The following is a 57671-nucleotide window of genomic DNA, read 5'->3' as shown; positions in this document are numbered from 1 at the left end:
AGTAAGACCCCATACAAGATTCAAAGAGAAATGCGGGTGATTGGTGGGGGATGAAAAAACACTGATAGAAGTTGCACTTCATCTGTGTCCTTGTTTTCTTGCTTCTGCAAATCCATAGTATGCACAAGCGCCATTTTGAGAAAGATCTTTTACTTCAAATCCGCATTTTTCATAAAAGTTAAAGTTATTTGCTGAAGTATTCGCAAACCAATCACCGTGGGGGAGTTTTTGTACACATAACTCTACAAGCTTTTTACCGATTCCTTGTCCTCTATAGTCACTTTTTACGACTACATCCATAATCATAGCAGCCATAATTTGATCTGATATAACTCGTATCATCGCAATCATTTCCTCATGATCCCATACTGTAAAAGCCCAAGTAGAGTTTTCAAATATTAAAGTGAAACGTTCATCTTGCCATGTAGGGGTATGATTTCCAACCCAACCAGCATCCTGAAACAAACTCTTCACAGCAAAAGCTGGTATTCCTTTCGTTCCTTCGCGAATAATGAGTCCGTTATGATAAATGTACATATATACTGCCTCCTTTTATCATTTATTTCGTTATGAATCAGCAACTTCCTTCATGGTTGATTAATGAAAAAGGACTGCTGATGACAAAAAGATATAATCGAAAATTAAGGTAGAACAATAAAAAGTTAGCTTATGTGAGATTGCTAGGCTTTCGAATCAGTACAAATAACATTTCGCTTATCACACCTACTCCAATGCCTATCGCATAAGCCAATAAGTCGCTCCATAAAAAGCCATATCCTAATACTAATCCACCTAAAGTTGTTTCTCGAATATGATCGATCCAACTAGCATGGTACAGTTGGCTAAATTCAATGATATAGCAAAATAATAAAACCAGTAACGCAACGGTTTTTGTATGAGCTCCTTTAAAAAGAAAACCAAAACCAATAAAAATCATTAAAGCCCACAGTGCATCGCCTAAGTATGTATTCAAAATATGTGGTAGCATATGAGCAATTTTTCTTGAGCATAGCCCTAATACAATTACAACGATGGTCATCATTGCGTACAGTAATCGATTGCGTTTATATGTCATATGTAAATTTCTCCTAAAAGTATTTTTCAAAAATTAATAGATTAATGATTTATATTTTTTGCTTATACATTAACATGGTGTCACGTGTTGCAGATAATGGATACAGTATCATGAAACAATTCAATTGTAGTTTATATCATACCAGTAACGAGAGGTTTTTTTATATATTATAAAGATGAATAACAATATAGGGAAATGTTTAATCGTTGTTTATATAGTGGATTAGCGGTGTGGAACGTATAAAAGGAGCTGCTTCGTTATTTTTTGCAGTTGTATTTTTTTCTGTGGTTCGGATATACCTTCTTTATTGAAAAAAATAGGTTTAGTTTTTATGATATCTCTATAATGGCAACCGTAAGCTCATCCTCTGAATCGGAATGCTCTTTTGCTTCATAATAATAGATACTTCTTGGAATTTGTAGGACGTCACACATTGCTGATATCGAGTATTTGTGAAGATTATTTTTAATCACATTTACTTTCGTCCTGGTATCAGCGCAGCTTGCTTTAAAATATCAAACTCCATCAATAAACGCTGATTTTCTTTATGGAGCTTGATCAATTCTACTTCCTCTGGTGTTCTAATATCCTTCTTTTTAAATGAACCAGATGTTTGATTTTGTTTAACCCATTTGTCCAATGCTGAAGGCGTTAAATCATATTCACTGATAATATCTTTTCTAGGTTTTCAGCTTTCATATAACTTGACCATTTGTGCTTTAAATTCAGGAGTAAAAGTTTTCCGGGCTTTAATCATATTTATATCTCTCCTTAACTGAATAAGTGACGAAAAAATGTTAAACACCTCCCTATCTGCATATAAAAAGATAGAAGGTTACTAAAAGCTGAGAGGGGATAGATAGATGGTAAGTCACCACATTGCCACAATTGATAATCTGCGTATTTTTTACCGGGAAGCAGGAAGCCGCAGAAATCCAGCGATTGTGTTGCTCCATGGCTTTCCGAGTTCTTCCCATATGTTCCGAAATCTAATACCTTTTTTGTCTGACCAGTTTTATGTCATTGCACCTGATTATCCCGGCTTTGGAAACAGCAGCATGCCTGCTCCCGATGAATTTACATACACGTTCCATAACATTTCTCTTGTTATGGAAAAGCTGCTGGATATGCTTGGCATCAGGCAGTCAGTCTTCTATGTTCAGGATTATGGGGGTCCAGTCGGCTTCCGCATTGCTGTTCGCCAGCCGTCAAGGGTGCTTGGATTTGTTATTCAAAATTCCGTTGCTCATGAAGAGGGACTTGGCAAGCCGTTCGATCTATTTAAAGCTTTGTGGAAAGACAGAAACCCAAGCACTGAAGCAGCATTGGGAGCCTTGCTTACCTTTGATTTCACAAAGAAGCAGTATCTTACCGGTGCTTGCTCCCCGAATCTGATCAGCCCGGACAGCTATTTGATGGATCAGCTCTTATTGGACCGCCTGGGAAATGCTCAAATTCAATTGGAACTTGCCTACGATTATCGGAAAAATGTAGAACAATACCCCGTTTGGCAGCAGTATCTGCGCACGAAGCAGCCCCCAGCGACAGTTATCTGGGGGAAAAATGATTTTATTTTCACATTGAATGGCGCTGTTGCCTTTAGCAAGGAACTGTACAATGTGGAAACCCATCTTCTTTGCGGCGGACACTTCCTTCTCGAAGAGCAGGCTTGGCAGGTATCACAGCTAATTAAAAGCTTCTTTTATTCAAGGCTATTTGTTCAATAAATCATGTGTCGAAAATTTACCAGCTCTGTGTTAGGAATACAATAGCCAGTGTGTTTTCAAAATAATAATACAAGGCAATTACATAATAGGAGATGGCTCAATATGTCAAACAACAATAATCAGTTTTTAGTTCCAGGAATACAACAAATATAGAATGTAATTGAAAAAGAATCTGGTGTGCAGCTTTGTGCTGATACTACATCGCGTGCCAACAGTTCCGTTAGTGGAGAAATTACAAAACGTCTTGTGTCCTTTATGACTTATTTCATAAGTTCATCAGAATTATTGAAGATAAATCAAGGCATGTTCCTTTGAATCTATGAAAATAGAAACATTATTGAAGAATGTGTATAAGCTATAGCAATAAGTTAATGAATTAATTGGCTTTTACGAATATTATGTCAGGGGATGAATCAATTGAATACAGTAAAAGTTTATCATTACGATGCATTTAGCAATAAACCAAATAAGGGAAATCCAGCAGGAGGTGTTTTACATGGTGACAAACTAACAGATGATGAGATGCAAAATATTGCTTATAAAGTTGGATTTAATGAGACTGCGTTTTTAATGAAGTCCAATGTGGCAGACTGGAGAATCCGTTACTTTACACCAGGATATGAAATGGATCTTTGTGGTCATGGAACTGTAGCTGCTGTTTACGCATTACAAACTAGAGGTTTAATAGAAAAGGTAGGAAAATTCACAATTGAAACGAAAGTAGGAGTTTTACCAATACAAGTAGAGATGGATTTAAATAGCAGACCATACATAACGATGAAACAAGCAAATCCACAGTTTCAAAAATTTCATGGCTCAAGGGAAGAATTAGCGGCTTCCATAGGCCTGCATGAGAATGATTTAGAAGATAAGTTGCCAATTGTATACGGAAGTACAGGGAATTGGACTTTATTAGTTCCAGTGAAAAAGCTTGCGTCGTTTAAAAAGATGAAACCTAACAACAAGTTATTTCCATCTATCTTAAAAGAAATGCCCCGCGCTTCGATTCATCCTTTCTGTTTAGGAGCATATGATTCAAATGCTCACATGCACGCACGTCATTTTTCATCACCATATGCTGGTACTATTGAAGATCCGGTAACTGGTACAGCTTCTGGAGTGATGGGAGCATACTATATTACATTCATTGATGATGAATTCAAAGATAGAAGAGAATTTTTAGTAGAGCAGGGGCATGAAATAGGGAAAGATGGACAGGTGAGAGTAATAGTGAGTAAAGAACGTAATGATGCTTTAGAGGTTGAGATTTCGGGAAGTGCAGTGTATGTGGATGAGTTTGAAGTTACTTTATAAAAATGAATCTATTATATTTGAGCGTTTTAAATAGATATAGTATTCATTACTATGGGAATCCGTATAAAAGGTAGTATTTAATTCAAAAGAATGGAGGAATTCTAATTTTGAATGCATTATTAGGAATTTCAGAAGTTGATGAAAATAAAGTTAAGATAAATTATAGAGAAGCCGTCAGAGCTATTATTATTCAAGATAATAAGATTCTTCTCGTTCATTCTAACATGGGAGATTATAAATTTCCTGGAGGTGGAGTTGAAAAGAATGAAAGCCATGCAGAAGGGTTAATGCGAGAAGTGGAAGAAGAGACAGGCTATCTTAACTGTGAAATTAGAAATAAAATGGGTGTTGTTATTGAAAGGTATATAGATGAATATGATAAAAATGCTATATTTCAAATGACCTCACATTATTATTTTTGTGAAATGAATGGTGAGAAAACTGCTCAAAAATTAGATGATTATGAGTTTGAACAAGAATATACACCTCAATGGGTGAAGGTTAGCGATGCAATTAATCAAAATCAAAAAATTGTTAATCAAAGCGAGCAGAATAGATGGATACACCGAGAAAACTTTGTTTTAAAGGAACTGAACAAAATTTATAAATGAGTATGGAATTGATTTGTATTCTACAACCAGTAGCTTTAATGAAATAACAAAGGGGACTTCCGATTAAAAGGAGGTGCCCTTATTTTTATTTAATGCCTCAAGTATTTACAGTAATAGTAATTCTTATATTTTTTCAGGTTAATTATCGGTTTCTAAGTCTGATAGCTTATTCCAATAATCATGGTACAGTTAATATAAAAAGTTTAATCCAAATCTTGTTACGAAATGAATTTTTTAGAGGCATCTTTACTTTAATATCGAAATAATAGGTAAAATTAGAATTCGAGGAGAGAGGAAAATGAATGAAGAATATTTTAGTAAACATTTTAGCCTTGAGAAAGTTAGTGAAGGGATATACGTTGCGATAGCAAGAGAAGGTGGTGGAGCTGTAGCAAATGCAGGTTTTATTGATTTGGGAGATAAAACAATAGTTTTTGATACATTTAACACACAACAAGCTGCGGAAGATTTAAAGTATATTGCAGAAAGAATAACGAATCGACCAGTTTCATGGGTTATAAATAGTCATTGGCACGGAGATCATATTCGAGGTAACCGAACGTTTAAAGATAGTAATATTATTTCAAGTCAAATTACATACGAAAAAATGAAGGATATTCATCCATCGAGAATCAATAAGCAGAAAAATGATATACAAGGTCTAAGAAATTATATTCATTCCTTAAAAGACCAAGTAAATCAAACCAATGATATAAAGTTAGAACACCAAATAAACTTTTTAAGTGAATTGGAAGTTTCATTGCTAACTCTTGAATTAGTATTACCGCACCAAACATTTATAGAGGAAATAACTTTTCATGGGAGTCAGCGTAGTGCAAAGCTTTTCACATTAGGCGGAGGACATTCGTTATGTGATGCAGTTCTTTATATTCCAGAAGAGAAAGTGATATTCATGGGTGACTTATTATTTGTTGATTGCCACCCAACATTTTTTGAAGAATCGAATTTAGAGAATTGGATTCATATTTTGAAAAAAGTTGGGGAGATGGATATTGACATAGCGGTTCCAGGACACGGTTCAATTGGAACAAAAACAAATCTTTCAAAAGTAGTAAACTATATAGCCGATTTAACTGTAATTGCACGAGAGAACAATGACATCGAAAATATTAAATTACCTCATGACTACAAAAATTGGGATTCGCCAGAGATTTATCAACAAAATTTTAAAATGTTAAAAGAAATATTGAATTGTTGAATCAAAAAAGAGGGGTTCCGAATAATTTCACTTGGACAACCTCTTTTAAGTATTTAAATATCTAATTTAAGTTACATTCTAGTTTTTTTGCGGCTGTTTGTGATGAAGTATACAAGTTAGAAGAACGACAAGAACCTGTGCTATTAAACGAAAGGTACAGGATACTTCAACAATACCCATAAAGAACAGTTACTCAATAGAAACGGGAATTTGAGGTGAATAGCAATGAGAAGTGAAAAAGAAATGTTTGATTTAATATTAGGAGTAGCTAAAAAAGATGAACGAATTCGAGCAGTCTATATGAATGGTTCAAGAACAAATCCTAATGCTCCGAAAGATATTTTTCAGGATTACGATATTGTTTACGTAGTGACGGAAACAGCATCTTTTATAAAAGATAAGACATGGATTCATACTTTTGGAGATTTACTTATGATACAAGAGCCTGATAAAAATAATGAATCAGTTGGTATAAATATGGATTTTGATAAGTCTTATGGGTATTTAATGCTATTTACAGATGGGAATCGTATAGACCTTCATATTGAAACTAAAGATACAATGATTGAGGGATATGTCAATGATAAACTTACAGTTCCATTATTAGATAAGGACAACATTCTCCCACTCATTTCTCCTCCCGCAGATATTGATTATCATGTAAAAGAGCCAACGGAATCAATGTTTATGAGTTGTTGTAGTGATTTTTGGTGGTGCCTGCAAAACGTTGCAAAAGGAATTTGGCGTGATGAATTGCCATATGCAAAGCAAATGTTTGAACATGTAATAAGAGTTAGATTGGATGAGATGGTTTCTTGGTGGATTGGTCTAAAACACGACTTCCATGTTTCAACGGGAAAAATGGGAAAGTATTTCAAAAAGTATCTTCCTGAACCATATTGGAAGATGTATGAAAAAACTTATTCTGATAATGATTATGACAATTTTTGGAATTCTATATTTGTCACTTGTGAATTGTTTAGAACTTTAGCGGAAGATGTGGCAGATCACTTATTATTTACATATCCAATTGATGACGATACAAATATGACGAAATATCTTAAACGTGTGAGGAATTTACCTTTTGATGCAAAGGAAATACTTTAAGTAATCTATATGTAAGTTATAAATTTTCCCGAAAAACTATTTAACTAATGGAGGCTTTAATGGAATAACGAAAACAGCCGTTCCTCAATGGAATGGCTGTTTTTATACTTCGCGCAGAAAATTCACCGTAATATTGTATAATGCTCGATATGTTCTCTGAAGGATTTCTCAATTAAGTATAATTCATCTGACCTTACTTTAAATGATCGTATATTTGGATATCATTTTTGTGAGTCATGTATCTTGTAAAATAGTTTTTTTCTTCCTATAAATTTACAACAATTATGATCTATCATAGCGGTGGTGGTGTTAAATACATTGATAAACTTGAGAAACTGTGATAAATTAGTATAGAAACACAATTTTATAATTAAAGAGAATAAACTATCCCAATTATTATTTTACAGAAAATATCCTATTTAGTCAACCCTCATTTTCAATTTTTTTTAAGGAGTGCATGATATGAACACAGAACTTCGTCAGGAACAAGAACGATTGAACAGCGTAATGGAGACAATCACGGAACAAATCAGCAAGATAGAAGACGAAACCAGCCAGCGTCGAAAAGAAGTGATCAATATCCGTAAACACTTTTGGGATGATGTCAAGGTTAACGTAGATACTTTTGACGATTATCTCGAGACGATCATTGGCTTAAGACAACAGGCTCAAGCCCTATCCGTAAGCCAAAGCACCCACAGGCACGCCTTCAATCGGCTGTCCGTACTGCATCGAATGCAGGAAGTACCTTATTTTGGCCGAATTGATTTCATCGAAAAAGGAACTTCCGAAGTGGAAAGTATCTATATCGGAGTCTCTACACTTACGGATCCAACAGGAGAGAATTTCCTAATCTACGACTGGCGGGCACCGATATCGAGCGTCTACTACGATTACCCGCCCGGTCCAGCTGAGTACGTTACACCAGAAGGAGTAGTTCACGGATTGTTAGATCAAAAGTGGCAATATATCATCCGCGGCGGCGTTATCAAATCAATGTTCGATACGAGTCTCACCATTGGAGATGAGATTTTACAGCAGGTGCTTGGCGAAGGCACAGACAAACATATGCACAGCATAGTAGCCACCATTCAAAGGGAGCAAAACCGGATCATTCGGCACGATCGCGGGCGGCTGCTCATTGTTCAAGGCGCCGCTGGCAGCGGCAAGACATCAGCCGCCCTGCAGCGGATCGCTTACTTGCTCTACAAGTATCGAGATAGACTGAAAGCCGATCAAATCATTTTATTTTCGCCTAACTCGATGTTTAATAGCTACGTATCCAATGTGTTGCCTGAACTCGGGGAAGAGAATATGCAGCAGGCCACATTCCAGGAATATTTGAACCATCGGCTGAGCAACGCATTTCAAGTTGAGGGTCCTTATGAGCAATTGGAATATGTGTTGACTGCATCGGATGATCCCTCCTACCGGACTAGGACTGCGAGCATCCGATTTAAGGCATCGACCCGTTTTTTCGAGACGATCAAAACATACAGGCAGTCGCTAGAATTATCCGGCATGTTATTCAAAGGAATTAAATTCAGAGGAAAACCGGTCGTCTCTGCCAAACAAATCGCGGAAAGGTTTTATAGCGGTGACACCTCGCTTCGCTTTCACAACAGGATTGAGAAGCTGATAGAATGGCTAAACGAGCGAATAGATGAAATCGAAAAACTCGAGTTGACCAAGTCATGGGTACAGGAAGAAATCGAGTTGCTTAGCAAAGATGAGTATCAAAGGGCTTATATCTACTTACAGAAAAAACGAGGCTTTACGGAAGACTCGCTTGACGATTATGAGAGAGAGATCAAAGTGCTCGGGCGTATGATCGTTCGCAAGAAGTTAAAGCCGTTGCGTAAATGGATTCGAACGCTTCGTTTCGTCGATTTTACGGGAATATACAAGCAGCTTTTCGCCGATCCAGCACGGATCAAACTGTGGATTGCCGGGAAAACACCTGAAGAGTGGGAGGATATTTGCCTGTTGACGATGAAAATGCTAGGTGAAGGAAAACTGTCTTACGAAGATGCTACTCCGTTTTTACTTTTAAAAGAGTTGATTCAAGGGTTTCAGACAAACGTCTCAATCAAACATGTGCTTGTAGACGAAGCACAAGATTATTCTCCGTTTCAATTCGAGTTTTTAAAACGTTTATTTCCCTCGGCAAAGATGACTGTACTTGGAGACTTTAACCAGGCGATATTCGCCCATGCCAGCGAAATGGTTGATTTCTACACACTTACTGGCTTATATGGACCGGATGAAACGGATGCGATCAACTTGACCCGCAGCTACAGATCCACAAGACCGATCACCGAATTTACACGCGGACTCATACCTGGCGGCGAACGGATTGCCGCTTTTGAACGCGACGGCGAGAAGCCTGTGCTGACGCAATTGTCTGATCGTGCCGAACTGCACCGCTGCATCGCTTCCAAAGTCGCAGACTTGAGGAAGCAGCAGTATAATACGATCGCGATTATATGCAAATCCGCCGCGGAAAGCATCGCTGCATACGAGGCCCTAAGCAACGTCGATAAAATTAAACTCGTGAAGAGCGGCTCGATTGAATATGAACAAGGTGTTGTTGTCATACCAGCGTATTTGGCTAAAGGCATCGAATTCGACGCCGTCATCATTTATGATGCATCGGCACAAGTATACGGTGATGAGAGCCAGCGTAGATTGTTCTACACCGCCTGCACTCGGGCTATGCATCACTTACAGATTTACAGTGTAGGCGAACCGAGCCCCTTTTTGCTCAACGTTACGCCGGAAAGTTTACTTCTAAGCTTGACTTAACAAGGGACTGGTCGCGGATTCTTACTTTAATGTACCACTGTAAATAAAAATAGAAATGTGGTTTTGTCATTATTAAATTGAATAATCCCAATTTCTCATTTATCCCGCATTAACGGGCAGTAATACTCCCACCTCAAAATTCAGTGAAAGCAAAGAAGTTAGGTGGGGGATAAACTGCCCGTAAAAGCCCGATTGGTTCAACTAATAAACAGTGGGGGATGAAGAAAACCCCACTGTTTAAAGTTTCACTTTATATCACTGAGAGATTGGGATTTTAATATGGGAATATCCGTCCCGTTATAAGTCTGCGTTTTGCTGGTGATACCCATCGCTATCAAGCTAAGATGTTGAAATACACACAAAACGAAAGTTTTTTCTTTCTACATTTATTTATGAAAATTAAGTTCATTTTTTCGTTTTGGGGAACAACCAATTTTTAGCTTGATGGGCATGGGGTATGTTAATGAATTAACCATTTCTAATCCTCACAACCAACGAAAGCTATTCTAGACCAATTCACAATAAGTTCAATGACGTTGTTTGCGATTTTTTCGAAGGAGAACTTTCAATAATATCTCAGTTTCTTGATATGATAAAGAAAACTAAATATGAATACCGCTATCTTTTTCTTCATCTAAAAAGGAAAAGAAGGGCAAGAGCATACCGAATAAAGCAGGAATGAGAATAAAGCTACCAATCATGATATACAAAAGGCGGATGCCAGAGACTTCAACAATTTGTCCCGCAAATAAAATACCTAAAGGCATAGTAGCCCGAATTAAAAAGAGACGAACAGAAAACACTTGTCCCATAAGGTGAGGAGGAACGGTTTTTTGAAGGAGACTTGTTTGGTGAATATTGAAAAATGGAAAACAAATACCTCCTAGAAATTCGCACAAAAGGGCAAAGGGAAAGGATGTTACAAAGCCAAGTAAGAAAAAGGATAGCCCGCCCATGAATAGACCTGAAAGCATGATATATCTAATCGACCACTTATTTCTCCATTTACCTACTAAGAAAGAGCCGACCATATACCCTAAAGGAAAACTTCCCATAAAAAGGCCGTATGAAAAAGATGTTCCCTTGAATTCTTCTATTATATAAGGAACATTGATTACCATCGTTACCCCGACGCTAAATTGCACTAAAGAAGTAAAGAATCCAAGCCAAATGAGCGGACGTTGTTTGAAAAAGTATTGATATCCAGAAATGATTTGTTTTAACCAGGTAGTCTTTTTACTATGGTTTACAACTGACTGCTCATGGAGATAAGAAAGGCTACCGGCACTTATAAGAAATAAAATTCCTACCACTATGTAAGTAGACACAGTTCCTATGTAAGTTATTATGAGTCCTCCTAATGTAGGAGCTAAGAAACTCATGGTACGCATAGTTCCATCAATCCAGGCGTTGGCTTGTGTTAATCTGTCCTGTTGTACAATCGTAGGAAGCAGGGCCGATGCAGCTGGAACATAAAGAGGCTGCAGAATTCCAAGTACCACTTGAATGACAAACAAACTCCATATCTCAATCTGCCCCAAGAACATAAGAAGAGCGGGTAAGAAGAACACAATTCCTCTTAAAATTTGAGAACACAGCATAATATATTTACGGCTTGTCCGGTCAATGAAAGGGCCGATAAAGAGTTGAAGAATTAAAGACGGGATAAAATATGTTAACCATAGCGTTCCCATAGCCGATTTTGATCCAGTTAGTTCGTACAATAACAGCGAATTACATAGAGCTCCTATCGCTCCTCCAAGTTCAGAAATAGTTTCCCCAAGCCATAAACATAAAAAGGAACGATTGGTAAATACAGATTGAGGTTGCTCCATCTCTTCACCCCTTTCCTAGAAAGCGTTGTAATTTTTCTTGGAGAGAGGTTAAGTGGTCAAGCTGTACATAATACCGAGAACCTTTTCCGTTAATGATCCGAGCTGCCCGAAGTAAAGACAAATGATGATGAAGCGTAGTTTTGGGAGTTTTGAGCTTCTCGGTTAACTCTTGAAGTGAATGATCTCTTTCAGTTAGTAATTTAATAATTTTTAATCGTATTTCATCTCCAAGTGCTTTATAACTATGAACTAATGTAGACGGAGGGGAATAAGGATCCTCTACTAAACTCACATTATCGTCTGAAATGGGATAATAAAATACTTTAATCCCTGGTAAAGTCGTTTCTACGTTCCAAGGCCGGTACACATATTGCGGGATAAGTATGACTTGATGAATAGAAGGTTCAGGTTGATATGTACTACCCGTTATATATTTGACAAGTTCTTCTGGGTGATAAGTTGATTGAAGTGCACGTTTTTGCTGGGCATCACGCTCAAGCATGTTAGTAAACTCTATGCAGTTAGGCTGTATCACTGTTTCATGCCAGCCTTTAGAGATGATTTTTAAGTGTCGTTTAAGTACGGAAGTATCGACAGATGAAATATGTTTGATGTATGCCGGGAAAAATTTGTGATGTTGACAAGTTTTTATGAAGGAAGCTATAGCTGTTTCTTCTTTGCGGGATGCGTTTCGCCGATTGTCTTCATGCTGTAACCCGATATAAGGTAGAGAGTGCCAACGTAATTCCTCTTCAGTTAGTTCGTCAAGAAAATGAAAAAAGCTTTCAAGAGAATCGAAAGAATGGGAGTGAAGTAGCTGCAGTAAAGCGAACCATGTATTGTGTTTATGCGTGTATTGTAGTTCTTCTTGAACTGTAGCGGGTAAATTTTTTTCAATGTCCTTCCAATAATCTATCGGCTTTTCAAAAGTATGATGAAAATCGTAATACGTGCAAGCTGCAATACCTAATCCCATTTCGAATAAAATCGAATATTTAATTTGAACAGAATACGTTTCTCTTGTCGCATTTAAGTTCATTACTTTCATTGTTCATCCTCCTTTTTCATTTATTCTATATTTTTCGAATTTTATTTTCAATATTTTTCGAATAATTTTAATAATACATATAACATGAGAACAAAAGGAAGGTTTTTCAAGAACAGCGAAGAATTTGTATATGATTAAAATACATTAAAAGTATAGGGATGAGAAAAATATGAACATACAACAATTCAAGCAAAATATTGAAGGAATATTTGGCGAACATTTACATAAGTACGGAGATCAGTTTGGTATAACAAACGTGAGTAATGAAGAGTTTAGTAGAATAGGTTATGCAACAAATTTAACGCTTGAAACAATTGAGGAAGCAAAGAAAGAGAATGTAGATATGATGATTACACATCACGCTGCATGGGAGTTCTTATATGGAATGGAAGAAGCTTGTATAAGAAAACTGAAAGAATATAACATCAATCACTTCTGGATACACTCACCGTTAGATTTCGTTGAATTTGGAACGTGTACGTCGTTATTTCATGTAATCGAAATTGATAAAATTGTAAGCTATTCTTCTTGTGATGATGAAGAATTACCTGGCATTGGCGAATATACAGATTCAATTCCATTTTCGCAGCTAGTCGAAAGAGTAGAGAGTAAGCTTGGTGAAAAGGTGAAGGCGTGGAAAAATAATGATAAGGAAGTAAAACGAGTTGGTATTTTAACAGGTGCAGGACATTCAACTGATCATATTCAAGCTGCGTTAGACAGTGACTGCGATACATACATCACGGGAGAAAAGACGTTATATACAGTTCAGTATGCGCAGTTTAAAAATATTAATCTTATCGCAGGTAGTCATACATTTACAGAAATATTTGGTGTGGAAAGTTTAGTGAAAAGGCTGCAGGAGTTGGATAACTCTATGGAGATTGTTCAATTGTATGAAGGGCATATAGAGTAATGGACTAATATATTTTTGTATAAAATCACCAAAAAAGGCTTAAACCTTGAAGAATAAGGTGCAAGCCTCTTTATTTGCTATGGATATATCTTAGATGAACTAGATCTGTATGAAATACATATGTCACTTTCTACATCTATAACATAATAAAATGGGGAAGGAGATAAATAGATTGAAGATCAAAACATATATGTTAAATGCCTTCACGAAAGATGAAAAAGGTGGGAATCCAGCTGGGGTTGTTTTAGATACAAAAGGTCTTACAACAGAAGCTATGCAAGCTATTGCAAACAAACTAAATTTTTCTGAAACCGCCTTTGTTTTTCCCTCTGCAAATTCAGATTATGAGATTAGATACTTTACACCTAATGAAGAAGTTGCTGTATGTGGACATGCTACAATTGCTACTTTCTCCTTATTAGCTCAGATTAGAGCAATAACGAAAAAGATATACACAATAAAGACGAAAGCGGGGATACTAAGTGTACAGGTGCATAACAATAGAATGATATCTTTACAACAAAATCTCCCTAATTTTCTTAAAACACTTCCCTGCGAAGAGATTACTAAATCTTTAAATTTAGATGAGGAAAAACTAATACCTGACATGCCCATTCAAATTGTATCTACAGGCTTACGCGATATTATTATACCTGTAGGAAGACTTTCAGATCTGCTAAAGATTACTCCTAATATGAAAAGAATTGCTGAAATAAGTAAAAAATATAATGTAACTGGCTATCATGTATTTACGCTGGAAACACTACATAATTCTACAGCTCATTGCAGAAACTTTGCACCTCTGTTTGATATTCCAGAAGAAAGCGCTACTGGTACATCAAATGCAGCATTAGCATGTTATTTAATACGGCAAAATAACAATTTTAAACAACATAGTACCTTTACCTTTGAGCAAGGGTATGTAATGGATAAACCTTCAGAGGTTGTTGTAAATGTATCAACTAACTTTGGGAATATTACAGATGTTCAAGTAGGAGGCTTTGCTTCTAATTTTCAAGAAACAAATATTTCTATTTAAATATTTGTGATAAAATATTTGAAAAGTGAGAAAATTGATTTTTTTACATAATTGTAGAGATATAAAGGAGAGTATATTAAAGAAATGGAACAACAGTATATAAAAGGGATACCATTTTGTAGCTCGAAATATAACGAGGTAATAAATCAATTAAAAGATTGGTTATCAGACAAGAGAGAGAAACCTAGATTCATTGTTACTGCGAATCCTGAAATTGTGATGTCTGCTAAAGAGACATCGGCTCAATCTGTACACTTCAAAAATATTTTATTATCTGCTGATTTAATAACAGCTGATGGGATCGGTGTTATAATCGGTTCTAAAATTTTAAACGGACAATTGAAAGAACGGGTCACAGGTGCAGATTTAACTCATGATTTAATTGATTATTGTAATCAAAACAGATATCGAGTGTTTCTTTTTGGGGCTGCACCAGAAAATAATGAGAAAGCAATAGAGAATCTACAAACTCGTTTTCCACATGCTATTTTTCAAGGACGACATGGCTTTGTAGATAAAGAACAAATGGAAGAAGTGAAAGCCCAAATTAAACAGTTCCAACCAAATTTGCTACTTGTAGGTTTAGGCTCTCCGAAACAAGAAATGTTCATTTATGATAATCTTCAAGAGTTAAATGTACCGTTGTCTATCGGTATCGGAGGCATGATTGATATTTTATCCGGTAATGTGAAAAGAGCGCCAAAGGTTATGAGAGATACGGGAACGGAATGGTTATATAGGTTGATAACGCAGCCGAAGAGGATAAAACGACAGCTTATACTTCCGAAGTTTTTGCTATCAGTTCTGGCAGAGAGGGTTAGAAAAATAACGAATTAAGTTACACTAATGGAAATAAGGGGGAGAGAATGGAATAAATATAGTTTACTCTTATTCGATTTGGACGACACACTTTTGGATTCCACTTGGTTTAATGTCGGATTAATTAAGACCCTTGAAATGCATCCTATAACAAGAAGCCTTGACGCATCAGTATTCCTTGAGAAAAAATTACATGTCCCCAAATCCTTATTGGAGCGTTTTAAAAATTGTGAACTAACTCCAGCGGAATTTAGAAGGGCTAGGTGGAAGCATGCTTTTTCTCATTTTAACGTGTTACCTGATGTAGAACTTATTGATGAGCTTGATACACTTTTTTAAAAAACAGGTATGGCTTGTATTGGTATAAATAATTCAATTATAAGTTTATTAAATGAGTTAAAAACACATTATGACCTTGGAATAGTCAGCAATGGATTATATGATCCGCGATTAAAAATTCTCCAAATGGGACTGTCAGAAGTATTTAGCAACGACACAATATTCCATGCTGAGCAACTAGGCCGTAGAAAGCCAGATCCAGAAATTTATTCGATGGCATTGGAGCGCTTTGGTAAAAGGCCAGAGGGAACTCTTTTTATTGGCGATTCTTGGACTCATGACGTAGTTGGACCAATAGAAGCTGGGATGGACGCCATTTGGGTTAATGCAAAGAACCTTGCCAAAACTACTGTGCATACTCCAATTGCAGTTGTATCAGATGTTACTGAAATAAGGGATATATTGCTTAACAATAACTAATGTAACGAAACTTCAAATCAATCAGTATAGTAGTTTTTGGTAGTGAGACTTATGGAAAGTGGTAGGTGTATTTATATGTTTTTTCTCCAAATGTCAGGTTTTCCGGGCTCGGGTAAATCAACTTTGTCTAGAATGATATCACAAATGACAGGTGCGATTGTAATAGACCATGATATTGTGAAATCGGCACTGCTAGAATCTTTTGGGGTAGATCATATCGATACAAGGACTGCTGGTAAAATTTCATATAATATTGAATGGGCGTTAATAGATTTTCATCTGTCACAAGGGCATGATGTGATACTTGATAGTCCTTGTTTGTATGTAGAAATGGTGGAAAAGGGGACAGATTTGTCTAAGAAACATCATGCAAAATACAAATATGTTGAATGTTATTTGAATGATATGCAGGAAATCGATAATCGATTAAAAAATCGTGAACGAATGATCAGTCAGATTCAGCACGTAGAATCTGAAAAATCATTTAAGGAATGGGTTGAAAATAGCAAAAAACCATCTGATTCTCATTATGTAATTGTTGATTCTGGACAACCTTTAGATAGTTACATAAATGAAGTGATTCATTATCTTAAAAATTAAAATAAGATAAAATAAAGGGGACTCTTCATGTTTGGCTTCTCTGCGTACTTTCTCCTCAATCATATAAAATAAATCCGTTATAATAATACTGAATTTTTTAAAATTATATAAATTTTGATATGTGGTAATTGACAGATACAAAAATTGATATAGAGAAAGAAGAAATCAATGCAAATGAATTGGTAAAGACGAAGCATTGGAATATTTGCTTTGTACTTTATGTTGTAATGATAGTGTTTTTAACATATGAAACAAAGGGGAAGAGAGTGGAGACGATATGCTAAAAGGGATATGGAAGTTATTGTGTGTGATTTTTTTATCTTTCATGGTAGTAGGTTGTGCTGCTACTACGCAAAAGGAAGAGCAAGCGACAGCAAATGTAAATTGGCCATTTTATAAAGTTGAAAAAAATGGAAATCATTTGTATATATTAGGCACGGTTCACATAGGAGAAAAAGGGATGTATCCATTCCCAAGTAAAATAAAAGAAGCAATGAAAAGTTCGAAATATCTTGTAACTGAGATTGATATGAATAATGTTATGAGCAGAGAAAATCAAGAGCAATTATTGAATGCGCGTAAGTTAGGTGATAATAAGAAATTGGATAGTTTATTATCACCAGAAGCAAAAACGCATTTAAATGAAGTTGTACAAGATTATGGTATTCCATATGAATCGTTACAAGATTATCGACCTTGGCATGTTTCTGTTAGTTTATCACTGGCAGATTTAGAAGAAAGTGGATTTGATACGACGCTTGGTGTTGATAATCAGCTAGTTCAACTAGGAAAAGAATTAAATTTAGAAAATAAATCACTTGAAAGTATCGCGATGCAGCTTGAATTTTTACAAAAAGCATTTCCGGATGAGGACGCTGATCGGATAATTAAAGAGCTTCCTAAAAAAGAAGCTGCAAAAGAACAATTCATAAAGCTGATGGAAGCTTATAAAAAAGGAGATGTACAGAAGGAATTCAAAAAACAAAGTAATGAAAAGATCGATGAATATTTAGTGAAAGAAAGAAATACGATGTGGGTACCGCAGCTTGAAGCGTTTATAATAAGCGGAGATGTTCATTTTATCGCTGTTGGTGCAGGACATTTAGAAGGGGAAAATGGTGTATTAACTTTGCTGAAAAAGAAAGGTTATACAATTACAAAATAATTTATAGTACATCATATACACGAAAACGTGAGAAAGCTGCAATGATTTTTGGGCTTTCTCACGTTTTCCTTTATGTTATAAACTTCTATGATGAATTTCGTGTTGAATGTTTGCAAGAAATTCATCAAATGGTGCAGCAGAAGATTGTTGTTCTCCAAATTTTCGAATGTTTACCTCGTTACGCTCAGCTTCTTGATCGCCAACAACAAGGACATATGGGATTTTTTGAACTTGTGCTTCTCGCATTTTATAACCGAGTTTTTCATTGCGAAGATCAAGTTCTACTCGTACACCAGCATCTTTTAACTTTTCTTCTATTTCTTTTGCATACTGTTCATGTACTCCAACTGATACAGGAATAATTTTTGCTTGTATGGGAGCTAACCATGTTGGGAATGCTCCGGCAAAATGTTCGATTAAGATTCCGAAGAATCGGTCAAGTGAACCGAATACAGCACGGTGAATGACGACAGGACGTTGTTTTTCATTTTTCTCATTAATGTAGCTTAAATTGAATTTTTCTGGCATTTGGAAGTCGAGTTGTACAGTTGCACATTGATGACTTCTGTTTAAAGCATCTTTAATGTGGAAGTCAATCTTCGGACCGTAAAATGCTCCGTCACCTTCATTGATTTTATAGCGGAAATTTAGTTGTTCTAGTACATTTTGCAGGGAACCTTCCGCCTTGTTCCATAACTCGTCGTCTCCCATTGAATTTTCCGGTCTTGTAGAGAGCTCAACTTCATATTGAAAACCGAATGTACGATATACGTAATCGATTAAATCAATGACTTCTTTTATTTCATTTTCAATTTGTTCAGGTGTTACAAAAATATGGGCATCATCCTGACAGAATGTACGAACTCTGAGAAGTCCATTTAGAGCACCGCTAAATTCATGGCGATGGACTTGGCCGAATTCAGCTATTCGAACTGGTAAATCACGATAAGAGTGCAGTTTATTTCTAAACATCAGCATATGGCCAGGGCAGTTCATCGGCTTTAAGGCAAATTTTCCATGATCAACTTCTGTGAAATACATGTTCTCTTTATAATGGTCCCAATGACCAGAGTTTTCCCATAGTTTTTGATTCATGATAAAAGGAGTACGGACTTCTTGATAATTACGCTTTTGTTGAATCCCTCTTAAAAAAGCTTCCATTTCATTTCGGATGATTTGTCCTTTTGGTAAATAAAAGGGCATTCCTGGAGCTTCTTCAGAGAACATAAACAATTCTAATTCATTGCCTAATTTACGATGGTTACGTTTTGCAGCTTCTTCTAAAAAGATTACATACTCATCTAGTTCCTTTTTAGAAGGGAAGGCAACCCCATATATTCTTTGAAGGACTGGGTTATTACTGTCACCGCGCCAATATGCTCCTGAAACGTTTGTTAATTTAAAAGCTTTCATAAAGCCAGTAGACGGTAAATGTGGTCCGCGGCATAAGTCGAGAAATTCACCTTGTTTGTAAAGAGTTATGTTTTGATCAGCAGGAATATCTTGTAATAACTCTAGTTTTAAATGGTCACCGATCTCTTCAAATATTTGCTTTGCTTCATCGCGGCTCACTTCGATTCGTTGAATTTCCAAATTCTCATTAATAATTTTTTGCATTTCTTGTTCAATTTGAACTAATTCTTCAACCGCAATACTATTAGGAAGATCCATATCATAATAAAATCCATTTTCAATAACAGGACCAACTCCTAAGTTGATGTGACCATGTATTCTTTTGACAGCTTGTGCTAATATATGGGCTGCAGTATGTCGCAGTACGTCTAAGCCTTCTTTTGATTCTAAAGTTAAAATCTCAATTTCTGCATCTTCCTGTATGCCTCTGCGTAAATCAAATAGTTGATGATTCACTTTACCTGCAATAGCTTTCTTTCTAAGCCCAGGGCTAATTGATTCTGCAATTGCTTCTAATGTAATTCCTTTAACGTAATCCTGTTCACGACCATTTGGAAAACGAATTTGAATCATTTTTTCACTCATCATTATCACTCCATTTTATGAATATAAAAAAACGCACTCATCCCTAAAACAGGGACGAGTGCGTTAATACCCGTGGTTCCACCCAGATTCCCATCGCGCTTTATAAAAAGTGCCGATGGCTCCATGCGCTGTAACGTAGCGTCTACGGTATTGGATACTATGTTTCCCCAATACAGCTCCAAGGTGGTAAGTTATTCTCCTGCGTTTAGGAAGATCTCAGCAATTCTTCCTTCTCTGTAAAACCGTAAGAATACCTCATGTCCTTTTCGTTGCCAATTGTTGTATGGAATTAAGAAAATAAAAAACGCACTCATCCCTAAAACAGGGACGAGTGCGTTAATACCCGTGGTTCCACCCAGATTCCCATCGTACTTTATAAAAAGTACTGATGGCTCCATGCGCTGTAACGTAGCGTCTACGGCATTGGATACTATAATTCCCCAATACAGCTCCAAGGTGGTAAGTTATTCTCCTGCGTTAGGAAGATCTCAGCAATTCTTCCTTCTCTGTAAAACCGTAAAGAATATCTCGTGTCCTTTTCATTGCTTTTTTATAACATTTGTATGTTGATTCATAATATACAATATTTAAATTATTTTTGCAAACCTGTTTTTAAATAAATTGTGACTTTTTTAGGTTTTTTTGATTATACGATTGATATAGCTGATTAAGAAGTACAACATGTATTGTTTCTATATCATATGTAAAAAGAAAACTTATTTTACAAAAAATCTCAAAAAATAAACAGTAAATATATGGATTCTGATATACTACAAATAAATATCGAAAAATATCAGAAAAAACAGAAAATAAAAAGACAGAAGGAAAGGATGAAGAGGGTATGTCAATTTTAGAAAGAATTCGAGAAAATGTCTCGCAAGTGATTGTAGGAAAAGAAGAGGTTATTGATTTAGCTATGATTGCATTGGTAGCAAACGGACATGTCTTACTAGAAGATGTCCCAGGAACAGGGAAGACGTCATTAGCGAAAAGTCTTGCAAAAAGTATAGATGGGAAGTTTCAACGTGTACAATTTACATCAGATACATTGCCGGGTGATGTAGTAGGCTTAGAGTATTTTGATATGAAAGAATCGGATTTTAAAACGAGAATGGGACCGATTTTCGCTAATATTGTGCTGGTCGATGAAATTAATCGTGCCGTTCCGCGTACGCAGTCTGCTTTATTAGAAGTAATGGAAGAACGTACAGTTACAATTGCTGGCGAAACGCATGTGCTGCCGCAGCCGTTTATTGTACTTGCTACGCAAAACCCATTAGAATCTGCGGGTACTTTTCCGCTTCCGGATGCTCAGTTAGATCGATTTCTATTAACGATTCGTCAAGGGTATCCAAATCGAATACATGAAAAGGAAATGTTACGTCGTTTCCGCCAGCAAGATCCGCTCCGCAGCTTACAAAGTGTTGTGTCTCTTGCAGACATTCTTTCTTTGCAAGAAAAAGCGAAGCAGGTTGAAATTCATGAAGAAGTGGAAGATTACTTACTTGATATTGTGGAAAAGACACGTCAACATGAACTCGTTGAAATTGGGGTGAGCCCGCGCGGCTCGTTAGCTTTCATGCGAGCAGCACAAGCTCGTGCGTTATTAAAAGGGAGAGAATTTTGTACACCTGATGATTTTTATACATTGGCAGAGCCTGTTTGTTCTCACCGTTTAACACTTAGCATTGAGGGGGATATGAAAACAACGAAAGCACATGTAATGAAAGAAATTTTGGAACAAGTAGCTGTTCCAGTGGAGAATGTATGAAAGAGAAATTAACAATTAAACGTCCGTTTGTGGAAACGTATGTTGCAGTGATAGTTGCCTTTGTTACAGTACTAATGTGGTTATTTGTACAAAATTTCTTTCTGTTTGTACTTGCTTTTTTTTATTTGCTTATGGTTAGTTTTGCCCATTGGTATGTTCGCAAGGCTTCACAAATATTTTGTGAAATAACGCAACAACATGAACGTCTCTTTATTAATGAGACTGGGCATTGCTGTTTACGCATTGTAAATCCAACAAAACTACCGATTTTTGAAGTTGCATTTCGCTTTCGTTCAGATGAACATATGAAATGGGTATGGTCAGAAGGAGAACTAGAACAATCGGTTCATTCTTATCGCATTCCTTTGCAGCTGAAAAAACAGGAAACGTTAGAAATAGATTTACATGTATCAGCACAGAAAAGAGGATTACATAGCTGGAAAGAAGCAGAAATTATTTTGTCTGATCCATTTCGGTTTATTACAATTCACATACCGATAAGTAGACAACATTTGCCGTGCTTCCGTATATATCCTCGTATTGCCAAAGTAAATATTCCAGAAACAAATAGCTGGAAGCATGGATTTAGAACTGCGGCTGTATCTCCTCTTTATGATGAAACGAAAATCATTGGAGTAAAAGCATATGAACAAGAATCATTTCGTTCTATACATTGGGGAGCAACGGCAAAAACGGGTGTATTAAGTGCAAAAAAATACGAATATACACAAGGTGATCGGTACGCAGTGTATTTAAATGTATTGGGTTCGACAGGTTATACACTGCGTCCAGACATAGAATATTTAATTGAAGTAACAGCTGGCGTTTGCCGGCAACTAATAGCACAGGATTGTTCATTTGAGCTATGGGTGAATAGTATGTGCGAAAATGGAATTGTCCATATAACGTCTGGCAAATACCGAAAACAATTACACAAAACATTACAATTATTGTCGTCCTTAACAGATCGAGATGTTCCGCTATCCTCGTCTTATTTCTATCAAACTGGCTTCCGGCTGAAAGAAGTTGGAGCTATTCCGATTATTATTGGGAATCCACCTGAAAAACATGGGGGATGGTTGCAAGTGGTGAATTAAATTAAATAAACGTATTGAAAGCAGGGAGGTTACATGACGTTTGGGAAAGAACTGTATTTTTATTGTTCGTATTATGATTTGTCTTTGCTTACTAGTCATAGCAGCTGCTTTATCCCAAGGAGCTGTGATTACGCAAGAAAAGTTTCAGCGGTTTATTCATCCGAATAAAGAGGAAGGTGTGGGTTCAATCTATTTTAGTGATGAACCAGAAAAAGAGATTGAAGATGACGGAACAGATGGAAAAAAAGTAAAAGTAATAAAAAAGAATCCGTTATTAAAAAAGAACAAGGGATTGGAAGGTTTATTTCAGAAAAGTACAGCTGTATATACTACAATCGGTGGACTTGTTCTAGGAAGTATTACTATCACTTATTTTGTGCGTCGTAAAAAGAAAAAAATTGTAAACCCTTTGATGAAAAAGGATATAAAGGTTGTAGAAAATGAAAGAGAAAATCATGAAAATGCGGGAGAGTTTACGTTTCTTCCAGAAGAGGAAATACGAGTGGCTCTAATTGAGTGGGAGAAGACGTTGCCGCAATATGAGAAGAGGCGTTCGTTTGAAACGATTCAGCGATGGTTATCTCGTATAAAGAGAAGCGATGAAATTATATCTATTTACGAGCAGGTACGTTATGGACGAAAAATAGGTTCTAGCGAAGAAATACACCGATTGAAAAAATGGACAGAAAAAAATTAAAAACAAAAAAACATCCTAAACTTGTTAAGTTTAGGATGTTTTTTTACGTGCAAGATCATGAGAAGTATCTATATTAGAATTATTCTTCACTCGTAATAAACTAATTCCATAGCCTAATAAAGCTCCGATGAGTGCTGGAACAATCCATCCTAATCCAGCATCATATAAAGGTAAGATACGAGAGAATAAAGAATTTATCGCATCAACTTTTAAATTTGCCGCATTCAGTCCATCAAAGATACTCACAATAAAAGTGAATAGTAAACTTACTTGATATACTTCTGATCTCCCTTTAAACAATCGGTGTAAAAACGTTAAGAAAATTAGCATAATCGCCAAAGGATATATCGCTGTTAATACAGGTACAGATATGGTAATCAGCTGTGTTAAGCCAAGATTAGCAATAAGAGCACTGAAAGTAGCTAAAATAACAGCAAATGTTTTATATGATATTTGTGGAAATACTTTATGGAAGTAAGATGAACATGCTGTTGTAAGTCCAACACTCGTTGTTAAACAAGCTACAGAGATCATCAATCCTAATAATAAATTTCCTAAAGAACCGAAGTAGTAATTTGCTACTTTTGATAAAACTTCGCCGCCATTTTCTAAATGTCCCAATTTAGAAACACTGGAAGCACCCATGTATGAAAGTGAAGTGTAAACAGCAATTAATACGACAGCTGCTATAATCGCTGCTTTTATACAAACATTTATAATCTCTTTTTTGTCACTTACACCTTTCGCTTTGATGGCATTAATAATGATAATACCAAATACGAAAGCTGCGAGAGTGTCCATTGTTAAATAGCCTTGCTGAAAGCCTTTAAAGAAAGAATTTGTAACAAATTCTTGTGTTGGTGCTTGAAATTCACCAATTGGCTTTATTACTGCGGTAACAATTAAGATTCCAATAAATGTTAACTTGATTGGAGTTAAAAATTTCCCGACAACATCAACAATCTTTGTAGGGTTTAAAGAGAGTACACAAGTAATCCCAAAAAACAGAATAGTAAAAATAATTAAAGGTAAATGACCACTATTTTCTCCTACAAATGGTTTTACACCTATTTCAAAGGATACGCTTCCTGATCTAGGTAAAGCAAAAAGAGGACCAATTGCTAAATAAAGAATAAATGTGTATACACTTGCAAACAAAGGGTGTACACGGCTTGCCATTGCTTGTAAGTCATCACTACCTGAAACACCAAATGCTAATACACCGAGTAGTGGTACGCCAACCCCTGTAATTAAAAATCCTGCGGTTGCAACCCATACGTTACTTCCGGCTGTTTGGCCTAACATAGCAGGGAAAATTAAATTACCTGCTCCGAAGAAGAGAGCAAAAAGCATAAGCCCAATCACAAAAATATGTGAAGTTTGCACCTTTTTTGTCACGAAAAAACCTCCAAATTAAAATATTTTGAATTTTTACACAAAAGAATTCGATGTAAGGTCGCTTTTTGTCGAATCATTAACGATAATAACAAAAATAAATTATTATGCAAGACAAAAATGAATTTTTCGTAAATTTATTTTGTCTATCATTTTCATTATATAGAAAATTTAATTAATTACAATTGTTAAGCGTTTTCTTTTAGTGGTTTATCATATGATATTTTATGGTGATTATTATTTTTATATAACAAACAAAATAATAAATTAAATATTCAATAAAATCAAGATGTTATTTTCAGAAAATATAGAATAAAAAGTGAAATTTGTGATATTATGGATAGGAATGAGAGTTTGGAGAGGGATTTTGTTACTCAAACGTTAAGTTATTGAACTGTGGAAGTTTAACTTCACGTATTGTTCATAATATTTTGGATTAATTTGTATTCATTGTAATGAGAAAGGAAGAAATAGTATGCAGCATTATGTTTGTACAACGTGTGGTGTCCAGTATCCACTTTATAAAGAACCGCCTGTAAACTGTGTAATTTGTAATGAAGAACGCCAATATGTAAATCCAATGGGACAATCATGGACAACTTTAGAAAACTTACAGCAAAGTAAGACATATAACAATGAGGTTTTAACGGAAGAAGAACATTTACATAGTATTACAACGAAACCTGAATTTGGAATTGGCCAAACTGCTTACTTAGTTCAAACAGATAAGTTTAATTTGTTATGGGATTGTATCGCCTATATTGATGAGGCGACAGTAGAAAAAGTGAATGAGTTAGGAGGAATTCACGCGATTGCTTTATCGCATCCGCATTATTATTCTACACAAGTAGAATGGGCGGAACGATTTGATGTTCCTATATACATTCATGAAGATGATAAAGAATGGGTGATGCGCCCAAGTAATCGTATTATATTCTGGTCTGGAGAATCTTTAAAACTCTCCGAGGATATTACAGTGCATCGTTTAGGCGGACATTTTACTGGTGGCGCAGTTTTACATTGGGAAACTGGAGATGAAGGAAGAGGAATATTATTAACTGGGGATATTATTCAGGTTGTTGCTGATCAAAGCTGGGTAAGCTTCATGTATAGTTATCCAAATCTAATTCCATTGCCAGCAAGTAAGGTGAAAGAGATGGCTGAAGGAGTAAAAGAATTAAAATTTAATCGTTTGTATAATGCATTCCATCGAATTGTGAAGGGAAAAGCAAATGAAGCTGTTCAAAAATCAGCGAAAAGGTATATTGAGGCACTTGAAGGGAAATTAATACATAAATAAAAAGACTCTTTTTAGAGAGAGTGTGGATATAAAAATTTCGCAGAAGTCATCATTAGAAAAGATAAAAGAAATCAGGTGTTGAAAAAACAAAAGTAAAAGCGCAAAGTCTTATAGATTTTACGCTTTTACTATGTGGAAGAGAAATCTTTATTTCTTTCTTTTTGGTCTCCTTACTAATTCGCCACCGCAATTTGGACAGACATGATGTGTGTTCTCTGTACAAGGTGGACAAAAAGTACATTCATACACACATATGTATGCTTCTGAATCTCCTTGCAGAGAAGTATCACAAGTTTGACAGTTTGTTTTCATTTCTAGCGCCATGAGACGTCCTCCTTATATCGTAAAATAACTTTCATAATCATATCTCTAAATTAGAAGTTATTTTTCTTTTATTAATTGTAACGATAAGAACACTTAATACAATGAGTGCAGCTCCAATGAAGAATGTAGTTTTTAGCTTTTCGTTTAGTAGTAACCATCCGAGAAACGATCCAACAAGAGGCTGAAAAAAGAAAAAGAGTGAGCCAATTCCTGCATCCATTAATTCCATACCTTTGTTCCAAAGAAAAAATGCACCAGCAGTTGAAATGATACCAAGGTATAAAATCCCTAAGATTATAAATGTGTTAAGACTTTGTATGCTGTTAGATTGCAATTCCCATACCATGCAAGGTGTAATAAACAAAATCGCAAAAAATATCGCATACGTTGTAATGATTAAGGAAGAAAAACGTTGCGAGGCGATTTTGACGTAAATAGATAATAATGCCCACGTAATAGCAGCCCCGACTAAGATGAGTGTTCCGGTGAAATACGTTCCAATTTCTATATCCCATCCGATGACAATGACAACACCTATAGTTGCTAGGAGTACGGAAATGAACTTGCGAATGGTAATCCGTTCTTTTACTATTATTCTTGCAAAAATGATTATAAAGGCTGGTGTTGCTGATGTTACTAAAGAACCTGTATGTGCATCAGACAATTTTGTTCCAATAAACTGAAATGTAATGGAGACGAAATAACCGATAAAACCAATCCAAGCAAATAATAACCAATCTTTTTTCTCAATCGGAATTTTTGTTTTCTGTTTTCGCTGCGTTATTTGTAAAATCATAAACAAAATTGTAAAGGCAATAACGAAACGTAACCAAACAAGTGTAAGCGGGGGAACAAAGTCTAGTACGTATTTACTGACAACATACATACCTCCCCAAATGCTTGCAGCAAGCGATAAACAAAATGCACCAAGTAATGAATGTTTCATATCATATGACCTCCGTCTATTTTTAGGATTAGAGATAGATATCCTTAAGACGAAGCATTTTATGCCCGTCTTAGAGACGGATTACTGGCTGATCATTTTCGAATAAGTTGTTGTAATACATCGCTATTCTCCTTTCTTTATACGATAAGCATGTCTATGCTCATTGTACGTCATTCGGCGTTTTATCCCGCATTAATGGGCAGTAAGATCCCTCATCTCAAGATTCAGAAAGAAGCGAAGAAGATAGGTGGGAGATAACTGCCAATTCGTGCCGGGTAAAGCTTGATAATAAGATTATAACTTAATTTTCGAAATATTGAATTGAATAAAATGAATACAGAGCTTTTGTAAATTGATATTCAAGATTATAATTTTCTAGGTAGTAAAAAATAAGTTATTTTACGGTATGTAGATTAGTAGCTTATTTTTGTTCGGAATAAAACAAATCTTAATATTTTTATAAGTTGTTCTTTTTAACTATAACGTTTGACTGTACAGTTTATGTATTGTATGATGTTTTTAACATATGTAGGGGGGGAAGGTCGTTGGGAAGGTGTACCGAATCGGACAGTTGGCTCACATGGCTCATGTTTCGAAACGAACGATTGATTATTATACGAATCTAGGTATTTTGAAAGCGGAGCGATCTCAATCTAATTATCGCTACTATGACGAAGCAGCAATTGAAACTTTACGTTTTATTGAGAGATGTAAAGAAATGCATATACCGCTTTCTGAAATTAAGGATAGGATCGAGGAGAAGAAGAAGCTGCTCGGTGTTAATGAAAACGTTTCGGAACAAGTAAATAACGTAACAGAGCGTATCCACCGTTTGGAGACGGAATTAGTAGAATTAAAACCGTTATTAGATGGGTTAACAGATTCACAGCGCGAAAAACTAACGAAACATTTATCAACTCAAACGACAGCTTTAATACAATCTCTTATCTTACTTTTATAGTAGGTAGAGCTATCCACCCTTTTAATTTCTGTATAGCGTTTTATTTTCTAGATTTAGAGAGTAAAAAAAGCAATTATTCATACAGGAGGTGGACACCTTAGTTTTCGAACTAAGGGGGATTCTTTGGAAATATTTAATTTAGTTATGATTGCGATTTTAATCGCATTTACTGGATTTTTCGTGGCAACAGAGTTTGCTATGGTTAAGGTGCGTTCAAGCCGTATTGATCAACTTGTTGCAGAAGGAAAACGAGGCGCGTTAGCAGCCAAAAAGGTAACAACAAATTTAGATGAGTATTTATCGGCGTGTCAGTTAGGAATTACCATTACAGCTCTTGCGCTCGGATCGCTTGGAGAGCCTACGGTTCATCGTTTATTACAGCCGTTATTTCAAGATCTACATTTCTCAGAAACGGTTGCGAATTCAGTATCGTACATTCTTGCATTTGCAACAGTTACCTTTTTACATGTTGTTGTTGGTGAGCTAGCACCGAAAACAGTAGCAATTCAAAAAGCAGAGACAATTACAATGTTGTTTGCAGCACCGCTTATTACATTTTACAAAATCATGTTCCCGTTTATCTGGATGTTAAATACATCAGCGCGTCTTGTAACTGGTTTATTCGGATTAAAACCAGCTTCTGAACATGAAGTAGCACACTCGGAAGAAGAATTACGTTTAATTCTTTCAGAGAGCTATGAAAACGGTGAAATTAACCAGGCGGAGTATAAATATGTAAACAATATTTTTGAATTTGATAACCGTCTTGCGAAAGAAATTATGGTGCCGCGTACAGAAATCGTTGGTTTTTATCTTGAAGATTCAGTAGAAGATCATATGAAAATTATCCGAAGTGAAAAGTATACACGTTACCCAATCTTTGGAGAAGATAAAGATGATATTATCGGTATGGTGAATGTAAAAGATTTCTTTATTCGTTATATGAAAAATGATAAAGAAGATCTATCATCTATCCGCACGTTTATGCGTCCTATCATTGAAGTAATGGAAACTATACCAATTCATGATTTACTTCTTCAAATGCAGAAAAAGCGAATTCCAATGGCTGTTTTGTATGATGAATACGGCGGTACAGCGGGAATTGTAACGCTTGAAGATATATTGGAAGAAATTGTTGGAGAAATTCGTGATGAATATGATGAAGATGAGCATCCTCCGATTCATCATGTTGATGAGTATCATAAAATTGTCGACGGAAAAGTATTAATTAGTGAGATTCAAGATTTGTTTGGATTACACATTGATGAAGTAGAAGTTGATACAATTGGCGGCTGGGTAATGACACAAAATCACGAAATTCAAGAAGGACAATTTGTTGAAGCAGAAGGATATGAATTTAAAGTTTTAGAAAAAGACGCTCATCAAATTAAGCGTATTGAAATTCGTAAAATAGATTTACAACAAGAAGAAGCAGCAACTGTATAGTTGCTGCTTCTTCTTGTATGTCAAAGTGCGAGAGAACAACTGGTTTTCATTCGAATAATTTAATATTCTTAATTATTAAAATGTGTGATAAAATGGAAATTATGTCTTTTAAAGTAAAGGGAGGAAGGGGTATGAATAAACAACAAATCATTGATGCGTACGACATACTTGCCGGCCATTATGAACATAGCGTCGATTATGACAGTCCGTATAATACAGATTACGAACGTCCAGCTATGATGAATCAGTTTCCTGATAATCTGAGAGGAATGAAGGTACTTGATGCTGGCTGTGCGGCAGGGTGGTATACAGAACAGTTTCTTAATCGGGGAGCAGATGTAACCGCGATTGATGTAAGTTCAGAGATGGTTGCTGCTACGAAGCGAAGAGTCGGAGAAAAAGCTGAGGTTTATCAATTAGACTTTGAAAATACGTTACCCTTTGCAGATTGTACATATGATAGCATTGTTAGCTCTTTAGCTCTTCACTATCTTGCAGATTGGGAACGAACATTTGCTGAATTTGTGAGAATATTAAAGCCAAATGGAACATTTTTGTTCTCCGTTCATCATCCAGCAATGGATATACATTTATCAGAGAAAAAAGAATACTTTAAGCGCGAATTGCTTCATGATAAATGGAAGAAAAGCGGTAAATATGTTGATATGTATTTTTATCGCCGGCCACTACAAGACATTATAAATGAAACGATTCGTCATTTTGAAATTGAAAAAATTGTAGAGCCTATTCCGACGGAAGAATTGAAAAGAAATTATTCATCATCTTATGAAAAGTTAATGAAACAACCGAATTTTTTAATTATAAAGGCAAAGAAAAAGGAATTCTAAGAATGTAAGAATCCGGAAAAACCATTATCTTGTAAGCTTTCTTCAAGTTAAATCTTAGGTCATGTAGCCATAGAATAATAGTCTTACAACGAAGCATGGTATAGCGAATATTAAATGTTATATAAAGTCACAGTAATCTATTGTTTGTAAGTATTTTCAGGGGGGAATTATGTATACATATATTTACATGGTTAGACATGGCGAATCACTTAAAATAGAAGGGGACGAAAGAACGCGTGGATTAACTGAGAAGGGGAGGCTTGATGCGTATAGAGTAACTGAATTATTGAAAGATGAAGGAGTAGAAACGTTTATTTCAAGTCCATATAGCCGAGCTGTGTTGACGATAGAGAATTTAGCTCATTTTTATGGTAAAGAAATATTAGTATACGAAAACCTTAGAGAATGTATGTTTTCAAGTGAAGATAAGATAATATCAGATAAGGAATTGTATCCGCTTGTAAAGAAGATGTTTTCCAATCCAGATTTTTCATTACTTGGAGGAGAATCAAATACAGATTGTCAGAGCCGATCTGTGGCAGTATTGAAAGATATATTAAAGAATTTTAAAGGTCATAAAATTGTAATTGGTACTCATGGACTTGTCATGACTTTAATGATGGGATATTTTGATAGTCAATATGGATTTGAATTTTTAATGCAGACATCAAAGCCGGATGTATACAGGATGAAATTTAATGGTAAACAATTAATTGATATAAAGAGATTATGGATAGAATGATTTTGAATCGTACTCAAGGAAGACTGAAATTTTTTATAACATCAATATCATGTTGTTGTAAAATCTGCTAGTTCACAACCTAAATACAATGTTTTTAAGTTCTATAAATATATAAATTTAAACAAACTCGTAGTGACAGTCTTAACAATACATACGTACTTAGAAAAAAGAAAGAAAATAAAGAAAATAAATAAAATTCATCGCTTTCTTACGACCCTGTATGTTATTATGACAACAGACTTTTAGGAAGAGGTGGATACATATGTTACAAGCGTTACTTATTTTCTTACTGCAAATTATTTACGTGCCAATTTTAACAATCCGTACAATTCTGCTTGTAAAGAATCAAACGAAGTCCGCTGCTGGTGTTGGGTTGTTAGAAGGAGTCATCTATATTGTTAGTTTAGGAATTGTATTTCAAGACTTATCAAACATGATGAATATTGTAGCTTATGTCCTTGGGTTTAGTGCTGGGTTGCTGCTCGGCGGTTATATTGAAAATAAATTAGCTATTGGATATATTACCTATAATGTTAGTTTACTAGAGCGTTGCGAAGAACTTGTGATCGCACTAAGACATGCAGGATTTGGTGTGACAGTCTTCATCGGAGAAGGAATTAATTCTGAGCGCTATCGTTTAGATATTGTAGCAAAACGTTCGCGTGAAAAAGAGTTGTTAGAGATTATTAATGAAATCGCACCGAAAGCATTTATGGCTTCTTACGAAATTCGCTCTTTCAAGGGCGGATATTTAACAAAAGCAATGAAAAAACGAGCGTTAATGAAGAATAAAGATGATCAGGCATCATAAGAGAAAAGGCGAAGCTGAATGGCTTCGCCTTTTCTCTTTCTTTGTCTGTCTCACTTTACTAACGCACACGTTAGTAAAGTGAGACAGACAAAGTCTATATTTTATGTAACCTAAATCGGAATATAGTGATTAAAGTATTTATCGATTTTCTCAACTTCAGCACACATGGGCATCCCAAATTCAATCCCTCGTGAGACTGTTACGTGTTTTGATGAGTATGTAGGACCAGATTATGCTTTGCCTACGCCTGAAATGGTGGAAGCTGTCAAGCTTATGGCAAGAACAGAAGGAATTTTGCTGGATCCGGTATATACAGGTAAAGCAGCAGCGGGACTCATTGATTTAATACAAAAAGGCACCTTTAGGCCGGACGATAATATCCTATTTGTGCACTCTGGCGGCGCCTCATCGTTATACGCCAATACTTCTCTCTTTTATTGAAGTTATAATATGGGCATCGCTACATGCCCATAAAGGAGGGCGTTTTTTCATGTGGAGGTCACGTGGCTAGATTATCTTAATGAGCATGCGGCAGGCCTCATGATTTATTCCTCGGGTTCTACCCACTCTTGTGACCATAGCTCTATTCTGCGAATGACAGATTCTAGTGCATACCCTTTTTCTGTTAAAGAATACTCAATACGAACAGGAGTTTCAGGGAATACCTCATGTTTAACAATTCCTTTATGTTCCAAGTCCTTTAATCTTTCTGACAACAATCTTCCGCTGATGGGAAGGGTTGCTTCGATTGTACAAAAACGTTTGGGTCCGGAGAGAAGTTTGGAAATAATCAAGCCTGACCAACGTTGGCTGAAAAGTTTCATTCCTTTTTCGAATCTAGGACATAATAAAGAATGATTCGTTTATCCTCACCTCCCAATAGTTAAATTATAACTTAAATGATGTTTTGTAATAAACTTACTAAATTTAATTTTATTACTTGATGTATTTTAATTACGTATATATACTAACTTATATAAAGTAACTCAATGATGTATGTTTCAAAATGAAAAAATTTTAAAGAACCTTGTGAATCCTCCTTTTGTTTTTCACGGATTAAATACAGAAAGGAAGGAACAGAGATGAAATTTGGATTCGATATTGATGATACATTGATTAACCTAAGGGAGCATGCCTTTCATTTATATAATAAGAAACTGAACAAAAACGTTGAACTTGATGTATTCCATTCCTTAAAAACGCTTGAAATTCATGAAGCGTTCGGGCTGACTTCGAAGGAAGGCGGTAGCATGTGGAATGGTCTGCTTGAGGAGATATATTATACTTCTTGTCTGCCGTTTCCTTATGTGGTAGAAACGTTGCAAGAATTAGAGAGACAGGGACATGAAGTATATTATGTGACAGCACGCCCGAAAGAACATGGGGAACGAACAAAACAATGGCTAATCGAAAATGGATTTCCTGTTCATGAAAATCGTTTTTACTATGGCATGAAAGACGAAGAGAAAATACACATCATCCAAGAGCTGAGATTAGACTATTTTTTTGATGATAAGCCGGCTGTTTTAGAAACGTTGATTGATAAACCGATTAAGGCGTATGCAAAAAGTAATTCTTACAATCAGCATCTTAATATTCCGCGGATTACTTGTTGGTCAGAATTGTGGGATATCATCAAAAAAGATAAATAAGAATCGTATCTGCAACATAATTCACATTACTGTTGTTAAATAACAAATAAGTAGTTATTTCTTTTGTATTGGATAAAATACAAGAATATTTTTTCTATATAGATAAACTAAACTGTGATTGGTTTCTTTAGGAAAATTATTAAGAAGGGATGATTGATTTTGAATTCACCTATGATTTATGAGCTTCGCAAACCGTCTCAGATTGAGCCAGATAAAAACTATCCTGCCATTTTTGTCATGCATGGAATGGGCAGTAATGAACAAAATATGCTGTCGTTAGTCGATGGATTAGAAGATACGTTTTACATTTTTAGTGTCCGCGGTCATTTATCTCAACCGCCAGGCTTCGCCTATTTTACAATTCAAGGCTATGGAAAACCACACAGGGAAGTATTTGATCATGGAATCAATCAGCTCACTAGTTTTATTGAATATGCAACCGAACAATATCCAATAGATCACGACCATTTGTATTTACTTGGATTTAGCCAAGGAGCCATTGTATCTATGACGCTTGGCTTAACATTGGGAAATCGAATTAAAGGTATTGTAGCTCTCAGTGGATATATTCCTGGATTCGTTAAGGAAGAATACGCTATAAAACCTGTTGATCAACTTTCTTTATTTATTTCTCACGGCGAATTTGACAACGTTCTGCCTTATGAATGGGGATTAAAGAGTAATGAGTTTTTTCAAGGTTTGGATGCACAAGTAACCTTTCAAGCCTATCCAGAAGGACATACTGTTTCATTAGAGAACCAACAAGATTTTACGAGGTGGATCCTTGCTGATTTAGATAAATAATAAAAAACATCAGGGAGGAATATGACGACGCTGTCAGCTTTATTTGGTGCTCACGGGGCACTGCTGCTAGCAATTAAAAACAATGAATATACTTAATTTTTACATTCATTAGGTAATGCACTGCCGAAGCCAAGAGCAATTGTATTATTTTCAGCACACTGGGAATCATCTACTTAAAAAGTGAGATGAAATTTTTGTTTTGGGGGTACTTCAAAATATTAGGTTGATGGGCATATGGCGATAGCCCATATAAAGATTATTTTTAAAACAGACGTGCTCTAATTTTCTTGAAAGGTAGGGTATCCTACATGATTACCTTCCTTAGACGAAGGGAGAAGTTAAAATGTATAGTAATGTAAATGCACCATTTACCGCTGGTGCGAATATAGCTCCTACACCAAGCTATATTCGCACCAGCAATGTATGTAGCCCCAACCTATACAGCTCCAGTTTATGGATACTGTTATTGTGAGTATCCTAGACGAGGGTGTGGCGGTTTCGCGATCATAGTAGTATTGTTCATTCTATTAATCATTGTTGGTGCAAGTTGCTGTCATCATAAGTGCTGAGCACCTTAAAAAACTCCTGTATTCGTACTGGAGTTTTTTTGATTTTAAAAATCATTACCAGACTGAAGGGCAATGCAGGTTGCAAGGTAAACAAACTACTGGCACTTGTTTTGAAAAGGGGTACTTCAAAATAAAAGATGGCCCTTTAATGGAGTAACATATTGGATTTTTTCAACTGTACAAGAACTAGACCATCTGGTAATGTAATTTCTTTTGTTTCTATAAAATTATGTTTCTTATATAAAGCGATGGCAGGTGTATTTTTCTTACCAGTTTGTACAATATAAGGTGTTGTTTCTTCATGTAGTTGAAATAGATGTTGCAATAGTGCTGTTGCAATTCCTCTATGAAAATATGTAGGGGAAACAACGAGGCGATGAATATCAACAACATCATCCTCATATAGAAATGAAATAAACCCAGCTAAAGTATCACCAATGAAGTATCCATAAAAGATTTCATTACAATTTTGGATATCAAAAATTGTGTCATACAATCGAGGAATTGAATTGTTTTGAATATACTGTGCTTCAATTTTATATGCGGGAATTTGAACTTCTAAAATTTCCGCAGCTTCTTCAATAGAAGAAGGAGATAATTTTCGAATCAAGTAGAGGCCCCCTTTATGAAAAGAGTGAGAATATAGGATTCTCACTCTACCGTATAACTAGTTCTAATTTTTTACAAGTAATTCATTGGCATATTGACGTGCCCATTGGTCAACTGCTAATACCTCTTCTAATGAAGGGTTAGCAATATTATGGTGAGCTTCTAATGTAGAATAGATTGTTCTTTCAATGTCAAAAAATGAAATCTTGTCTTGTAAATATAAAGCATTTGCAATTTCATTCGCAGCATTTAGTACAGCTGGTTTTGTACCGCCAACTTTCCCGGCCTCGTAAGCATAGTGGAGACAAGGGAATTTCTCTAAATCAGGTTTTTCAAAATGCAAGCTGCCAACTTCTAATAAATTTAATTTTTTGAAGGCAGATGGTAAACGTGATGGATAGTGGAATGCATATTGAATAGGCATTCGCATATCAGGTGCTCCGAGCTGAGCCATAATAGAGCCATCTACAAATTCTACAAGGGAATGAATAATACTTTCTTTATGAATCATAACATCGATTTTTTCGTAAGGAACATCAAATAACCATCGCGCTTCCATTACTTCAAACCCTTTATTTAATAATGTTGCAGAGTCAATTGTTAATTTTGCTCCCATTAGCCAATTTGGATGTTTTAGCGCATCTTTCGCTTTGAGCAGTGTCATTTCTTCGCGTGTTTTATCCCTGAATGCACCGCCAGATGCTGTTACAATTAACTTTTCAATTTCTTTATTATTTTCACCATTTAAGCACTGGAAAATAGCAGAATGCTCACTATCTACTGGAATAAGGCGACAATGATTTTTCTTTGCTAATTCTGTAACAATGTGTCCAGCTGCAACTAACGTTTCTTTATTAGCGATTGCAATGTCTTTTTTTTCTTTTAGTGCTTCGATTGTTGGAAGTAGTCCTGCTACACCAACGACAGAAGTTAAGACAAGATTACTATCAGGATGCGTAGCAACTTCAATTAATCCTTCATCTCCATATACCACTTTTGTTTGAGTAGAAATTCGTGAGCGCAGTGTATGTGCTAATTCTTTTGTACTCACACTTACAATGCGCGGTTGAAATGTTTGTATTTGTTGTTCTAGCATATCAATATTTTGATTTGCGCTTAGCCCGATAATTTGAAAGTGTTCTGGGTGAGCAGCGATTACATCTAGTGCTGATGTCCCAATAGAGCCAGTTGATCCAAGAATTGAAATGTATTTTACCATAATAAATCCTCCATAGTTGTATGAATCCTTTCCGTAAACCTTTATCTAATTAGATAAAAAAAGGAAAATTCCTGCATAATAAGACAGAAAGTTCTCTTTTATATGAAAAATAACTGTGGTATAATAAGGAAAATTTAAAAGAAAAAGCGATGATGGAGAAGAGTACATATTTGGAACTTTATAGAGAGCTGATGGTTGGTGGGAATCAGTAAGAGAAAAATATGGAATGGACTCTCGAGCTTCATGCTGAACTGAGTAGGCTATGACGGTTATTTCGACGTTATTCGAATTGTAAAGAGAGCTATGTATTTGTAGCTAATAAAGGTGGTACCGCGGGAGTCCCTCGTCCTTTTTAGGATTGAGGGACTTTTTTGCATGATAAAGGAGGAGTAGTTGTGAATAAAAATGTTATGTTAACAGGAATTAAACCAACTGGACATCCGCATCTTGGAAATTATATTGGAGCAATTAAACCAGCCTTACAGCTTTCTAAACAGAGAGAAGGAGAGGCATTATATTTTATTGCTGATTATCATGCATTAAATGCAGTGCAAGATCCAATGAAATTTCGTGAATATACGAAGGAAGTAGCAGCGACATGGTTATCATTAGGTTTAGATGAGCATGTAATTTTTTATCGTCAATCAGATGTACCGGAAATTTTAGAATTGTATTGGATTTTAGCTTGTCTTACTCCAAAAGGTTTAATGAACCGAGCGCATGCTTACAAGGCAAAGGTTGATCAAAATATAGAAGCAGGGATAGATGCAGATACTGGTGTAAACATGGGATTATATACGTATCCAATTTTAATGGCTGCTGATATTTTATTATTTCAATCAAACTATGTTCCGGTTGGAAAAGATCAAATTCAACATGTAGAAATTGCAAGAGATATCGCAACGTATTTTAATAACGCATTCGGTGAAATCTTTATATTGCCTGAGTATATCATTCAAGAAGAAGGGGCAATTGTACCAGGTCTTGACGGACGGAAAATGAGTAAAAGCTATGGAAATGTTATTCCGCTATTTGAAGAGCCAGAAAAGTTGAAAAAGCTTATTTTCAAGATTAAAACGGATTCATCTTTACCAAGTGAACCGAAGGAACTTGAAACATTATTTATGTTGTATAAAGAGTTTGCGACAGCTGAGGAAGTTACAATTATGAAAGAACAATACGCAACAGGCATCGGCTGGGGGGATGTAAAAAAAGAGCTACTTCGAGTTATTAATCGTGAGTTAGAGGAGCCAAGAAAGAAATATGAAATGTATATGAGTCAACCGCAGTTGCTTCAGGAAGCACTCAAAAAAGGAGCAGAACGTGCAAGGGAAATTGCTAAGAAGAATTTAATGGAAATAAAAAAACGGATTGGGTGTTAATGTGAATAGGAAAAGATTTCGTTCCTTTTGTCTTATTAAAAAATAGTTGTAGATTGAAAAGGTGTTTTTTGTACATGAAAGCACCTTTTGTTAACATAAAATCAAAGTATCGCAAAACCTTTAAAAGTCCCTTCAGAAGAACTGAAGGGATTTTCCATTCACATAATTAGTGTTATCGGAAGTCAATGAGTATATTTTTTAAGTGATTTATTCAATAAAACTCATTCTTAAGTGGTCTCATAAATAAGTCATTTAATGTATTTAAAGGATCGACTTTATGAATGATAATATCATTCAGTGACTCAATGATTGGGAGCTCTATTTCTGGGATATACATATTGTTTAGGGATTGCAAAGTTGAAAGACCTTCAGCGAGATAATCAAACTGTTTATTTGTTACGAATGATTCTCCGAAAGTTCTATTATGACTGTGTTTTGAGAATATTGTCGCTTCATAATCCCCTAAATGAGCCAATCCATATGCACTTAGTTCATTACCTCCAAGATATTTTATTAGTCTTGAAGCTTCAAAGGGGCCGCGTGCTATTAATGGTCCTTTTAGACTTGTCAGGTTTAAACCATCAAGCATTCCAGCTGCGATACCAAATACATTTTTCAATGCAGCTCCAATCTCAGTACCAATTAAATCTGGATTTGAGTAAAATCTTATCAGTTTACTCGAAAAAGCACTTATAACAAAATCAGTTATAGCCGGTGAATCTGATGATACTACCATACAATTTGGAACTCCATTAATAAAGTCTTGTACATGTCCGGGTCCAACCCAAGCTGCAACTTTTAAATTTACACCTAATTCTTCCTTAGCTATTTGAGTAAGTCTTTTACCCGTATCAATTTCAAGTCCCTTCATGTTTAGTGTAAAAATCTTATCGTAAAAATTTGTTTTAGATACTTTTTTTAACAAGCTCCTTAAATATTGGGAATTGATTGATATGATAACAATATCTGAATGAGAGATTGCTTCGTTAAGAGAAGTTGTAAATTTAATTTCTGGTTGTAAAGTTAGATATTGATTCTTTCTAGTTTTAATTAAATCATGGAAATTTCTTGAATTTCCTCTTCCCCATATCAAAACCTCATGACCTATTTTTGAAGAATACCATGCTAAAAAACTACCCCATCTACCGTTTCCTAAAACACTAATTTTCATATAGACTCCTTAGAAAATAATTATATAATCCCCTATTACTTTCGTACTCAGGAAGGGGAATTCCTTTTGCATACTCTATACATGTGAAGTTTACATAACATATCAATATACGTAGTAAACAAAGAGGCTAATCCCATTTTTACAAGGATTAAGCCTTTTTCTCTTTTGAGAGCTTTATACAAAAATATATACATACCTTTTTTATAAAGAATGCTTTCTCTGAATTGTCCATACTTTCCGTATAAAAATCGTATATCCTTTATTTGGTCTAATACTTTATTTTAATACAACCCATTCACCATTCATGACATATAAGGGCGAATCTACATCTTTCTTTTATGAGCTAAGGTGAAGAAAGGAAGAAGAAAACGATGGTATCAATAAAGTTTAGTCTAAAACATTTTTAAAACTGAACATCTTTCATTTATATACTTATTAAAAAAGTGTCTAAAATTAATTTATGTAATGATCCTAAATTTGTAGGAAGATTATGAATAGGGAAGAATCGCAAATCTTTTGATTCATTGTGATCGATACGTAATGTTCCTTCAAAATCACGACAAATATATGTAGCGAGAACTCCATATACTTGATCTCCATTTGGGTAAACATTGAAGAATTCTTTCCCAGAAAAATTTTGAAATAGTTCTAAATGCTTAACAAGTAAACCTGTTTCTTCATAAACTTCTCGTTTAGCGGCTTCTTCTAGCGTTTCGCCGCATTCAAGTGCACCACCAATTATGCCCCAACAATTGAAATCACTGCGAAGCTGAAGGAGTACTTCATTGTTTTCGTTTAGTATAATTACATGTGAACCTATTAAAATGAGTGGACGATTTCCAACTAAGCTGCGCATTTCTTCAATATATCCCATATATACACCTTTTCCTTTGTTTATATTACATACGTGCAAATTGTAAGTATGTTTCGTATGTAGTAAATCCTAACTTTTCTAAAATTGGAGCAGAATGACCTGATCTTGCCTGACATGTTGCTAAAATAATGCCTTTTTCCTTTGCATCTTGTAACCGTTTATAAACTAAATGCTTATAAATCCCTCGCTTGCGATAAGTAGATAATACACCGGAACCATTTAAATAAACTACAGATCCATCATGACTGTATCTATAGTTTGCATAGCCGATAGCGACATTCCCGTCACAGCAAATGATATAACCACTACTTTCGCCACTAGCTTCAATATACGATTTTCGCTGCTGAAAAAGATTGTCTCTTGCGGAGGGAGGATAGTCCCAAATCGCAATACTTACATCAACAAGCTTTGCAATGTCTTCATCATGTTTCACATCGATGAAGTTGTAAAATTGTTGTAATTCCGGAATTGGAAAGTTCGGTAGTTGTAAAGCGAACCCAACATATTCATCAATACACGAAAAATTATGATTTATTATTGCTCTAATTAGTTGTTTTTGCTGCGAAGGTACCCACCAAGAGAATGGTATATTTTGAAAAAAGTGCAATGCTGTTTCTAGTGGCTGCTGCGATGCAAAACGAACAACTTTATTAGCTTGAATACTAGGAATACTTTTATTTTTAATCATAATAAGATCCGTTGTATGAATAAATTCAACTTCATTTGGAATTAACTTACCAGGATAATCCCAATGGTGTGCTTCAATTGCATGTTGTATTGCTTGGATATCCATTGTTTTCCTCCGTATTTTAATAAAATGTTGGTAGTTCTTTTAACATCACCTCTGCTTGTGCTGTTATATAAGTAAATTGAAGATTATTTACTGTTCTAAAATATAAACTACGCAAGAAAGTTTTCACATTTGAACATAAGTTGCAATATTCATTGATTGGGAGTCTCGATTTATATAGTGGCAGCAAGTTTAGTTTGACGCGAATTGTATCGAATAGCTGCTTTGGCGAGAAACCGAGAGATATCATAGAAAGAAGAGGGGTAATAATACGCTCATCCTCATCAAAATGATATACAATGGAATAAACGAATATTTTATTTAAAAGACAATGTGTTAGTTCGTCATAATATTGTGACGATAATTTTTGATTATGAATAAGGGCATCGAAAGCATCTGATGCATGAGCGATGCTATGTGCCCACCCGTAAGGTTGTATGTACCCTCGTAAATCGATTTCCTGATTCATATAGTCTACTAATTTTTCTTTTACGGTAATAATAGTTTCTTCTGTTAAAAAGTTTGTTCTATTATCTGCACATAATATTAATGCAATTAATAATGTTGTAAATGAACGTGTAAACACACTATTTGTGTTATCAGAAGTGATGCCATAAAACAAATAGTTTTCTTCTAAAGTTAGTATCAGTAATTTTTCTAACTGAGCTTCATGAAAATAATCACGTGAAATAAGGTGAGAAAATGTAGAGTAAATTAGTTGATCACGTAAGTTGCCGTCTAATGTTCCGATATGCTCTAGCATATGTAAGCTTAATTGATTTAAATCTATATTTTGAGGTAGTAAATATCCGTTTTTCTGAATGGTTTCTAGTAATTGCTGCAACATAATGGTATTCAATGGTGTGCTCCCCCTCGTTATAGCTTTATCGATAAGACACTCTAGTGTCTATCCCGCATTAACGGACAGTAAGCCCCCAACTCAAGATTAAAAAGAGACGAGGAAGATAGATGGGAGATACCTGCTGGTATGTGCCTGACTGAGTGGGTTTTCCATTAGTCGGGGATGAAAAAAACTACTGATAGAAGTTTCACTTTATAAAAGCCTAATTGTTCAGGTTAATCATTGATGAAGGGTGAAGAAATTTTTTATTAGTAGAATTTTTACGTTATAAACATTAAATGTCTAATATTCTACATATTCATAAAAACTCCTGCTCATGCAATAGAAAATATGTTATTTTAAATATTTTACAGAAAGAGGTTAAAGAATGAATCAATTGGTTAATATGGAACGAGATTTTAAAGTATTAGTAGGAGAACCGCATTATATTACAATTGAAGAAAATAATACAGTTTCTTATACAAAGGAACAAGTTACAGAGATTGTACAATATTGGATTGAAAAAGCAATGGGGAAAGGGGTTTTACATTTACATTTCGTTATTTCATCAAAAAGTCCAAATTATACACATTATGAAGAGGTGTTTCAGAGTTTACAATTTCAGCATCAAAAAAGTTGTGTTATGGTACTGAAAGATTTATCTGATGTTACAGATGTGGAAGTTCCGTTTACGCTGAAAACAATAGATGAAGCAGGAGAAGACATATTTAAAACAATTTGGCTGGAATCTATGCAATATTCTTTAAATACGAAAGAAACATTATCTATAGATCAATTATTATATGCTTTTCAAACAGAAATTGGCGGCAGATGGAATGAACATTGTTTAGCCGCTTTTCAAGAAGACGACCCAGTAGGAGTTATTCTTCCACATATAGAGCCAGGTACGATAGAAGAAGGAAGATTGTTTTACCTTGGTATTGTTCCGAATATGCGCGGTAAACGATATGGTACAATGCTGCATGAAAAAGCACTGTACATTTTAAAAGAAATAGGTGCTTCTTATTACATTGGTAGCACAGATGAGATGAACGATACTATGAAACGAGTGTTTTCAAACAACAACTGTATACAGTTAGGGAAGATAGAGAAATATACAAGGGTGATTGGACAAGGATAAGTAGAGCTCCCCTTCGAAGTATTAAAGAAATAAGGTGAAACTTCCGTGAGTGGAGAGGCTTCATCTCCCGCTCATGGAAAGTCCATCAAATCGAATCGGGCCTTTACGGGTTAAATCAAGGGGGAATTGTATGTTAAAAAAAACATTTAAAAGAATAATTCCGTTATATCCTGAATTGTTATTTCCAGATTGGCATATAGAACACATATCACAACGACAGGAGAGTGGAAAGAGGGAAACGCTTTGGTTTCAGGTGATAACATCTTCAGGAATGTTTCGTGTGAAACAGTTTTTTCTGGATATTATGGAACCGACTTTTCCTGATAGTTGTTTGTATCAAGGGCAGGGGGAGTGTTTTCGATATAAGAAACTAACGTACTGGCGTGGTATAAATTATAAAGGGAACGATAGTTACGTCACTTCTAAGTGGAAAATGCAAATTGAAATTTCTATTGATGATGGAGTTATAGAACAACATCAGATGGAGGAATTTTTATATAGATTACAACCATTTGAATCAGAGACAGCGAAACAACAAATAAAATTACCCTTTCACCGTTTGAGTTTTCAAGCTCATAAAGAAGATGGCATGGGAGAAATTAATCGTTGTTCTATATGGTGTTCTCCAGAAGAAAAAGACTTTGTATCATTACCGCTTTTAGTACCATGTTCATGGGAGCTAGAGTCTGTTGGTTTTGGTAATCATGAAACACAGTATATATACTGGGATGCAAAAGAGCAGCTATATGCGCTATGGGCATGTCGGCATACAAATTATAGCTATCGTCTTGTATCCTCATGGATCAGAAACTATAGTTCCCCGCAAAAGATTGGAAACTGTGAATATTATTCGCATCCCCAAAGAGGTACAGTTGTATATCAAGATTTTGGGGATGAACAAATTGCGTATGTATTTCGAGGGGCGCCGTGCACGTCCTTTACAAATATACAAGAAATCTTTTCTTTTTAAGTGCGATGTTTGAGCTTAGAGTGGAATATTTACAAGCAGCAGTTGATGAAATTAACAATGTGTATGGTTCTGTGGAGCAATATACTGAAAAAGGGATTGGTTTTACGAAAGAACAGTTAGAAGCTTTACGTGATTTATTGTTAGAAGAAAGATAAGATATAAGGGAGAGGGTCTAAAAAGCGATGAAATCGATTTTTAGACCCTCTCTTTTTTATTCTACTAGTTTTCATGTAGTACAATTACAACTTTATATATATAAAAATATATATTACGCGTATTGGTTATTTATGGTAAAATTATTGTGAAAATTAAGAAATTAGGAGGGGTTATGGTAGCTACTTGGGGAAGAAGAGTTGGGTTATTATGTATACAGCTTTTACTTACTTGTATCGGTATGATTTTAATTAGTGCATTGCCAAGTTTATTTGTTGGTATGAAGATTCATATTCCATCATACATAGAAGAGATTCGTTTTCTTTGTAACAAATTGCTTCACTTTAGTGATCTTACATATGAAACAAAGAATATCTCGCGTCCATTGTTTCCGCAAATTTTACTTCAGTATAAACAGACAGTTGTTATTTTATTATTAGCACTTTGTATAGCATCTTTCGTTTCATTTCTTCTTACAGTGATCATCTTACGTTTACCTCATTCTATTTCTCGTAAAATAGTAGCTTTGTTTATATTTTTAGAGTCGTTACCAGATATACTGATCATTATTTCTTTCCAATTCATAGTAGTTTGGACTTTTCAGCAAACAAATATAATGATTTTTCAAATTGCTTCCATTGGAGAAACGAAAAGCATTTTCTTACCTGTAGTTTGTCTTTCCATACCTGTCACTTTTTTGTTTGTGAAAATCTTATTACAACTTATTAGGGAAGAGATAGAGAAAGAATACGTGAAGTATGCGAAGGCAAAAGGATTTGGGGAGATGTATATTTTATTTCATCATATTTTACGTAACATTTTTCTTCATCTTATGGCGTATGGGAAAACGATTGTATGGTTCATGTTATCGAATTTAATCTTAATAGAATATGTATTTAATGTGAATGGCTTATTATCATTTCTATTACAATATCCTACATCTGAAGTTTTTTTTGTTGGGTTCTTTTTATTGTACATTCCATTCCTTATATTATTTACCTTCTATAAATGGTTTGTGCCAACAGTTATGACGGAGGGAAAATAAATGTGGATGAATGTATGGAAAGATAAGGGGTTTATAATTGGTTTTAGTTTCTTATTCCTCTTGCTAAGCGCAAGTGTTGCAAATACGATTTGGAATGGTGGAGAAGTAAGGTATATTACAGCTCTATATAATAATGAACGAGAATTAATTGGTGCAGCTCCTTTCGCGCCTTCTTGGACGATACCTCTTGGTACTGATAAAAGTGGCAGGGATGTGTTGCATATGGTGATTCAAGGAGCAAAATTTACGATTAGTATTGCATGTATCGTTTCTATATTACGAATGATGATTTCTATGATTTTTGGAATAGTTTTCGGACTGTGGTTTAAAAAAGGAATACAGTTATTAGAAAGTTTATTTGATGGCTTACATGTCGTTCCACTCACAATTATTGCGTATTTTTTACTTGTGAATGTACTAAAGATGCCAATTGACGGATTCCCAAATCCTTTTTGGAAGCGGGCCATGTTTGAAATTATAATTTTAACAGTTTTAGCACTGCCACCGTTAACCATTTTTATTGCAAAAGACATTCAAAACATGTGGAATAAAGAATTCATGGAAGCAGCAAAAATTTTAGGTGGAAGTAAGTTTCATATGTTGTGTACTCACATCTTGCCACATATTTTTCCGAGATTGATTTTGCAATGCGTACAACAAGTTATTCAAGTGCTTCTTATGTTAATCCATCTAGGTTTATTGCAGCTTTTTTTTGGTGGAACTTGGATTGATTATAGTCCAATGCAAGAACCTGCCAAAACACTGTCTTATGAATGGGCTGGGATAATTGGACAGCAATATAAATTATTCTTTGTTACACCGTGGGTTGTTGGTGGACCTATTCTCTTTCTAACATTTACGATTTTTGCATTGCAGCTTATCGCGGGAGCAATTGAACGCGTACAAACAAAATCGATTGTTATGAAAAAAGATGCTAAATGAATTAAGAGAATAGCATTTGTAGTTATTTTATCAATAGTCTAAAAATCCAAAAATATATTTGCATTGTTAACACTATAAATAGTATAAAATCCGTAACTAAGGGAGGGGATAGGGACATGCTAAAATGGATATTAGTAATGTTAATAATAGTAGGATTAACGGTTATTGGAACGATAATGGTTGGGAAAAGTGAGCAAGAAGATTATGGGGCTTCGACAAAAGGGAATATAACGAGACTTTCTATCATTTATCTTTTTCTAGGGGTCATTTTGGTAGTTGGATTAGCTTTGTATATATATTTTTATGGATAAAAAAATAAGGTGTAGTAGAAAAAGAAAGAGAGTGCAACATATTAGCACTCTCTTTCTTTTGTTTTGTTAGTGATTTTTTAGAAATAATTCACTTCGATTTTTATCATTTTTAATAAAGTATGTAAGTTAAAAATGATAAATCCTAAGATGTTAATAATTAATGAATCTGAAAAGTTATAAAAATAAAAAAGTATTATGTTATAATTAAGTCGTAGGTTTTGGTAAACAAAGGAAGGAATGGATATTAATGATTGAAATTATTAATGTATCAAAGAGTTATAATGGTAGTAAATTCGCAGTAAAAGATTTGAATTTAACAGTACCAAGCGGAGAGATATTTGGTTTTTTAGGACCAAATGGTGCGGGGAAATCAACGACAATTAAGATGATAACGGGTATTCATTCTCTTGATAGTGGGATGATTTCTGTAAATGGAAAAGACATTACGAAAGAGCCGCTCGAAGCGAAAAAGTTATTTGGATATGTTCCTGACAGTCCTGATATGTTTTTACGCTTAAAAGGGATTGAATATTTAAATTTTATGGCGGATATGTACGATGTTCCGAAAGACGTGCGTCAGGAAAAGATTCAAACACTAGCAGAACGTTTTAGTTTGTACGAAGCATTGTCTGATCAAATTCAAAGTTATTCGCACGGGATGCGCCAAAAAATTATTATTATTGGAGTTCTATTACATGATCCAGATGTCTGGATATTAGATGAGCCAATGACAGGATTAGATCCAAAGTCGGCATTTATATTAAAGCAAATGATGCGTGAACATGCTGATAAAGGAAAAACGGTGTTCTTTTCAACGCACGTGCTAGAAGTAGCTGAAAAATTATGTGATCAAGTTGCGATTATTAATAAAGGAACACTTCAATTTCAAGGGAATTTAGCAGAAATACGAGAGCATTTTGAATCTAATGAATCTCTTGAAAAAATGTTCTTGGAGATGACGGAAAATGAATAAGATTTGGATGTTAACAAAAATATTATTAAAAATGAATTATGCTGACATGTTAACTGATAAGAAGAAGCGTGCTGTATATTTGTTGTCATTTTTTGGTCTTATGTGTGCTGGATTTCTGTTTATCGGTCCGCTTGCAAATGGAATGTACTTGGGATTAAAACAGGTTGGTCAAGAAAACCTACTTATTGGTATGGGGTTAGCTATCGCTAGTATATGGGTATTCGTAGTTAGTATTACGACGATTTTAACAGTATTTTATTATAGCGATGATGTTGAAATGTTATTACCATTACCACTTCAGCCAGCCCATATTATTACTGCGAAATTTATTACAGTTTTAATTACACAATATGTGATGGCTTCGTTTGTTTTATTTCCAGTCTTCATTGTGTATGGATTGCAAAGTGGTGCTTTTATTACATATTATGTTTACGTTTTAATTGTTTACATATTTTTCCCGATTATTCCGTTAGTTCTTGCTTCACTTCTCATGACAGTCATTATGCGTTATACAAATATCGCAAAAAACAAAGATCGAAGCAACATGTTGATGGGTTTATTTACGTTGTTGATGGTTGTGGGCATCAATATATTTATGCAATGGAAAAATAGAAGTGCTGCGTCTGGACAAACAGCGGCAGACTATTTTACAAATAATCAATCTTCATTTCTAGTAGAAATGACAAACTATTTTCCGACAACTTATTTTGGGGCAATGTCGTTAATAGATAGTACTTCGTGGAAAGGGATTTTATATTTACTTCTTTTTGCTGCAATTTCATTTGCATTTTATGTATTGTTTTTCTATGTTGCAGAGCGCACATATTTAAAAGGAGTTGTTGGACTATCAAATAGTACTGCGAAAAAAGAAGTGATTTCTTCTGAGAATTTTAATAAAGCTACTGTACAAAATTCACATTGGAAAGCATATGTGAAAAAAGAGTTTCGTATCTTGATTCGCACGCCACAATTCTTTATTAACTGTATTGTGCAAACATTTGTTATGCCAATTATGTTTTTCTTTATTGTTTTTGTGCAAGATGGCAACTTAGCTTGGTTAAATAAATTTGCAAAAGATAGTGAAACAGCAAGTCTTGCGCTTGGTCTTGCTTTTTGCGCAGGCATGTTTTTAATGGGATCAAACGTTATTGCGACAACATCTTTTTCAAGAGAAGGTCGCACTTGGTTTATCAATCGCTATTTACCAGTCAAGGCAGAAGGTATTTTCTTTGCGAAAGTATTTACAGCGTGGCTCATTAATACCACTATTTTAGCTATCTTTGGTCTTGTGCTTATCATTGTAGGCGGTGTGTCACCAGTATTTATCTTACTTTGGTTCTTGCTTTGTGCAAATGGGTTATGGTTAAACAATTTAATTGGCACACGCTGGGATGCGCAAACAGCTGATATTCATTGGGATACCGAACAAAAAATGTTTAAAGGTCGTTATACTACGCTTTGGAATTTTCTTGTTAATATATTATTAGTTGGTCTTACTGTAGGTGGAGTATGTGCGTTATTCTTCTTATTAGGAGTTGGAATGTGGGGTATGTTTTTAAGTATCCTAGTTGTTTTTACTATTGTAAATGTTATTGTGTCTCGTAGTTTACAACTTGGTGCTGAACGCATTCTAGCAAATATTAAATAAATCGTAGATCCTCTGTTACTATACAGAGGATTTATTATATGAGAGGAGAAGTCGCTATGAGAAAAATTGCAATTGTCACAGGTGCAACGCGGTTACGTGGTATTGGAGCAGCTGTGTGCAAAGAATTGGCTCAGAAAGGGATAGATATCTTTTTTACTTATTGGTCTCGCTATGATAAAGCGATGCCTTGGGGAATGAAGAGCGATGAACCGTTTTTATTAAAAGAAGAAATTGAAAGTTTTGGTGTGCGTTGTGATATGACTGAGATTAATTTGGCGCAGTCTTATGCGCCGAACCGTTTGTTATATATGGTATCAGAACGTTTGGGAGAGCCGACAATTTTAGTAAATAATGCTACGTATTCTGTAAATACAAATTATGAGTCAATCGATGTGGAAAAGTTAGATTCACATTATACAGTGAATGTAAGAGCACCAATTTTATTAAGTTCACTATTTATAAAACATTTTACAAAAGAAAAAGGCGGGCGAATTATTAACCTTACGTCTGGACAATCCTTAGGACCGATGCCAGATGAGCTTGCATATGCTGTAACAAAGGGGGCTATTGAAACATTTACAGCTTCAGTTGCACCTGCTGCTGCGAAAAAGGGGATTACAGTAAATGCGGTTAATCCAGGACCAACGAATACAGGGTGGATGAATGAAGAAATGAAACAATATCTTGCAACAAGATTTCCGACAGGAAGAGTTGGAGAGCCAAAGGACGCAGCGCAGTTGATTGCTTTTTTAGCAAGTGAAGAAGCAGCGTGGGTGACGGGGCAGGTTATTCATTCGACGGGAGGATTTTATTGAGAAAATTGTATTTTTAATAAATAACAAAAAGGAGTTTTTGGAAGTATATAGAAAACTATTTGGGAGGTGAATTTGTAATATTAGGAGGCTTATTATGAATTTTAAAAAAATATCGATTGCTTCATTGGCAATTGGAACGATGCTCTCTATTACAGCTTGCGGTACCTCAGAAAAAGATCAAGCAAACCAAAGTAAAAAGGAACAAACAAACGCTCAAGAAGAAGCGAAAACAACAAGCGCAGAACAAAAAAATACGAGTAAAAATGAAGAGAAGGACTCAAAAACAACAAGTGCAGAACAAGCTACAAATGAGAAAACTGAAACGAAATCAACGAATACAGAACAAACGAAAAATGAGAAAAACGGAACAAAAGAAACAAAATCAACAAATGCAAAGCAAAATGCTAGTATGAAAAGTGGAGTAAAAGAAGTTGTACAGTTAATAGAAGAAGTGGACAAGCAATTGAAAGCAAATCCTAAGCAAGAAACTGTAAATAATTTAGGAAAGCAGCTGACTGATAAATGGGATGTAGTTGAGAAAGAAGTTGAAACAAAGCATGCATCCGATTATAAATCAATCGAGCTAAATTTATACCCACTAATTGTTGAAATGGGCAAACAAAAACAAGATTTAAAGAAAATAAAAACGTTAACTACGAAAACAAAGCAAGATTTAAATCAACTTTTGAATAAGCTTTAATTGGCAATGAAGGCGAAAATAAATCTTCTCTTATATATAATCCGTGTTATAAAAGGAGAAACGTAGCAGATTTGTACGTTTCTTCTTTTATTTTTAGTTAAGATTCGTTGTAAAATACATAATACAATTTTTTAATAAAGCATATGGGTGAAGTAGATGCGGGATTGGTTTAACTAACAAGAAGTGGGAAGATTCTCACCCACTTCTTGTTCTCTAGAACTACTCGTTAACGATATAAAAATTGCTTTAAAGTTCCATTTTCAATACAAGCTAGCGGGATAGTTTGTTCAGTTCCTTCCTTCATATTTCGTAAAACAGCGACATTTGCATTTATTTCGTCTTCACCAATAATAAGTACATATGGAATATTTTCTTTGTTTGCATAGTTAAGAGCTCGTTTTAGTTTACGATCTGTGAGTTCAAGCTCTATTTTTAAATTCTCATTTGTTCGCAGTGTGTGTGCAATTTTTAAACATTCTGCTTGTGTTCCAAGTGGAATGATAAAGACATTGACAGAAGGAGATACAAGTTCTTTTTGTAAGAGAGCAGTATATATGACATCTAAACCAAATGAAATTCCAACTGTTGGATAAGATTTATTATCGCCTCGAAATGCACCGATAATATTATCATAACGACCACCACTGCCAATGCTAGAGGTAATACTGCCATCAGTTAAAAAGATTTCATAAATCGTTCCTGTATACATTGTGAGACCTCTTGCAAGAAAAGGAGAAAATACTGTATTAGATTCAATTCCAAGTGCAATTAAGTATTGTTTAAGTTCTTGGAGTTCAGTAACTCCTTCCTTTACTAGTGGATTAGAGAATATCTTATCAAACTCAGAGAGCTGCATAGACATACATGTTTCCAACGTTTTACATAATGTATCAATAGTTTCGCTTTGTATTCCTCGATTTATTAAATCATTTCTTACACCTTCAATACCGATTTTCTCAAGTTTATCTACAGATAAAATAACACCTTGCATTTGTGATTCAGGTATCTGTATGGCTTGTAATATTCCTGTTAATAGCTTGCGATTGTTATATTGAATGGTTACATCTAGGCTTAATTTTTTAAATATGTCGAGAGCCATTACCATTAATTCCGCTTCTGCTATAACGGATTCAACTCCAACAATATCTACATCGCACTGTATAAACTCTCGAAATCTTCCTTGTTTAATTGGGCCATTACGAAATACTTTCCCAATTTCATAACGTTTAAACGGAAGACGAATTTCTGGATTTATAGCTACAACTTTTGCGAAAGGAATTGTTAAATCGTAACGCAGTGCAAGTTCACGATCTCCTTGGTCACGTAGGGTATACATTTCTTTTAAAATTTCAGCACCTCCTCCATATTTATAAGCCATTAAATCGTACATATTCAAAATCGGAGTTTCTAATGGTTTACAGCCATAAGCTTCAAATGTTTCTTCACAAGTTCGTTTAATTGTATTACGCAGCACTTGTTCTTCTGGTAAATAGTCTTTTGTTCCTTTTACATTTTGTAGATTCATGTTTATTCCTCCTTTTGGAAATAAAAAAAGCTATGCAGGTATAAAAATACCCACATAGCTTTATAGTCGCTTCGTGGGTAACAGGAATAGCCCTGTATCCACGAAGAAAAAATTCTTCGGATACAAGGCGTTATGTATGATGATGAAGTTGGAAAGAAGTATTACGATTTAACATAAGCAATCTCTCCTTAAATTTTTAAATATCATACCAAATTTAGTTTGAATTATCAAATAATTTTTTTTGTTTCGCTGCTGCCAGGCAGTAAGCTGCTCGCATATGGAAGTGTCACTTTATTAAAAAAATGTAGTGAGAGTAAAAAATCTGCCTCATGTATGAGACAGATTTTTTATGAAGTAATAGATGCAAGTATGCCATTGCTTATTTTAATAAAGTCTGCACCATCAATAAAGATTTGTAAGCCTCTTTTCCCGGCGCTAATGCTAATTGGATTTGAATTTGCAGCAGATTCGTCAATAAAGAGTGGATAATTTTTTTTCACGCCAAGAGGTGAAACACCGCCGCGTATGTATCCTGTTAATCCTAGTATTTCCTTCATTGGAACCATTTCTACTTTTTTATTTTTACTTGCAGACGCTAATGCTTTTAAATTGAGTTCTTTATGTGAAGGTATACAAGCCATTATTACCCCAGTTTTATCTCCGCGAAGGACGAGGGTTTTGAAGACTTGTTCTAATTGTAAATCTACTTGTTTAGCAACATGTTTTGCATCTAAGTTTTCCTCATCCCACTCATATTCATGTATTGTATATGGAGTTTTATGCTTATCTAATAAACGACAAGCGTTTGTTTTACTACTCATTTTACACACTTCCTTTTCATTTCTTCTTTTTAGTATACAAAATTTCGCAAAATAAGACAGGGAAAATGAGAAAGGACAAGAATATGTAACATATATTTTGAAAAGAAAAGAGGGAAAAAGATGTGGAGAACAACAGATCTTTATGATGCATATGAAACTGAAGTGCAAGTATGTAAGCCTCTGTTTCAATCATACGGAAAGAAAAAGCAGTTTCACGGAAAAATTGCAACAGTGAAAGTAAAAGATGATAATGTGCTTGTAAAGCAAGCGCTAGAAACGTTGCCTAAGGGTACAGTGTTAGTTGTAGACGGAGAAGGCTCAACAAGTTGTGCGCTGCTTGGTGATAATTTAGCAAACATTGCAAGGGAAAGAGAATTAGCAGGCATTATTGTATATGGCTGTGTTCGTGATTGTATAGAACTTAGTAAAATTGAACTCGGTATTCTAGCGATTGCAACAATGCCAAAACGTAGTGTGAAAGAAGGGAAAGGAGAGATAAATATTCCTGTGTCCTTTGGGGGAGTTTCTTGGGTTCCGGGAGATTATGTCTATGTTGATGAAGATGGTGTGATTGTATGTAAAAAAGCGATTCATCATGAGTCATGATGTGAAGAAAAGGAAATTTGAATGTAAATAATGATAGAAATATTTTCAGATACAAATGTACATCAATATAAGGCTTTAAAAAGAGAGTTACAAGAATATTAGTATTCTTAAAAAGTAAATATGAGAAATGATAGACAAAAAAATATAAAAATAGTAAAATAGTACAGAATTTTGTAATATTGCGAATTATATAGAGCCATAGTATTTCACTATGTAAAAAGAGGGATTTTGGCGGGATTTCTATGTTATTTCGCTACTGTAAATGAGAAGACTTTTTACATTTTTCATCGGAGGATGCAAAAAGTTATTGTTGCATAGGCTGGGGACCTAACCTATGCAAATGCAACAACCTACTGAGATAGAGGTGCTGTGCATCCAGTGAACCCTTGTTTGAGGAGAGTTTATGCGCACCCTTTGTGGGTATTTTTTTATGTGATTTTTAGGAAAGGGGAGGAATAAATAGTATGGAAAACATGAAAAAATGGTTATTCATGTCATTCATGACGATTGCATTAGTTTTCTTGTCATTTGGAAATACTGTACATATTGCTTTTGCTGAAGGTAAAACAGCAACGTTAGCGATTGTTGGGGATTCACAAAAAGGAATTATGCTATGTCCAAAAGAAGTTGCAATTCAAGATGGAGAAACGGCCTATAGCTTACTGCAAAAAGAGATGGGGAGTAAAGTAACGGCCGAAAACACGAAGTATGGTGTATACGTTAAAGGAATCGATGGATTAATGGCTGGTGAAACGAGCGGCTGGTCTTATGAAGTGAATAACAAATCACCGATGGTTGGGGCAGATAGCTATAAACTAGAAGCTGGAGATGTTGTAGCTTATCGTTTTGTTTTAGACTGGAACAATATGAGTCAGCAAACTTTGCAGCAAGTGTTAGATGAGCTTGGTACATGTAAGAAACAGCCTGATACAAACAAACCAGGTACAGACAAACCTGATACACCAAAACCACAGGAACCTACAAAAGGTGATCTAACGAAGCAAGTTGATGAAGCAATTGTAAAAACTGCACAAAAGATGATGAAAGATGGTATAGATAGTGACTGGGTAGTGATTAGTCTAGCTCAGTCAGGTCAAGAGGTTTCTAAAGAGATAAAATCAAACTATTTACAATCATTAGCAGAGCGTATTAAAGAGAAAGAAAACAGCTTTTCTTCCACTGAGTTAGCACGTACAATTTTAGCAGTTTCAGCGGTAGAAGGTGATCCAACAAATATTGCTGGTAATAACTTAATTTCAAAATTATATAACTTTGAGAAAATAGATTCTATTACAGGGTATACTTTTAGTCTACTTGCATTAGATACAAAAAAATATGACGTGCCAGCTGACGCGAAATGGAACCGCGATACATTAGTAAATGCAATTTTAAAATCACAGCATACAGATGGCGGATGGGCGTATATGGGGAAATTAGAGGAACCAAGTGATGCTGATGTAACTGGCATGGTTTTCTCAGCATTAGCACCATATCAAGATCAAGCGGAAGTAAAGCAAGCATTAGAAAAAGCGAAGCAATATTTAGCGAGTACACAGACAGATAAAGGTGGATTTACATCCGGTGGTGTAGAAAATGCTAACAGTGTAGCAGAAGTTGTTCTTGGACTTGCAGCAGCTGACATAGATCCAACAAGTACTACATATACAAAAAATAATCATAATGCGGTTCAAAATTTACTATCTTATCAACTAGAGAAAGGTGGATTTAAATGGTTGCCAACTGATACTGAGGAAGATAGTATGGCAACTGAGCAAGCGATGTTAGCTCTTGTTCAGTATAAGAACTATTTAAATGGTAAAGGTTCTATTTTCGATTGGACAAAAGCTTCAACACCAACTAATGAAGGGAATAACTCAACGGAAGAGCCAAAACAACCAACTAGTAATAATCAATCTGTAACAGAGGAACAGCAAAAACAAGCGGATAAACAGCCTGTTGTGGCCGCAGAAGATCAAGTTGTACAAAAGGAAGCGAAAGTAGAAAAACATAGTTTACCAGAAACAGGTATGTCTGGATTAAATACTGCTATGCCAGCTGCATTTGGTGTACTGTGCATTGGCGCTGCATATGTAATCTGGAGAAGAAAAGCAGCTTGACGAAATTAGGAGCAAATATTTGCTCCTAATTTTATTACGAAAGGTGTGAGAAATGATGAAAATGCTGAAATGGCTTGTGTTGTTTGTTTTCTCACTTAGTTTTATCACTGGGTGTAGTCAAAATGAGGTAAAGACAGATAAAAAGACAGCTGTAAAACAAACAGAGCAAAAAGATGAAAAGAAACAGGAACAGCAATCTTCAGAAGAACAGAAACAAGAAGAAAAACCAAAAGAAGAACAGAAGCAAGAAGAAAAAACTGCGGATTCAAGATCTATCGAACAGAATCAAGCGCAAAAACAAAACGCAGAACAATCACAAAATCAAGAGCAAAAGGCACAATCACAAGAAAAATCCAAAGTTGTAAATGAACCGAAAGAAACGCCGAAGCAGGAAAATGCACAACAAACAACTGAAAACCAACAGTCTGCACAGGTCCATTCTGAAGGGACTCCTTCATCAGTAAAACCTGCTCCAGAACCAAAATCGGAACCGAAACCGGAACCAAAACCAGAGGTAAAGACGGTTACGATATCCGTACGTGATGATCAAAGCACGGTCTTAGGAGGAACTGAAGTAGAGCTTCAAGATGGAGATACAGTTTTTAAAGTATTGGCTCGTACAATGAAGCAAAAAGGGATTCAAATGGAAGCTAGTGGATCTGGAAGTAGTGTATATGTTCGCGGGATAAATAACTTATATGAAAAAGATAAAGGTGACCTAAGTGGTTGGATGTATCGTGTAAATGGAGCTAATGCCAATATAAGTGCGGGCAAGTATAAGGTGAAACAAGGAGATAAAATTGAATGGTTTTATGCGTTAGATTATAGGAAGGAAAATCGGTAACAAGTAATGAGATTAGCATTTTCTTCTATGCATCCACTTGTCAATTTTCTGTATTATGTAGGGGTGATTATACTATGTATGGTATGTCTTCACCCTGTTTTTTTAATTGGTGCAATTTGTATGATTCTTATATTAAATATCATACAAGGTAATGGAGAAAAAATGAAAAAAATGTTACCAAGTTTACTTTTTTTCGCTCTTATAATTACAATTATAAATCCGTTATTAACACACCGAGACAGTACAATTTTATTTTATATAGGTTATAATCCGATTACGTTAGAAGCAGTGATTTATGGATGCACAATGGCGTTATCATTGTTGGTGATTTTATTTACGTTTGCTTCTTATAATGAAATGATATCAAGTCATAAGTTTTTATATTTATTTTCCCGTATTTCTCCGAAAGTAGCATTGCTTACAATGATTACCGTTCGTTTCGTCCCTTTATTTATGAGACGTCTCACTCATATTACACTTGTGCAAAAGTCAAAAGGAGTTCAAGTGGATGCGGGCTCTCTGAAAGAAAGGGCACAGAATGGTATGAAGCTGTTGCAAGTATTGTTAGTTTGTTCGTTAGAAGAGGCCCTTCAAACCGCTGATTCTATGCAAGCGCGGGGATTTGGAGTGACAAAACGAAGTACATATATTCGATACCGTATGGAACATAGGGATTGGTTTTTCCTTGCTTTTTTAGTGATTTTATTTGTATGTTGCCTTTTTGGAATAAGTATGGGATATGGTGTTTTAATGATTTATCCAAAAGTAGAATCA

Annotated in this window: 56 protein-coding genes, 5 pseudogenes and 3 other annotated features (1 of these 64 cut by a window edge); of the genes and pseudogenes, 43 read left to right on the top strand and 18 right to left on the bottom strand. The window is 35.1% G+C overall.

Translation table 11 applies throughout. The features are described from left to right. Nucleotides 1-78: 78 nt before the first annotated feature. The 3 genes and pseudogenes from WAX78_RS04050 to WAX78_RS04040 form a co-directional block, all read right to left on the bottom strand. Nucleotides 79-537: a GNAT family N-acetyltransferase gene (locus WAX78_RS04050; RefSeq protein WP_336480993.1), complete on the bottom strand. Its 459-nt coding sequence runs from the start codon at nucleotides 535-537 to the stop codon at nucleotides 79-81. 130 nt (nucleotides 538-667) lie between these two features. Next, entirely contained in the window at nucleotides 668-1075 is a 408-nt protein-coding gene (locus WAX78_RS04045; protein WP_336480992.1) for a ribosomal maturation YjgA family protein, read from the bottom strand. Between the two features lie 335 nt (nucleotides 1076-1410). After that, nucleotides 1411-1832: pseudogene (locus WAX78_RS04040) on the bottom strand (transposase); the annotation flags it as partial. Between the two features lie 106 nt (nucleotides 1833-1938). Between WAX78_RS04040 and WAX78_RS04035 the strand changes: the two are divergent. From WAX78_RS04035 to helD, 7 genes and pseudogenes are all read left to right on the top strand, one after another. Further along, entirely contained in the window at nucleotides 1939-2802 is an 864-nt protein-coding gene (locus tag WAX78_RS04035) for an alpha/beta fold hydrolase (protein ID WP_336480991.1), read from the top strand. 102 nt (nucleotides 2803-2904) lie between these two features. Next, nucleotides 2905-3117 (top strand): annotated as a pseudogene (locus WAX78_RS04030) (spore protein). A gap of 102 nt (nucleotides 3118-3219) precedes the next feature. Then, complete coding sequence (locus tag WAX78_RS04025) at nucleotides 3220-4116, top strand: PhzF family phenazine biosynthesis protein (protein WP_336480990.1); 897 nt, start codon at nucleotides 3220-3222, stop codon at nucleotides 4114-4116. 107 nt (nucleotides 4117-4223) lie between these two features. Beyond that, nucleotides 4224-4727 carry an NUDIX hydrolase gene (locus tag WAX78_RS04020; RefSeq protein ID WP_336480989.1) on the top strand — a complete coding sequence of 168 codons (504 nt, stop codon included), beginning with the start codon at nucleotides 4224-4226 and terminating at the stop codon, nucleotides 4725-4727. A 298-nt stretch (nucleotides 4728-5025) separates the two neighbouring features. Beyond that, entirely contained in the window at nucleotides 5026-5946 is a 921-nt protein-coding gene (locus WAX78_RS04015) for an MBL fold metallo-hydrolase (RefSeq protein ID WP_336480988.1), read from the top strand. 225 nt (nucleotides 5947-6171) lie between these two features. Next, entirely contained in the window at nucleotides 6172-7053 is an 882-nt protein-coding gene (locus WAX78_RS04010) for an aminoglycoside 6-adenylyltransferase (protein ID WP_336480987.1), read from the top strand. 462 nt (nucleotides 7054-7515) lie between these two features. Next, on the top strand, nucleotides 7516-9858 hold the full coding sequence (helD, locus tag WAX78_RS04005) for an RNA polymerase recycling motor HelD (RefSeq protein ID WP_336480986.1): 2343 nt from the start codon (nucleotides 7516-7518) through the stop codon (nucleotides 9856-9858). A 602-nt stretch (nucleotides 9859-10460) separates the two neighbouring features. On the opposite strand, the gene WAX78_RS03995 is transcribed toward helD, so the two are convergent. Both WAX78_RS03995 and WAX78_RS03990 read right to left on the bottom strand, forming a co-directional pair. Further along, a complete protein-coding gene (locus WAX78_RS03995) occupies nucleotides 10461-11693 on the bottom strand; it encodes an MFS transporter (RefSeq protein ID WP_336480985.1) in 1233 nt (410 codons plus the stop codon). Between the two features lie 4 nt (nucleotides 11694-11697). Next, nucleotides 11698-12741, bottom strand: a complete 1044-nt coding sequence (locus WAX78_RS03990; protein WP_336480984.1) for an ArsR/SmtB family transcription factor — start codon at nucleotides 12739-12741, stop codon at nucleotides 11698-11700. Nucleotides 12742-12910: 169 nt separating this feature from the next. Here WAX78_RS03990 and WAX78_RS03985 point away from each other — a divergent pair, with 169 nt between their 5' ends. From WAX78_RS03985 to WAX78_RS03950, 8 genes are all read left to right on the top strand, one after another. Then, entirely contained in the window at nucleotides 12911-13657 is a 747-nt protein-coding gene (locus WAX78_RS03985) for a Nif3-like dinuclear metal center hexameric protein (RefSeq protein WP_336480983.1), read from the top strand. 172 nt (nucleotides 13658-13829) lie between these two features. Continuing rightward, nucleotides 13830-14696: a PhzF family phenazine biosynthesis protein gene (locus WAX78_RS03980; RefSeq protein WP_336480982.1), complete on the top strand. Its 867-nt coding sequence runs from the start codon at nucleotides 13830-13832 to the stop codon at nucleotides 14694-14696. A gap of 84 nt (nucleotides 14697-14780) precedes the next feature. After that, nucleotides 14781-15533: a WecB/TagA/CpsF family glycosyltransferase gene (locus tag WAX78_RS03975; protein ID WP_336480981.1), complete on the top strand. Its 753-nt coding sequence runs from the start codon at nucleotides 14781-14783 to the stop codon at nucleotides 15531-15533. 60 nt (nucleotides 15534-15593) lie between these two features. Continuing rightward, complete coding sequence (locus tag WAX78_RS03970) at nucleotides 15594-15854, top strand: hypothetical protein (RefSeq protein WP_336480980.1); 261 nt, start codon at nucleotides 15594-15596, stop codon at nucleotides 15852-15854. Nucleotides 15855-15863: 9 nt separating this feature from the next. Further along, nucleotides 15864-16274: an HAD family hydrolase gene (locus WAX78_RS03965; protein WP_336480979.1), complete on the top strand. Its 411-nt coding sequence runs from the start codon at nucleotides 15864-15866 to the stop codon at nucleotides 16272-16274. A 75-nt stretch (nucleotides 16275-16349) separates the two neighbouring features. After that, a complete protein-coding gene (locus tag WAX78_RS03960; protein WP_336480978.1) occupies nucleotides 16350-16874 on the top strand; it encodes a P-loop nucleotide/nucleoside kinase family protein in 525 nt (174 codons plus the stop codon). Between the two features lie 128 nt (nucleotides 16875-17002). Beyond that, complete coding sequence (locus WAX78_RS03955; RefSeq protein ID WP_336480977.1) at nucleotides 17003-17158, top strand: hypothetical protein; 156 nt, start codon at nucleotides 17003-17005, stop codon at nucleotides 17156-17158. A 41-nt stretch (nucleotides 17159-17199) separates the two neighbouring features. Then, nucleotides 17200-18039: a TraB/GumN family protein gene (locus tag WAX78_RS03950; protein ID WP_336480976.1), complete on the top strand. Its 840-nt coding sequence runs from the start codon at nucleotides 17200-17202 to the stop codon at nucleotides 18037-18039. A gap of 75 nt (nucleotides 18040-18114) precedes the next feature. Here WAX78_RS03950 and thrS read toward each other — a convergent pair whose 3' ends face one another. Next, nucleotides 18115-20037: a threonine--tRNA ligase gene (gene thrS / locus WAX78_RS03945; RefSeq protein ID WP_336480975.1), complete on the bottom strand. Its 1923-nt coding sequence runs from the start codon at nucleotides 20035-20037 to the stop codon at nucleotides 18115-18117. A gap of 47 nt (nucleotides 20038-20084) precedes the next feature. Next, nucleotides 20085-20316, bottom strand: a binding site (T-box leader). 41 nt (nucleotides 20317-20357) lie between these two features. Beyond that, nucleotides 20358-20589, bottom strand: a binding site (T-box leader). Nucleotides 20590-20878: 289 nt separating this feature from the next. On the opposite strand from thrS, the gene WAX78_RS03940 reads away from it, so the two are divergent. From WAX78_RS03940 to WAX78_RS03930, 3 genes are read left to right on the top strand one after another with little or no spacing between them, the layout of a single operon-like run. After that, a complete protein-coding gene (locus WAX78_RS03940; protein ID WP_336480974.1) occupies nucleotides 20879-21808 on the top strand; it encodes an AAA family ATPase in 930 nt (309 codons plus the stop codon). Continuing rightward, nucleotides 21805-22905, top strand: coding sequence for a DUF58 domain-containing protein (locus WAX78_RS03935; protein ID WP_336480973.1), 1101 nt, complete (start codon nucleotides 21805-21807; stop codon nucleotides 22903-22905). Before WAX78_RS03940 ends, WAX78_RS03935 begins: the two co-directional genes overlap by 4 nt. A 40-nt stretch (nucleotides 22906-22945) precedes the next feature. Further along, on the top strand, nucleotides 22946-23602 hold the full coding sequence (locus tag WAX78_RS03930; RefSeq protein ID WP_336480972.1) for a hypothetical protein: 657 nt from the start codon (nucleotides 22946-22948) through the stop codon (nucleotides 23600-23602). Between the two features lie 30 nt (nucleotides 23603-23632). Here WAX78_RS03930 and brnQ read toward each other — a convergent pair whose 3' ends face one another. Beyond that, nucleotides 23633-25000: a branched-chain amino acid transport system II carrier protein gene (gene brnQ, locus WAX78_RS03925; RefSeq protein WP_336480971.1), complete on the bottom strand. Its 1368-nt coding sequence runs from the start codon at nucleotides 24998-25000 to the stop codon at nucleotides 23633-23635. Nucleotides 25001-25472: 472 nt separating this feature from the next. On the opposite strand from brnQ, the gene WAX78_RS03920 reads away from it, so the two are divergent. Further along, a complete protein-coding gene (locus WAX78_RS03920; protein WP_336480970.1) occupies nucleotides 25473-26297 on the top strand; it encodes an MBL fold metallo-hydrolase in 825 nt (274 codons plus the stop codon). A gap of 147 nt (nucleotides 26298-26444) precedes the next feature. Here WAX78_RS03920 and WAX78_RS03915 read toward each other — a convergent pair whose 3' ends face one another. Both WAX78_RS03915 and WAX78_RS03910 read right to left on the bottom strand, forming a co-directional pair. Beyond that, entirely contained in the window at nucleotides 26445-26621 is a 177-nt protein-coding gene (locus tag WAX78_RS03915) for a DUF1272 domain-containing protein (RefSeq protein WP_336480969.1), read from the bottom strand. A gap of 37 nt (nucleotides 26622-26658) precedes the next feature. Then, nucleotides 26659-27567, bottom strand: a complete 909-nt coding sequence (locus WAX78_RS03910) for a DMT family transporter (RefSeq protein ID WP_336480968.1) — start codon at nucleotides 27565-27567, stop codon at nucleotides 26659-26661. 553 nt (nucleotides 27568-28120) lie between these two features. Here WAX78_RS03910 and WAX78_RS03905 point away from each other — a divergent pair. The 6 genes and pseudogenes from WAX78_RS03905 to WAX78_RS03880 all read left to right on the top strand — a co-directional run. After that, on the top strand, nucleotides 28121-28528 hold the full coding sequence (locus WAX78_RS03905) for a MerR family transcriptional regulator (RefSeq protein WP_336480967.1): 408 nt from the start codon (nucleotides 28121-28123) through the stop codon (nucleotides 28526-28528). Between the two features lie 123 nt (nucleotides 28529-28651). Then, complete coding sequence (locus WAX78_RS03900; RefSeq protein ID WP_336480966.1) at nucleotides 28652-29974, top strand: hemolysin family protein; 1323 nt, start codon at nucleotides 28652-28654, stop codon at nucleotides 29972-29974. 131 nt (nucleotides 29975-30105) lie between these two features. Then, entirely contained in the window at nucleotides 30106-30822 is a 717-nt protein-coding gene (locus WAX78_RS03895; RefSeq protein WP_336480965.1) for a class I SAM-dependent methyltransferase, read from the top strand. Between the two features lie 169 nt (nucleotides 30823-30991). Beyond that, nucleotides 30992-31564, top strand: coding sequence for a histidine phosphatase family protein (locus WAX78_RS03890; RefSeq protein WP_336480964.1), 573 nt, complete (start codon nucleotides 30992-30994; stop codon nucleotides 31562-31564). A gap of 262 nt (nucleotides 31565-31826) precedes the next feature. After that, entirely contained in the window at nucleotides 31827-32375 is a 549-nt protein-coding gene (locus WAX78_RS03885; RefSeq protein ID WP_336480963.1) for a DUF2179 domain-containing protein, read from the top strand. 153 nt (nucleotides 32376-32528) lie between these two features. Beyond that, nucleotides 32529-32816 (top strand): annotated as a pseudogene (locus tag WAX78_RS03880) (pyridoxal-phosphate dependent enzyme); the annotation flags it as partial. Between the two features lie 104 nt (nucleotides 32817-32920). Here WAX78_RS03880 and WAX78_RS03875 read toward each other — a convergent pair. Then, nucleotides 32921-33199, bottom strand: a complete 279-nt coding sequence (locus WAX78_RS03875) for a winged helix-turn-helix transcriptional regulator (RefSeq protein ID WP_336480962.1) — start codon at nucleotides 33197-33199, stop codon at nucleotides 32921-32923. A 258-nt stretch (nucleotides 33200-33457) separates the two neighbouring features. On the opposite strand from WAX78_RS03875, the gene WAX78_RS03870 reads away from it, so the two are divergent. From WAX78_RS03870 to WAX78_RS03860, 3 genes and pseudogenes are all read left to right on the top strand, one after another. After that, nucleotides 33458-34027, top strand: coding sequence for a 5' nucleotidase, NT5C type (locus tag WAX78_RS03870; protein WP_336480961.1), 570 nt, complete (start codon nucleotides 33458-33460; stop codon nucleotides 34025-34027). A 159-nt stretch (nucleotides 34028-34186) separates the two neighbouring features. Then, on the top strand, nucleotides 34187-34831 hold the full coding sequence (locus tag WAX78_RS03865; protein ID WP_336480960.1) for an alpha/beta hydrolase: 645 nt from the start codon (nucleotides 34187-34189) through the stop codon (nucleotides 34829-34831). 452 nt (nucleotides 34832-35283) lie between these two features. Next, nucleotides 35284-35400: pseudogene (locus WAX78_RS03860) on the top strand (YjcZ family sporulation protein); the annotation flags it as partial. A gap of 145 nt (nucleotides 35401-35545) precedes the next feature. Here the strand turns inward: WAX78_RS03860 and WAX78_RS03855 are convergent. Together WAX78_RS03855 and WAX78_RS03850 are read right to left on the bottom strand one after the other, a co-directional pair. Then, a complete protein-coding gene (locus tag WAX78_RS03855; RefSeq protein ID WP_336480958.1) occupies nucleotides 35546-36010 on the bottom strand; it encodes a GNAT family N-acetyltransferase in 465 nt (154 codons plus the stop codon). Between the two features lie 63 nt (nucleotides 36011-36073). Further along, nucleotides 36074-37228, bottom strand: coding sequence for a 1-deoxy-D-xylulose-5-phosphate reductoisomerase (locus WAX78_RS03850; RefSeq protein ID WP_336480957.1), 1155 nt, complete (start codon nucleotides 37226-37228; stop codon nucleotides 36074-36076). Nucleotides 37229-37368: 140 nt separating this feature from the next. Next, nucleotides 37369-37582, top strand: a binding site (T-box leader). A 56-nt stretch (nucleotides 37583-37638) separates the two neighbouring features. Between WAX78_RS03850 and WAX78_RS03845 the strand changes: the two genes are divergently transcribed. After that, complete coding sequence (locus WAX78_RS03845; protein ID WP_413789167.1) at nucleotides 37639-38610, top strand: tryptophan--tRNA ligase; 972 nt, start codon at nucleotides 37639-37641, stop codon at nucleotides 38608-38610. A gap of 211 nt (nucleotides 38611-38821) precedes the next feature. On the opposite strand, the gene WAX78_RS03840 is transcribed toward WAX78_RS03845, so the two are convergent. The 4 genes from WAX78_RS03840 to WAX78_RS03825 all read right to left on the bottom strand — a co-directional run bounded on the left by WAX78_RS03840 (nucleotide 38822) and on the right by WAX78_RS03825 (nucleotide 42304). After that, nucleotides 38822-39781: an NAD(P)H-dependent glycerol-3-phosphate dehydrogenase gene (locus tag WAX78_RS03840; protein ID WP_336480955.1), complete on the bottom strand. Its 960-nt coding sequence runs from the start codon at nucleotides 39779-39781 to the stop codon at nucleotides 38822-38824. Nucleotides 39782-40205: 424 nt separating this feature from the next. After that, a complete protein-coding gene (locus WAX78_RS03835) occupies nucleotides 40206-40655 on the bottom strand; it encodes an NUDIX hydrolase (protein ID WP_336480954.1) in 450 nt (149 codons plus the stop codon). Between the two features lie 25 nt (nucleotides 40656-40680). After that, nucleotides 40681-41448 (bottom strand): GNAT family N-acetyltransferase, encoded by a 768-nt coding sequence (locus tag WAX78_RS03830; protein WP_336480953.1) that lies wholly within the window; start codon nucleotides 41446-41448, stop codon nucleotides 40681-40683. A gap of 16 nt (nucleotides 41449-41464) precedes the next feature. Next, a complete protein-coding gene (locus tag WAX78_RS03825; protein ID WP_336480952.1) occupies nucleotides 41465-42304 on the bottom strand; it encodes a DUF2785 domain-containing protein in 840 nt (279 codons plus the stop codon). A 370-nt stretch (nucleotides 42305-42674) separates the two neighbouring features. Between WAX78_RS03825 and WAX78_RS03820 the strand changes: the two genes are divergently transcribed. From WAX78_RS03820 to WAX78_RS03775, 10 genes and pseudogenes are all read left to right on the top strand, one after another. After that, on the top strand, nucleotides 42675-43427 hold the full coding sequence (locus tag WAX78_RS03820) for a GNAT family N-acetyltransferase (protein ID WP_336480951.1): 753 nt from the start codon (nucleotides 42675-42677) through the stop codon (nucleotides 43425-43427). Between the two features lie 130 nt (nucleotides 43428-43557). Next, the gene (locus WAX78_RS03815; protein ID WP_336480950.1) at nucleotides 43558-44397 is read left to right on the top strand and encodes a hypothetical protein; all 840 of its coding nucleotides are present in this window, start codon (nucleotides 43558-43560) and stop codon (nucleotides 44395-44397) included. Next, nucleotides 44394-44552, top strand: a pseudogene (locus WAX78_RS03810) (tyrosine-protein phosphatase); the annotation flags it as partial. The gene WAX78_RS03815 and the pseudogene WAX78_RS03810, both read left to right, overlap by 4 nt. Nucleotides 44553-44725: 173 nt before the next feature. After that, nucleotides 44726-45595 carry an ABC transporter permease subunit gene (locus WAX78_RS03805; RefSeq protein ID WP_336480949.1) on the top strand — a complete coding sequence of 290 codons (870 nt, stop codon included), beginning with the start codon at nucleotides 44726-44728 and terminating at the stop codon, nucleotides 45593-45595. Continuing rightward, nucleotides 45596-46537, top strand: coding sequence for an ABC transporter permease subunit (locus WAX78_RS03800; RefSeq protein ID WP_336480948.1), 942 nt, complete (start codon nucleotides 45596-45598; stop codon nucleotides 46535-46537). Nucleotides 46538-46653: 116 nt separating this feature from the next. Then, nucleotides 46654-46848 (top strand): hypothetical protein, encoded by a 195-nt coding sequence (locus WAX78_RS03795; protein WP_336480947.1) that lies wholly within the window; start codon nucleotides 46654-46656, stop codon nucleotides 46846-46848. A gap of 247 nt (nucleotides 46849-47095) precedes the next feature. Further along, nucleotides 47096-47821: an ABC transporter ATP-binding protein gene (locus WAX78_RS03790; protein ID WP_336480946.1), complete on the top strand. Its 726-nt coding sequence runs from the start codon at nucleotides 47096-47098 to the stop codon at nucleotides 47819-47821. Further along, entirely contained in the window at nucleotides 47814-49469 is a 1656-nt protein-coding gene (locus WAX78_RS03785; RefSeq protein ID WP_336480945.1) for a putative ABC transporter permease subunit, read from the top strand. The genes WAX78_RS03790 and WAX78_RS03785 overlap by 8 nt, the downstream gene beginning before the upstream one ends. Nucleotides 49470-49525: 56 nt before the next feature. Continuing rightward, entirely contained in the window at nucleotides 49526-50284 is a 759-nt protein-coding gene (locus WAX78_RS03780) for an SDR family oxidoreductase (protein ID WP_336480944.1), read from the top strand. Nucleotides 50285-50378: 94 nt separating this feature from the next. Then, entirely contained in the window at nucleotides 50379-50984 is a 606-nt protein-coding gene (locus WAX78_RS03775) for a hypothetical protein (protein WP_336480943.1), read from the top strand. Between the two features lie 226 nt (nucleotides 50985-51210). Here the strand turns inward: WAX78_RS03775 and WAX78_RS03770 are convergent, their stop codons facing one another. After that, a complete protein-coding gene (locus WAX78_RS03770) occupies nucleotides 51211-52509 on the bottom strand; it encodes a histidine--tRNA ligase (protein ID WP_336480942.1) in 1299 nt (432 codons plus the stop codon). 347 nt (nucleotides 52510-52856) lie between these two features. Next, nucleotides 52857-53330, bottom strand: coding sequence for a Cys-tRNA(Pro) deacylase (ybaK, locus tag WAX78_RS03765; RefSeq protein WP_336480941.1), 474 nt, complete (start codon nucleotides 53328-53330; stop codon nucleotides 52857-52859). A gap of 120 nt (nucleotides 53331-53450) precedes the next feature. Here ybaK and rraA point away from each other — a divergent pair, with 120 nt between their 5' ends. The 4 genes from rraA to WAX78_RS03745 form a co-directional block, all read left to right on the top strand. Further along, nucleotides 53451-53936: a ribonuclease E activity regulator RraA gene (rraA, locus tag WAX78_RS03760; protein WP_336480940.1), complete on the top strand. Its 486-nt coding sequence runs from the start codon at nucleotides 53451-53453 to the stop codon at nucleotides 53934-53936. Between the two features lie 464 nt (nucleotides 53937-54400). After that, nucleotides 54401-56053 carry a DUF4430 domain-containing protein gene (locus WAX78_RS03755; protein WP_336480939.1) on the top strand — a complete coding sequence of 551 codons (1653 nt, stop codon included), beginning with the start codon at nucleotides 54401-54403 and terminating at the stop codon, nucleotides 56051-56053. Between the two features lie 55 nt (nucleotides 56054-56108). Then, nucleotides 56109-56897 carry a DUF4430 domain-containing protein gene (locus WAX78_RS03750; protein WP_336480938.1) on the top strand — a complete coding sequence of 263 codons (789 nt, stop codon included), beginning with the start codon at nucleotides 56109-56111 and terminating at the stop codon, nucleotides 56895-56897. A 6-nt stretch (nucleotides 56898-56903) separates the two neighbouring features. Beyond that, on the top strand, nucleotides 56904-57671 hold the 5' portion of the coding sequence (locus WAX78_RS03745) for an energy-coupling factor transporter transmembrane component T (protein WP_336480937.1). 111 nt of this gene lie beyond the right edge of the window; the window shows 768 of its 879 coding nt (coding positions 1-768); its start codon is at nucleotides 56904-56906; its stop codon lies off the right edge, out of view.

Origin of the sequence: Bacillus yunxiaonensis (assembly GCF_037104695.1) — a bacterium.
Classification (GTDB): Bacteria; Bacillota; Bacilli; order Bacillales; family Bacillaceae_G; genus Bacillus_A; species Bacillus_A yunxiaonensis.
Note: the sequence above shows the minus strand (reverse complement) of the source record. Positions and strands in the feature narration are given on the sequence as shown.

Coding starts and splice junctions, on each gene's coding strand:
- WAX78_RS04050 (WP_336480993.1), bottom strand. CDS start 537: ATGTACATTTATCATAACGGACTCATTATTCGCGAAGGAACGAAAGGA.
- WAX78_RS04045 (WP_336480992.1), bottom strand. CDS start 1,075: ATGACATATAAACGCAATCGATTACTGTACGCAATGATGACCATCGTT.
- WAX78_RS04035 (WP_336480991.1), top strand. CDS start 1,939: ATGGTAAGTCACCACATTGCCACAATTGATAATCTGCGTATTTTTTAC.
- WAX78_RS04015 (WP_336480988.1), top strand. CDS start 5,026: ATGAATGAAGAATATTTTAGTAAACATTTTAGCCTTGAGAAAGTTAGT.
- WAX78_RS04010 (WP_336480987.1), top strand. CDS start 6,172: ATGAGAAGTGAAAAAGAAATGTTTGATTTAATATTAGGAGTAGCTAAA.
- helD (WP_336480986.1), top strand. CDS start 7,516: ATGAACACAGAACTTCGTCAGGAACAAGAACGATTGAACAGCGTAATG.
- WAX78_RS03995 (WP_336480985.1), bottom strand. CDS start 11,693: ATGGAGCAACCTCAATCTGTATTTACCAATCGTTCCTTTTTATGTTTA.
- WAX78_RS03990 (WP_336480984.1), bottom strand. CDS start 12,741: ATGAAAGTAATGAACTTAAATGCGACAAGAGAAACGTATTCTGTTCAA.
- WAX78_RS03985 (WP_336480983.1), top strand. CDS start 12,911: ATGAACATACAACAATTCAAGCAAAATATTGAAGGAATATTTGGCGAA.
- WAX78_RS03975 (WP_336480981.1), top strand. CDS start 14,781: ATGGAACAACAGTATATAAAAGGGATACCATTTTGTAGCTCGAAATAT.
- WAX78_RS03965 (WP_336480979.1), top strand. CDS start 15,864: ATGGCTTGTATTGGTATAAATAATTCAATTATAAGTTTATTAAATGAG.
- WAX78_RS03960 (WP_336480978.1), top strand. CDS start 16,350: ATGTTTTTTCTCCAAATGTCAGGTTTTCCGGGCTCGGGTAAATCAACT.
- WAX78_RS03950 (WP_336480976.1), top strand. CDS start 17,200: ATGGTAGTAGGTTGTGCTGCTACTACGCAAAAGGAAGAGCAAGCGACA.
- thrS (WP_336480975.1), bottom strand. CDS start 20,037: ATGAGTGAAAAAATGATTCAAATTCGTTTTCCAAATGGTCGTGAACAG.
- WAX78_RS03940 (WP_336480974.1), top strand. CDS start 20,879: ATGTCAATTTTAGAAAGAATTCGAGAAAATGTCTCGCAAGTGATTGTA.
- WAX78_RS03935 (WP_336480973.1), top strand. CDS start 21,805: ATGAAAGAGAAATTAACAATTAAACGTCCGTTTGTGGAAACGTATGTT.
- WAX78_RS03920 (WP_336480970.1), top strand. CDS start 25,473: ATGCAGCATTATGTTTGTACAACGTGTGGTGTCCAGTATCCACTTTAT.
- WAX78_RS03915 (WP_336480969.1), bottom strand. CDS start 26,621: ATGGCGCTAGAAATGAAAACAAACTGTCAAACTTGTGATACTTCTCTG.
- WAX78_RS03910 (WP_336480968.1), bottom strand. CDS start 27,567: ATGAAACATTCATTACTTGGTGCATTTTGTTTATCGCTTGCTGCAAGC.
- WAX78_RS03895 (WP_336480965.1), top strand. CDS start 30,106: ATGAATAAACAACAAATCATTGATGCGTACGACATACTTGCCGGCCAT.
- WAX78_RS03890 (WP_336480964.1), top strand. CDS start 30,992: ATGTATACATATATTTACATGGTTAGACATGGCGAATCACTTAAAATA.
- WAX78_RS03885 (WP_336480963.1), top strand. CDS start 31,827: ATGTTACAAGCGTTACTTATTTTCTTACTGCAAATTATTTACGTGCCA.
- WAX78_RS03875 (WP_336480962.1), bottom strand. CDS start 33,199: ATGAAACTTTTCAGCCAACGTTGGTCAGGCTTGATTATTTCCAAACTT.
- WAX78_RS03870 (WP_336480961.1), top strand. CDS start 33,458: ATGAAATTTGGATTCGATATTGATGATACATTGATTAACCTAAGGGAG.
- WAX78_RS03850 (WP_336480957.1), bottom strand. CDS start 37,228: ATGGTAAAATACATTTCAATTCTTGGATCAACTGGCTCTATTGGGACA.
- WAX78_RS03845 (WP_413789167.1), top strand. CDS start 37,639: ATGTTAACAGGAATTAAACCAACTGGACATCCGCATCTTGGAAATTAT.
- WAX78_RS03840 (WP_336480955.1), bottom strand. CDS start 39,781: ATGAAAATTAGTGTTTTAGGAAACGGTAGATGGGGTAGTTTTTTAGCA.
- WAX78_RS03835 (WP_336480954.1), bottom strand. CDS start 40,655: ATGGGATATATTGAAGAAATGCGCAGCTTAGTTGGAAATCGTCCACTC.
- WAX78_RS03830 (WP_336480953.1), bottom strand. CDS start 41,448: ATGGATATCCAAGCAATACAACATGCAATTGAAGCACACCATTGGGAT.
- WAX78_RS03820 (WP_336480951.1), top strand. CDS start 42,675: ATGAATCAATTGGTTAATATGGAACGAGATTTTAAAGTATTAGTAGGA.
- WAX78_RS03815 (WP_336480950.1), top strand. CDS start 43,558: ATGTTAAAAAAAACATTTAAAAGAATAATTCCGTTATATCCTGAATTG.
- WAX78_RS03805 (WP_336480949.1), top strand. CDS start 44,726: ATGGTAGCTACTTGGGGAAGAAGAGTTGGGTTATTATGTATACAGCTT.
- WAX78_RS03800 (WP_336480948.1), top strand. CDS start 45,596: ATGTGGATGAATGTATGGAAAGATAAGGGGTTTATAATTGGTTTTAGT.
- WAX78_RS03795 (WP_336480947.1), top strand. CDS start 46,654: ATGCTAAAATGGATATTAGTAATGTTAATAATAGTAGGATTAACGGTT.
- WAX78_RS03790 (WP_336480946.1), top strand. CDS start 47,096: ATGATTGAAATTATTAATGTATCAAAGAGTTATAATGGTAGTAAATTC.
- WAX78_RS03785 (WP_336480945.1), top strand. CDS start 47,814: ATGAATAAGATTTGGATGTTAACAAAAATATTATTAAAAATGAATTAT.
- WAX78_RS03780 (WP_336480944.1), top strand. CDS start 49,526: ATGAGAAAAATTGCAATTGTCACAGGTGCAACGCGGTTACGTGGTATT.
- WAX78_RS03775 (WP_336480943.1), top strand. CDS start 50,379: ATGAATTTTAAAAAAATATCGATTGCTTCATTGGCAATTGGAACGATG.
- WAX78_RS03770 (WP_336480942.1), bottom strand. CDS start 52,509: ATGAATCTACAAAATGTAAAAGGAACAAAAGACTATTTACCAGAAGAA.
- ybaK (WP_336480941.1), bottom strand. CDS start 53,330: ATGAGTAGTAAAACAAACGCTTGTCGTTTATTAGATAAGCATAAAACT.
- rraA (WP_336480940.1), top strand. CDS start 53,451: ATGTGGAGAACAACAGATCTTTATGATGCATATGAAACTGAAGTGCAA.
- WAX78_RS03755 (WP_336480939.1), top strand. CDS start 54,401: ATGGAAAACATGAAAAAATGGTTATTCATGTCATTCATGACGATTGCA.
- WAX78_RS03750 (WP_336480938.1), top strand. CDS start 56,109: ATGAAAATGCTGAAATGGCTTGTGTTGTTTGTTTTCTCACTTAGTTTT.